The 54,130-nt window shown below is 56.9% G+C and carries 61 protein-coding genes, 1 tRNA gene and 2 pseudogenes (2 of these 64 only partly in view); 43 read left to right on the forward strand and 21 right to left on the reverse strand.

The features are described 5' to 3' along the window. Positions 1-248, reverse strand: partial view of an ElaB/YgaM/YqjD family protein gene (locus ACODS3_RS12695; RefSeq protein ID WP_201019063.1) — the 5' portion only. It extends 67 nt beyond the left edge of the window; the window shows 248 of its 315 coding nt (coding positions 1-248); the start codon lies at positions 246-248; the stop codon falls past the left edge of the window. Positions 249-633: 385 nt separating this feature from the next. Between ACODS3_RS12695 and ACODS3_RS12700 the strand changes: the two genes are divergently transcribed. The 9 genes from ACODS3_RS12700 (at position 634) to pcaC (ending at position 8,349) form a co-directional block, all read left to right on the forward strand. After that, positions 634-1,716, forward strand: coding sequence for an acyltransferase family protein (locus tag ACODS3_RS12700; protein ID WP_489034550.1), 1,083 nt, complete (start codon positions 634-636; stop codon positions 1,714-1,716). 79 nt (positions 1,717-1,795) lie between these two features. Then, positions 1,796-2,419 carry a hypothetical protein gene (locus tag ACODS3_RS12705; RefSeq protein WP_489034552.1) on the forward strand — a complete coding sequence of 208 codons (624 nt, stop codon included), beginning with the start codon at positions 1,796-1,798 and terminating at the stop codon, positions 2,417-2,419. Between the two features lie 59 nt (positions 2,420-2,478). Beyond that, positions 2,479-2,718 carry a glutaredoxin family protein gene (locus ACODS3_RS12710; RefSeq protein ID WP_201019066.1) on the forward strand — a complete coding sequence of 80 codons (240 nt, stop codon included), beginning with the start codon at positions 2,479-2,481 and terminating at the stop codon, positions 2,716-2,718. Positions 2,719-2,755: 37 nt separating this feature from the next. After that, positions 2,756-3,685, forward strand: coding sequence for a pca operon transcription factor PcaQ (gene pcaQ, locus ACODS3_RS12715; RefSeq protein ID WP_489034554.1), 930 nt, complete (start codon positions 2,756-2,758; stop codon positions 3,683-3,685). Positions 3,686-3,813: 128 nt separating this feature from the next. Further along, on the forward strand, positions 3,814-4,533 hold the full coding sequence (gene pcaH, locus ACODS3_RS12720; protein ID WP_025260530.1) for a protocatechuate 3,4-dioxygenase subunit beta: 720 nt from the start codon (positions 3,814-3,816) through the stop codon (positions 4,531-4,533). A gap of 12 nt (positions 4,534-4,545) precedes the next feature. Then, entirely contained in the window at positions 4,546-5,148 is a 603-nt protein-coding gene (gene pcaG, locus ACODS3_RS12725) for a protocatechuate 3,4-dioxygenase subunit alpha (protein ID WP_489034556.1), read from the forward strand. A 73-nt stretch (positions 5,149-5,221) separates the two neighbouring features. Then, complete coding sequence (gene pcaK / locus ACODS3_RS12730; protein WP_201019069.1) at positions 5,222-6,571, forward strand: 4-hydroxybenzoate transporter PcaK; 1,350 nt, start codon at positions 5,222-5,224, stop codon at positions 6,569-6,571. Positions 6,572-6,592: 21 nt separating this feature from the next. Further along, positions 6,593-7,954: a 3-carboxy-cis,cis-muconate cycloisomerase gene (locus ACODS3_RS12735; protein ID WP_489034558.1), complete on the forward strand. Its 1,362-nt coding sequence runs from the start codon at positions 6,593-6,595 to the stop codon at positions 7,952-7,954. After that, positions 7,951-8,349, forward strand: coding sequence for a 4-carboxymuconolactone decarboxylase (pcaC, locus tag ACODS3_RS12740; RefSeq protein WP_201019071.1), 399 nt, complete (start codon positions 7,951-7,953; stop codon positions 8,347-8,349). The genes ACODS3_RS12735 and pcaC overlap by 4 nt, the downstream gene beginning before the upstream one ends. 51 nt (positions 8,350-8,400) lie before the next feature. Here pcaC and ACODS3_RS12745 read toward each other — a convergent pair whose 3' ends face one another. After that, a complete protein-coding gene (locus tag ACODS3_RS12745; RefSeq protein ID WP_201006898.1) occupies positions 8,401-9,657 on the reverse strand; it encodes an OprD family porin in 1,257 nt (418 codons plus the stop codon). 240 nt (positions 9,658-9,897) lie between these two features. Here ACODS3_RS12745 and ACODS3_RS12750 point away from each other — a divergent pair, with 240 nt between their 5' ends. Next, the gene (locus ACODS3_RS12750; RefSeq protein WP_201019072.1) at positions 9,898-10,782 is read left to right on the forward strand and encodes a DMT family transporter; all 885 of its coding nucleotides are present in this window, start codon (positions 9,898-9,900) and stop codon (positions 10,780-10,782) included. 140 nt (positions 10,783-10,922) lie between these two features. Here the strand turns inward: ACODS3_RS12750 and ACODS3_RS12755 are convergent, their stop codons facing one another. Further along, positions 10,923-12,254, reverse strand: coding sequence for an MFS transporter (locus ACODS3_RS12755; protein WP_201019073.1), 1,332 nt, complete (start codon positions 12,252-12,254; stop codon positions 10,923-10,925). A gap of 611 nt (positions 12,255-12,865) precedes the next feature. Here ACODS3_RS12755 and quiC point away from each other — a divergent pair. Then, entirely contained in the window at positions 12,866-14,773 is a 1,908-nt protein-coding gene (gene quiC, locus ACODS3_RS12760; protein WP_201019074.1) for a 3-dehydroshikimate dehydratase QuiC, read from the forward strand. A gap of 100 nt (positions 14,774-14,873) precedes the next feature. Next, on the forward strand, positions 14,874-15,545 hold the full coding sequence (locus ACODS3_RS12765) for a TetR/AcrR family transcriptional regulator (protein WP_201006904.1): 672 nt from the start codon (positions 14,874-14,876) through the stop codon (positions 15,543-15,545). 3 nt (positions 15,546-15,548) lie between these two features. Here the strand turns inward: ACODS3_RS12765 and ACODS3_RS12770 are convergent, their stop codons facing one another. Then, positions 15,549-16,403 (reverse strand): shikimate dehydrogenase, encoded by an 855-nt coding sequence (locus ACODS3_RS12770; protein ID WP_489034562.1) that lies wholly within the window; start codon positions 16,401-16,403, stop codon positions 15,549-15,551. A 204-nt stretch (positions 16,404-16,607) separates the two neighbouring features. Here ACODS3_RS12770 and ACODS3_RS12775 point away from each other — a divergent pair, with 204 nt between their 5' ends. Then, complete coding sequence (locus tag ACODS3_RS12775; protein WP_489034564.1) at positions 16,608-17,498, forward strand: pseudouridine synthase; 891 nt, start codon at positions 16,608-16,610, stop codon at positions 17,496-17,498. Between the two features lie 176 nt (positions 17,499-17,674). Here ACODS3_RS12775 and ACODS3_RS12780 read toward each other — a convergent pair whose 3' ends face one another. Both ACODS3_RS12780 and mobA read right to left on the reverse strand, forming a co-directional pair. Continuing rightward, a complete protein-coding gene (locus tag ACODS3_RS12780) occupies positions 17,675-17,899 on the reverse strand; it encodes a YgdI/YgdR family lipoprotein (protein ID WP_201006906.1) in 225 nt (74 codons plus the stop codon). Positions 17,900-17,991: 92 nt separating this feature from the next. Further along, positions 17,992-18,594, reverse strand: a complete 603-nt coding sequence (mobA, locus tag ACODS3_RS12785; protein WP_489034566.1) for a molybdenum cofactor guanylyltransferase MobA — start codon at positions 18,592-18,594, stop codon at positions 17,992-17,994. A gap of 76 nt (positions 18,595-18,670) precedes the next feature. Here mobA and moaB point away from each other — a divergent pair, with 76 nt between their 5' ends. From moaB to ACODS3_RS12800, 3 genes are all read left to right on the forward strand, one after another. Then, positions 18,671-19,210, forward strand: coding sequence for a molybdenum cofactor biosynthesis protein B (moaB, locus tag ACODS3_RS12790; protein ID WP_201006908.1), 540 nt, complete (start codon positions 18,671-18,673; stop codon positions 19,208-19,210). Between the two features lie 6 nt (positions 19,211-19,216). Then, complete coding sequence (locus ACODS3_RS12795; RefSeq protein ID WP_201019076.1) at positions 19,217-20,425, forward strand: molybdopterin molybdotransferase MoeA; 1,209 nt, start codon at positions 19,217-19,219, stop codon at positions 20,423-20,425. 89 nt (positions 20,426-20,514) lie between these two features. Next, complete coding sequence (locus ACODS3_RS12800) at positions 20,515-21,444, forward strand: glycosyltransferase family 2 protein (RefSeq protein WP_304575131.1); 930 nt, start codon at positions 20,515-20,517, stop codon at positions 21,442-21,444. A 75-nt stretch (positions 21,445-21,519) separates the two neighbouring features. On the opposite strand, the gene ACODS3_RS12805 is transcribed toward ACODS3_RS12800, so the two are convergent. Beyond that, on the reverse strand, positions 21,520-23,334 hold the full coding sequence (locus tag ACODS3_RS12805) for a monovalent cation:proton antiporter-2 (CPA2) family protein (RefSeq protein WP_304575130.1): 1,815 nt from the start codon (positions 23,332-23,334) through the stop codon (positions 21,520-21,522). 217 nt (positions 23,335-23,551) lie between these two features. On the opposite strand from ACODS3_RS12805, the gene ACODS3_RS12810 reads away from it, so the two are divergent. Then, positions 23,552-23,740: a hypothetical protein gene (locus ACODS3_RS12810; RefSeq protein WP_201019077.1), complete on the forward strand. Its 189-nt coding sequence runs from the start codon at positions 23,552-23,554 to the stop codon at positions 23,738-23,740. A gap of 25 nt (positions 23,741-23,765) precedes the next feature. Here the strand turns inward: ACODS3_RS12810 and ACODS3_RS12815 are convergent, their stop codons facing one another. Both ACODS3_RS12815 and ACODS3_RS12820 read right to left on the reverse strand, forming a co-directional pair. Beyond that, positions 23,766-24,158 (reverse strand): Fe2+/Zn2+ uptake regulation protein, encoded by a 393-nt coding sequence (locus tag ACODS3_RS12815; RefSeq protein ID WP_201019078.1) that lies wholly within the window; start codon positions 24,156-24,158, stop codon positions 23,766-23,768. Positions 24,159-24,424: 266 nt separating this feature from the next. Further along, positions 24,425-25,450, reverse strand: coding sequence for a FecR family protein (locus tag ACODS3_RS12820; RefSeq protein ID WP_304575129.1), 1,026 nt, complete (start codon positions 25,448-25,450; stop codon positions 24,425-24,427). Positions 25,451-25,667: 217 nt separating this feature from the next. On the opposite strand from ACODS3_RS12820, the gene ACODS3_RS12825 reads away from it, so the two are divergent. The 4 genes from ACODS3_RS12825 (at position 25,668) to map (ending at position 28,091) form a co-directional block, all read left to right on the forward strand. Then, positions 25,668-26,699, forward strand: coding sequence for an Ldh family oxidoreductase (locus ACODS3_RS12825; RefSeq protein ID WP_489034571.1), 1,032 nt, complete (start codon positions 25,668-25,670; stop codon positions 26,697-26,699). A 101-nt stretch (positions 26,700-26,800) separates the two neighbouring features. Further along, positions 26,801-26,995: a hypothetical protein gene (locus tag ACODS3_RS12830; RefSeq protein ID WP_201006918.1), complete on the forward strand. Its 195-nt coding sequence runs from the start codon at positions 26,801-26,803 to the stop codon at positions 26,993-26,995. 65 nt (positions 26,996-27,060) lie between these two features. After that, the gene (locus ACODS3_RS12835; RefSeq protein WP_201006920.1) at positions 27,061-27,303 is read left to right on the forward strand and encodes a ParD-like family protein; all 243 of its coding nucleotides are present in this window, start codon (positions 27,061-27,063) and stop codon (positions 27,301-27,303) included. Beyond that, positions 27,300-28,091 carry a type I methionyl aminopeptidase gene (map, locus tag ACODS3_RS12840; protein ID WP_201006922.1) on the forward strand — a complete coding sequence of 264 codons (792 nt, stop codon included), beginning with the start codon at positions 27,300-27,302 and terminating at the stop codon, positions 28,089-28,091. The genes ACODS3_RS12835 and map overlap by 4 nt, the downstream gene beginning before the upstream one ends. A 38-nt stretch (positions 28,092-28,129) precedes the next feature. Here map and ACODS3_RS12845 read toward each other — a convergent pair whose 3' ends face one another. The 3 genes from ACODS3_RS12845 to ACODS3_RS12855 all read right to left on the reverse strand — a co-directional run bounded on the left by ACODS3_RS12845 (position 28,130) and on the right by ACODS3_RS12855 (position 29,693). Then, positions 28,130-28,378, reverse strand: coding sequence for a DUF6555 family protein (locus tag ACODS3_RS12845; RefSeq protein WP_201019082.1), 249 nt, complete (start codon positions 28,376-28,378; stop codon positions 28,130-28,132). A 354-nt stretch (positions 28,379-28,732) separates the two neighbouring features. After that, entirely contained in the window at positions 28,733-29,434 is a 702-nt protein-coding gene (locus tag ACODS3_RS12850) for an endonuclease (RefSeq protein ID WP_489034574.1), read from the reverse strand. 4 nt (positions 29,435-29,438) lie between these two features. Then, entirely contained in the window at positions 29,439-29,693 is a 255-nt protein-coding gene (locus ACODS3_RS12855) for a DUF1654 domain-containing protein (RefSeq protein ID WP_201006928.1), read from the reverse strand. 305 nt (positions 29,694-29,998) lie between these two features. Between ACODS3_RS12855 and ACODS3_RS12860 the strand changes: the two genes are divergently transcribed. Genes ACODS3_RS12860 through ACODS3_RS12890 form a run of 7 tightly spaced genes read left to right on the forward strand, consistent with a single transcriptional unit; the run spans position 29,999 to position 36,963 of the window. After that, the gene (locus tag ACODS3_RS12860; RefSeq protein WP_489034576.1) at positions 29,999-30,955 is read left to right on the forward strand and encodes a sugar ABC transporter substrate-binding protein; all 957 of its coding nucleotides are present in this window, start codon (positions 29,999-30,001) and stop codon (positions 30,953-30,955) included. Between the two features lie 53 nt (positions 30,956-31,008). Continuing rightward, the gene (locus ACODS3_RS12865) at positions 31,009-32,562 is read left to right on the forward strand and encodes a sugar ABC transporter ATP-binding protein (RefSeq protein ID WP_201019085.1); all 1,554 of its coding nucleotides are present in this window, start codon (positions 31,009-31,011) and stop codon (positions 32,560-32,562) included. Next, on the forward strand, positions 32,559-33,542 hold the full coding sequence (locus ACODS3_RS12870; RefSeq protein ID WP_201019086.1) for an ABC transporter permease: 984 nt from the start codon (positions 32,559-32,561) through the stop codon (positions 33,540-33,542). The genes ACODS3_RS12865 and ACODS3_RS12870 overlap by 4 nt, the downstream gene beginning before the upstream one ends. A 1-nt stretch (position 33,543) precedes the next feature. After that, a complete protein-coding gene (locus tag ACODS3_RS12875) occupies positions 33,544-34,566 on the forward strand; it encodes a LacI family DNA-binding transcriptional regulator (protein WP_489034579.1) in 1,023 nt (340 codons plus the stop codon). Between the two features lie 24 nt (positions 34,567-34,590). After that, the gene (rbsK, locus tag ACODS3_RS12880) at positions 34,591-35,511 is read left to right on the forward strand and encodes a ribokinase (protein WP_201019088.1); all 921 of its coding nucleotides are present in this window, start codon (positions 34,591-34,593) and stop codon (positions 35,509-35,511) included. Next, positions 35,508-35,912 carry a D-ribose pyranase gene (gene rbsD / locus ACODS3_RS12885; protein ID WP_201006935.1) on the forward strand — a complete coding sequence of 135 codons (405 nt, stop codon included), beginning with the start codon at positions 35,508-35,510 and terminating at the stop codon, positions 35,910-35,912. Before rbsK ends, rbsD begins: the two co-directional genes overlap by 4 nt. A gap of 25 nt (positions 35,913-35,937) precedes the next feature. Then, complete coding sequence (locus ACODS3_RS12890) at positions 35,938-36,963, forward strand: nucleoside hydrolase (protein ID WP_201019089.1); 1,026 nt, start codon at positions 35,938-35,940, stop codon at positions 36,961-36,963. A gap of 11 nt (positions 36,964-36,974) precedes the next feature. Here ACODS3_RS12890 and ACODS3_RS12895 read toward each other — a convergent pair whose 3' ends face one another. After that, complete coding sequence (locus ACODS3_RS12895) at positions 36,975-37,169, reverse strand: hypothetical protein (protein WP_025260463.1); 195 nt, start codon at positions 37,167-37,169, stop codon at positions 36,975-36,977. Positions 37,170-37,452: 283 nt separating this feature from the next. Between ACODS3_RS12895 and ACODS3_RS12900 the strand changes: the two genes are divergently transcribed. Next, complete coding sequence (locus tag ACODS3_RS12900; protein ID WP_201019090.1) at positions 37,453-37,776, forward strand: I78 family peptidase inhibitor; 324 nt, start codon at positions 37,453-37,455, stop codon at positions 37,774-37,776. A gap of 67 nt (positions 37,777-37,843) precedes the next feature. Here ACODS3_RS12900 and ACODS3_RS12905 read toward each other — a convergent pair whose 3' ends face one another. Continuing rightward, positions 37,844-38,056, reverse strand: coding sequence for a cold-shock protein (locus ACODS3_RS12905; protein WP_024685433.1), 213 nt, complete (start codon positions 38,054-38,056; stop codon positions 37,844-37,846). 295 nt (positions 38,057-38,351) lie between these two features. Further along, positions 38,352-38,660, reverse strand: coding sequence for a hypothetical protein (locus tag ACODS3_RS12910; RefSeq protein WP_489034583.1), 309 nt, complete (start codon positions 38,658-38,660; stop codon positions 38,352-38,354). Positions 38,661-39,017: 357 nt separating this feature from the next. On the opposite strand from ACODS3_RS12910, the gene thrS reads away from it, so the two are divergent. The 9 genes from thrS to ACODS3_RS12955 all read left to right on the forward strand — a co-directional run bounded on the left by thrS (position 39,018) and on the right by ACODS3_RS12955 (position 46,473). Next, a complete protein-coding gene (gene thrS / locus ACODS3_RS12915; RefSeq protein ID WP_489034585.1) occupies positions 39,018-40,940 on the forward strand; it encodes a threonine--tRNA ligase in 1,923 nt (640 codons plus the stop codon). Then, entirely contained in the window at positions 40,940-41,491 is a 552-nt protein-coding gene (gene infC, locus ACODS3_RS12920) for a translation initiation factor IF-3 (protein WP_170929410.1), read from the forward strand. The genes thrS and infC overlap by 1 nt, the downstream gene beginning before the upstream one ends. A 60-nt stretch (positions 41,492-41,551) precedes the next feature. Next, the gene (gene rpmI / locus ACODS3_RS12925) at positions 41,552-41,746 is read left to right on the forward strand and encodes a 50S ribosomal protein L35 (RefSeq protein WP_002553160.1); all 195 of its coding nucleotides are present in this window, start codon (positions 41,552-41,554) and stop codon (positions 41,744-41,746) included. A gap of 28 nt (positions 41,747-41,774) precedes the next feature. After that, on the forward strand, positions 41,775-42,131 hold the full coding sequence (gene rplT, locus ACODS3_RS12930) for a 50S ribosomal protein L20 (protein ID WP_016963673.1): 357 nt from the start codon (positions 41,775-41,777) through the stop codon (positions 42,129-42,131). A gap of 103 nt (positions 42,132-42,234) precedes the next feature. Next, complete coding sequence (gene pheS / locus ACODS3_RS12935) at positions 42,235-43,251, forward strand: phenylalanine--tRNA ligase subunit alpha (RefSeq protein WP_024685429.1); 1,017 nt, start codon at positions 42,235-42,237, stop codon at positions 43,249-43,251. Positions 43,252-43,287: 36 nt separating this feature from the next. After that, the gene (pheT, locus tag ACODS3_RS12940) at positions 43,288-45,666 is read left to right on the forward strand and encodes a phenylalanine--tRNA ligase subunit beta (RefSeq protein ID WP_201006943.1); all 2,379 of its coding nucleotides are present in this window, start codon (positions 43,288-43,290) and stop codon (positions 45,664-45,666) included. A 3-nt stretch (positions 45,667-45,669) separates the two neighbouring features. After that, positions 45,670-45,972: an integration host factor subunit alpha gene (ihfA, locus tag ACODS3_RS12945; protein WP_002553164.1), complete on the forward strand. Its 303-nt coding sequence runs from the start codon at positions 45,670-45,672 to the stop codon at positions 45,970-45,972. Continuing rightward, positions 45,953-46,309, forward strand: a complete 357-nt coding sequence (locus ACODS3_RS12950) for a MerR family transcriptional regulator (RefSeq protein ID WP_025260457.1) — start codon at positions 45,953-45,955, stop codon at positions 46,307-46,309. Before ihfA ends, ACODS3_RS12950 begins: the two co-directional genes overlap by 20 nt. Positions 46,310-46,396: 87 nt before the next feature. Then, positions 46,397-46,473: transfer RNA gene (locus tag ACODS3_RS12955), tRNA-Pro, on the forward strand. Positions 46,474-46,542: 69 nt separating this feature from the next. Here the strand turns inward: ACODS3_RS12955 and ACODS3_RS12960 are convergent. Both ACODS3_RS12960 and ACODS3_RS12965 read right to left on the reverse strand, forming a co-directional pair. Then, positions 46,543-47,414: pseudogene (locus tag ACODS3_RS12960) on the reverse strand (tyrosine-type recombinase/integrase); the annotation flags it as partial. Then, positions 47,393-48,304 (reverse strand): DUF4406 domain-containing protein, encoded by a 912-nt coding sequence (locus ACODS3_RS12965; RefSeq protein WP_489034614.1) that lies wholly within the window; start codon positions 48,302-48,304, stop codon positions 47,393-47,395. The gene ACODS3_RS12965 and the pseudogene ACODS3_RS12960, both read right to left, overlap by 22 nt. 52 nt (positions 48,305-48,356) lie before the next feature. Here ACODS3_RS12965 and ACODS3_RS12970 point away from each other — a divergent pair, with 52 nt between their 5' ends. From ACODS3_RS12970 to ACODS3_RS12980, 3 genes are all read left to right on the forward strand, one after another. Then, entirely contained in the window at positions 48,357-49,103 is a 747-nt protein-coding gene (locus tag ACODS3_RS12970) for a hypothetical protein (RefSeq protein WP_489034615.1), read from the forward strand. A 128-nt stretch (positions 49,104-49,231) separates the two neighbouring features. After that, positions 49,232-49,486: a hypothetical protein gene (locus ACODS3_RS12975; protein WP_489034617.1), complete on the forward strand. Its 255-nt coding sequence runs from the start codon at positions 49,232-49,234 to the stop codon at positions 49,484-49,486. A 133-nt stretch (positions 49,487-49,619) separates the two neighbouring features. After that, on the forward strand, positions 49,620-50,372 hold the full coding sequence (locus ACODS3_RS12980; protein ID WP_489034618.1) for a hypothetical protein: 753 nt from the start codon (positions 49,620-49,622) through the stop codon (positions 50,370-50,372). Between the two features lie 118 nt (positions 50,373-50,490). On the opposite strand, the gene ACODS3_RS12985 is transcribed toward ACODS3_RS12980, so the two are convergent. Together ACODS3_RS12985 and ACODS3_RS12990 are read right to left on the reverse strand one after the other, a co-directional pair. Next, the gene (locus ACODS3_RS12985) at positions 50,491-50,727 is read right to left on the reverse strand and encodes a hypothetical protein (RefSeq protein WP_489034620.1); all 237 of its coding nucleotides are present in this window, start codon (positions 50,725-50,727) and stop codon (positions 50,491-50,493) included. A 22-nt stretch (positions 50,728-50,749) separates the two neighbouring features. After that, positions 50,750-51,391 carry a hypothetical protein gene (locus ACODS3_RS12990; RefSeq protein WP_489034622.1) on the reverse strand — a complete coding sequence of 214 codons (642 nt, stop codon included), beginning with the start codon at positions 51,389-51,391 and terminating at the stop codon, positions 50,750-50,752. A gap of 100 nt (positions 51,392-51,491) precedes the next feature. Here ACODS3_RS12990 and ACODS3_RS12995 point away from each other — a divergent pair, with 100 nt between their 5' ends. Beyond that, positions 51,492-51,752 (forward strand): hypothetical protein, encoded by a 261-nt coding sequence (locus ACODS3_RS12995; protein WP_489034624.1) that lies wholly within the window; start codon positions 51,492-51,494, stop codon positions 51,750-51,752. Between the two features lie 247 nt (positions 51,753-51,999). On the opposite strand, the gene ACODS3_RS13000 is transcribed toward ACODS3_RS12995, so the two are convergent. Continuing rightward, positions 52,000-52,884 carry a hypothetical protein gene (locus tag ACODS3_RS13000; protein ID WP_489034626.1) on the reverse strand — a complete coding sequence of 295 codons (885 nt, stop codon included), beginning with the start codon at positions 52,882-52,884 and terminating at the stop codon, positions 52,000-52,002. Positions 52,885-53,011: 127 nt separating this feature from the next. Here ACODS3_RS13000 and ACODS3_RS13005 point away from each other — a divergent pair, with 127 nt between their 5' ends. Continuing rightward, positions 53,012-53,821 carry a TIR domain-containing protein gene (locus ACODS3_RS13005; RefSeq protein WP_489034628.1) on the forward strand — a complete coding sequence of 270 codons (810 nt, stop codon included), beginning with the start codon at positions 53,012-53,014 and terminating at the stop codon, positions 53,819-53,821. 124 nt (positions 53,822-53,945) lie between these two features. On the opposite strand, the pseudogene ACODS3_RS13010 reads toward ACODS3_RS13005, so the two are convergent. Continuing rightward, positions 53,946-54,130, reverse strand: a pseudogene (locus ACODS3_RS13010) (DUF2303 family protein) (its annotated part continues 40 nt past the right edge of the window); the annotation flags it as partial.

The following is a 54,130-nucleotide window of genomic DNA, read 5'->3' on the forward strand; positions in this document are numbered from 1 at the left end:
GGATTGTTCTGGACATAATCTTCCGTGGCGGTAACGGCTGCCTGACCGCGTTCGCGCAGGGATTCTTCGGTCAGCTTCAGGGTTTCGCGGGCACGCAACAGGCTCTCGTGGATCTGATTGCGTAGCTCGTCTGCCTGATCACCGGCGAGTGTGGCGGTGTGCTCAAGCAGTTTTTCGGTGTCGGCGACCAGAGTCTGAAAATCTGCCATCAATATCTCTTGAGCATTCTGTGCTGTTTGGCGAGCCATGTTTTTCTCCGTCAGGTGGCGTATGGATGTTTCGAGTGCAGCGGATTCGTGAAGGTTCATTTCAATTGCCGCGTCCAGCCCGGGCGCAGCAGCTTTTGACTTATGTTGGTGCGCCATCGGGGGCGAGCGCGCTAATTTGGCGTGTGCTGCCCGGGATGCAGGCGGGCGTCGATGCAACTGACCAGAACAAAGGTAATGCATTGTCGAAGATTTTGCGTGATTGTGCCTTGCCCCTGTCGGATTGCTTCCCTACAGGTGCAACTGAACGGCATGAGCCCGGGGTTTCATAATTTCCACGCTTGGCTATGCTCTCTATCGAATTGTGGGGTCGGTAATCGAGTACTGCGTTGCCATGGAGCAACGGTGGTCAGTAATGGAGAAAGGCATGGAGCGGCTGTATTCCCTGCAAGGGCTCAGGGGCGTGGCGGTGTTGGGCGTCGTGCTGTTCCATATGATGTCATTGGAGGAAAAGTTTTCCGGGGGCGATATTCTTCTGCCGCCTTTTCTCGAATTTTTCCAGTTGGGCGTCGATCTGTTCTTTGTGATCAGCGGCTTTGTGATGGTGATTGTCAGTCGCGGGCGTTTCCAGAACAGCGTCGAGGCTCAGCGCTTTCTGTTCAACCGTGTTTCGCGAATCTACCCGACCTACTGGCTGTATTTCTTGATCACCCTCGGGGTGTATCTGGCCATGCCCGGTCTGGTCAACAGCGGCCATGGTTCATCCAATCTGCTGATGTCCTTTCTGTTGCTGCCCAACGATAAAGTCCTGCTGGTGATGGTGGCCTGGTCGCTGGTGTTCGAGCTGTGGTTTTACCTGATGTTTTCCGGCTTCCTGTGGTTCCGGGAGCGAAGCCTGCCAGTGTTGCTGGCGATCTGGGCCTTGGTCATCGTGGTGTTCAATGCCCTGGAGAACTGGGAAGACTACTCACCGGCGCTGAAGATCATCCTGCATCCCTATTCGCTGGAATTCATCATCGGTGTGGCGCTGGCGCTGTTCTTCTATGGGCCACACAGCTCGCGTGTGCCGACTGCGGCGCTCTGGCTGTTGCTGGTCATTGCGTTGGTGGGCATGCCCCTGATCGGTGTCTATCGTCTCTACGACAGCCAGGGTTTGTTACGCATGCTGGCCGTCGGGGCGACATTCGGCGGACTGGTGTTGAGCCTTGCATTGCTGGAACGACGCAAGAAAATCGCAATGCCCCGGTTTCTGATTGCCGTAGGCGATATGTCCTATACGGTTTATCTGTCGCATCTGCTGGTGCTGGGCGTGATAGGTCGGGTCTGGCATTGGGTGGGCGCATGGCCGCAAAGCTATCTGGACAACCTGTTCTTTGCGGTGCTGATGATGGCTGCCGTGGTGTGTTATGGCTGGGTGGGCTATCGCTGCTTCGAGAAGCCGGTCCTCGACCGTGCCAACGAATTCTGTAAACGGCGCTTTAGAAATGACGCCCGGATGGTGGGCTCATAGAAAATCATGTCTGGCGAGGAGCCATGGGTTTCTGCTGTGATGCGCGGTCATTGAGACGCCATGATCAGGAACCTTGCCGATGGGCTTGCAGACACTTACGCCCTACGGCGGCATCACGATCATGCTTCCGGCCGCTCTGGTCATTGGAGGCTGGCTCTGGGCAACCCGATCCAGAACGGCGGCGCTGTTGTGGGGCCTGACCTTGCTGGTGGCGTACTCGACCGTGGTTGCCAGCAAGATCCTGTTCAAGGGCTGGGGCGTGGCGCTGGACAGTCTGGGAGTCTATGTCCTCAGCGGTCATGCCATGAATACCTGTCTGGTGTTGACGGTCGGCTTGAGCCTGTTGGCCCGGCAGATTCGTCACCGGTTGCGCTGGCCAGCAGCGGCCATGGGATTGCTGCTGGGCTGGTTGTTCAGCGTCTATTGCGTGGCGCCCTTCATTCATCCTCTGCCCGAAGCGGTCGCCGGTGCCTTGTTGGGTTCTCTGGCCGCTTGCGCATTCCTGGCCTGTCTGGAAAACCATTCCGGCACACGGATTCCTTCAAGCGCCGTTTTTGCCGGGCTGTTGGTCATTGCTATCAGCAGCACGACCACCAAGTACAACGCCGAAAAACTGCTCGACCGGATCTCAACGAAGATGTCCGGCTCCGAGGAGGCTTTCAGGCAGCCGGAATGGCGAGACCCGCAAGACAACTCGCGTTGAAACATCAACAGTCCTAGAATGGTCGGCCTACGTCATTTCTATCCCAGAGGATGTTTTCCATGCCTCCCGAATGCCAATTGTTCGGTACCTTGGGTTGCCATCTGTGTGAGGTCGCTGAAGCGATTCTGCTTCCATTGGTCGAGCATGGCCTGCTGGTCGAGTTGGTGGATATCGCCGAAAACGAGGCTTTTTTTGAAGATTATGGCCTGCGGATTCCTGTGTTGCGGCGCGTCGATACCGGGGCCGAACTGGACTGGCCCTTCGATAGCGAACAGGTAGCGTTTTTCCTCAGCAGATAAGCAGCTTCACTCCTAACTTCAAAAGGCCCGATGCGCATTGAATATCGATACCCGAATCAAGTTTCGTCATCTGGTGTGCTTTCTTGAAGTGGCACGCCAGGGCAGTCTGGCTCGGGCTTGCGATGCACTGGCAATCAGTCAGCCCGCACTGTCCAAGAGCCTCAAGGAGCTGGAAACCCTGCTGGCAACCACGCTTTTCGTGCGTAGCAAGAGCGGCGCTGCCCTGACTGAGGCGGGCGTGGCGTTCATGCGTTTTGCCGGGCCGAGTGTGCAGGCGTTGCGTGAAGGCGTCAGTAGCCTGCGTTCGGGGGAGCATGAAACGGTCACGGCCCGGCTGGGCGTGCTGTCTACCGCTGAAAGCCTGCTGGTGCCTGAAGTCATCACCAAGCTGCACGAGCGGCATCCGGCTCTGGTCGTCAGCGTGATGACCGGCCCCAGCGCCTATCTGCTGTCGCAGTTGCGGGTCGGGGAACTGGATCTGGTCGTAGGGCGCATGACCGATAGTCCGCAGATTCAGGGCCTGACTTTCGAGCATCTGTACAACGAGTCGATGACGCTGGTGGTGCGCAACGATCATCCGTTGCTGGCTGCACCGCTCAAGCGCGAAAGCCTGGAGAGTTTCCCTCTGGTCCTGCCGCTGGCAGGCACCACCATCCGCAAGTTCGCCGACAGTCTGTTCGTGCAATACGGCATTCAGCCGCCACGCCAGCGTCTGGAAACCCTGTCGCTTACCCTGAGTCGGCGTTATGTACAGTGCAGCAATGCGATATGGATTGCGCCGCTGGATGCCGTGCTTCAGGAATTGCAGAGCGGCACCCTGGTGGAACTGGACATGGGGATTCGCGAGCCGGGTGGCTCCGTGGGCCTGTGCAGTAATCCCGCCTTGCCGTTATCGCGGGCTGCCCAGTGGTGCGTGGACGAATTGCGCGGGGTGGGCGAGGCGTATCGTGACGGGCGATATACATAACCATTTGGTTATGGATGCTGCAAATATTTTCAATTTTCGATTAAGTACTATCACGCGACACTTCGCCGCAGCCTGCAGCGCAAGTGATGGACACTTGCGCTCTCCATAAAAAGAACAAGGAGAACGCCATGTCTGTCGCGGACAATAGCCGCTTCGTCATTCGGGATCGTAACTGGCATCCCAAAGCACTGACACCCGATTACAAGACCTCGATCCTGCGCTCGCCGCGCCAGGCGCTGGTCAGCATTCCGCAGTCCGTTTCCGAAGCCAGTGGCCCGGATTTTTCACACCTGAAGTTCGGTCAGCATGACAACGATCTGTTGCTCAACTTCAACAATGGTGGCTTGCCCATCGGTGAGCGCATCATCGTCGCCGGTCGGGTCTGCGATCAGTACGGCAAGCCGGTTCCGCACACGCTGGTGGAAATCTGGCAGGCCAATGCCGGTGGCCGCTATCGTCACAAGCGCGACAGCTATCTGGCACCCATCGACCCCAATTTCGGCGGTGTCGGCCGGACCCTGACCGACAGTGAAGGCAACTACAGCTTCCGCACCGTCAAACCCGGTCCGTACCCATGGCGCAACGGTCCCAATGACTGGCGTCCTGCGCATATCCATGTTTCGGTCAGCGGCCCTTCGATTGCCACGCGGCTGATCACCCAGCTGTATTTCGAGGGCGATCCGTTGATTCCGATCTGCCCGATCGTGAAGTCGATTACCAACCCCGATGCGGTCCAGAGCCTGATCGCCAGGCTTGACCTCGGCATGGGCAATCCGATGGATTGCCTGGCTTATCGCTTTGATATCGTTCTGCGCGGCCAGCGCAAGACTCACTTTGAAAACTGCTGAGGAGGTTTCGACATGCCCGTTCAACTGTTGCAGGAAACGCCTTCGCAAACCGCTGGCCCTTATGTGCATATCGGTCTGGCGCTGGAAATAGCCGGTAACCCGACCCGCGAGCTGGAAATCTGGAACGAGATGGCCAAGCCCGGTGCAGCGGGTGAGCACATCCTGTTGCTGGGGAATGTCTACGATGGCAACGGCCACTTGATTCGCGATGCGTTTCTGGAGTTCTGGCAGGCCGATCACAATGGCATCTATGACAACGTCTACGCAGCCGACAAGCCCTTCAACGGCTTTGGTCGCACCGCGACGGGCGATGATGGCCTCTGGACGTTGAAGACCATCAAGCCGGGTGTCGTGCGTAACGCCGCCGGAGTGCCGATGGCGGCTCATATCAACGTTTCGCTGTTTGCCCGAGGTATCAATATCCACTTGCAGACGCGGCTGTATTTCGACGATGAGCCTCAGGCCAATGCGGTCGATCCGGTGCTGAACCTGATCGAGCAGCCGCCACGCCGCGAAACCCTCGTTGCCCGGCGTTGCAGCGTCGATGGCCAGCTGGCCTACCGTTTCGATATTTATATTCAGGGCGCGAACGAAACGGTGTTTTTCGACTTTTGAACAAAGCGTCACTGCGTGCGTTGTACGGCGCCAGCATTGGCTGGCGACCTTATAAAAATAAAAGGAAACATCCATGACGCTTTCAGCTCGCGAGCCCGCCAAGGGCACGCTCGACGTGCAGGTCTTCATCAACAGTCAGCCACTGTCCAGGTATCAGTGGCGCATTGTTGCGTTGTGCTTTCTGATTGTTTTTCTCGACGGTCTGGATACGGCGGCCATGGGGTTTATCGCCCCGGCGTTGAGTCAGGATTGGGGCATTGACCGTTCCAGTCTGGGGCCGGTCATGAGCGCTGCCCTGATCGGCATGGTGTTTGGCGCACTGGGGTCGGGGCCGCTGGCTGACCGTTTCGGGCGCAAGGTTGTGCTGGTTGTCGCGGTGTTTGTATTCGGGCTGTTCAGCCTGGCCTCGGCCTACAGCAGCAATATCGATCAGTTGTTGGTGCTGCGTCTGCTGACCGGCCTGGGGCTGGGTGCGGCAATGCCCAACGCCACCACATTGCTGTCCGAATACACCCCGGAACGCCTCAAGTCTCTGCTGGTCACCAGCATGTTCTGTGGTTTCAATCTGGGCATGGCGTGCGGCGGTTTTGTCTCGGCCAAAATGATTCCCAGCCTGGGATGGCATAGCCTGTTGATGCTCGGCGGTATTCTGCCGTTGCTGTTGGCGGTGGTGCTGATGGTCTGGCTGCCGGAATCTGCGCGTTTTCTGGTGGTACGCAATCGTGGTGCCGAGAGGGTTCGCAAGGTTCTGTCGCCTATTGCGCCGCATGAGGTGGCCGAAGCCAGTGAGTTCAGCGTTCCGGAACAAAAGACCGTCAGCAGCCGCAATGTGCTGAAAGTGATTTTTTCCGGCACTTACAGCGCCGGCACCCTGTTGTTGTGGCTGACCTATTTCATGGGGCTGGTGATCGTTTATCTGTTGACCAGCTGGTTGCCGACCTTGATGCGTGACAGCGGCGCGAGCATGGAGCAGTCGGCATTCATTGGTGCCTTGTTCCAGTTTGGCGGTGTGCTCAGTGCTGTGGGTGTCGGTTGGGCCATGGACCGTTTCAATCCGCACAAGGTCATTGGTGTGGCCTATGCGCTGGCCGGTGTCTTCGCCTGGCTGGTCGGGCAGAGCCTGCACAATGTCGCGCTGCTGGCGACGCTCGTTCTGATGGCGGGCATGTGTATCAATGGCGCGCAGTCGGCGATGCCTTCGCTGGCTGCCCGGTTCTATCCGACTCAGGGCCGCGCCACGGGCGTTTCATGGATGCTGGGCATCGGTCGCTTTGGTGCCATTCTTGGTGCCTGGGCCGGTGCGACCTTGCTGGGGTTGGGCTGGAGTTTCGAGCAGGTCCTGACCGCGCTGGTGATCCCGGCCGCGCTGGCGGCGTTGGCGATCCTGATCAAGGGCTGGGTCAGCCATGCGGACGCCACCTGATTTTTTACCTGGAGCGGTGATGTGAACAGACCGAGCAATCAACTTTTCGATGCCTATTTCACTCAGTCTCGAATGCGCGAGGTTTTCTCCGACGCCGGGCGAGTGCAGGGCATGCTGGATTTCGAGGCCGCACTGGCCAGGGCTCAGGCGCAGGTTGGCCTGATTCCCGGTGAAGTCGTGGCCGATATTGGTGAAAGCTGCCGAGCCGAGTTGTTCGATTTCGATGCGCTGGCGATTGCCATCGGTAATGCGGGCAACTCGGCGATTCCGCTGGTCAAGGTCTTGGGCAAGCAGATTGCCCTGCGTAACCCTGAAGCCGAACGTTACGTGCATATGGGCGCCACCAGTCAGGATGTGATGGATACCGGGCTGGTCCTGCAAGTGCGCCGTGCCATTGACCTGTTGGAGCGTGATCTGGAGCAACTGGCCGACGCTCTTGCCGAGCAGGCCAAGCGTCATGCACAGACGCCACTGGCCGGGCGCACCTGGCTGCAACAGGCGACCCCTGTGACGCTGGGCATGAAGATCGCTGGCTGGTTGGGGGCGGTGACCCGGCATCGCCAGCGCCTGGACGAAATCAAACCACGCCTGCTGTGTCTGCAATTCGGTGGCGCTTCCGGCAGTCTGGCGGCCTTGGGTGATCGAGCTTTTGCGGTGGCCGAGGCTTTGGCGGGCGAGTTGCAGTTGAGTGTGCCCGAGCAACCCTGGCATACCCAGCGTGACCGTCTGGTGGAGTTCGCCAGCCTGTTGGGAATGATCGCCGGCAGCCTGGGCAAGGTTGGCCGGGACATCAGCCTGTTGATGCAGACTGAAGTGGGCGAAGTGTTCGAGCCCGCTGCGGCAGGCAAGGGCGGCTCTTCGACCATGCCCCACAAGCGCAATCCGGTGGGTGCCGCGGTGATGATCGGCGCGGCAACCCGCGCGCCGGGGCTGGTTGCCACGATGTTCGCGGCCATGCCTCAGGAACACGAACGCAGCCTTGGCCTGTGGCATGCCGAATGGGAAACCTTGCCGGAACTCTGCTGCCTGGTGTCCGGTTCGTTGCAACAGGCTTTGCAGGTCGTGCCCGGGCTTGAAGTCGATGAGCCGCGCATGCTGGCCAATCTGGATTCCACTCGCGGGCTGGTGCTGGCTGAAGCCGTCAGCATTGCTCTGGCTCAGCGTATTGGTCGTGACGCTGCGCATCATCTGGTCGAGCAGAACTGTCGTCGGGCAGTCCAGCAGGGCGTGCATCTGCGTCAGGTGCTGGGCGAGGATCCGCAAGTCTCTGCCCAATTGTCATCCCAGGAGCTGGATCGCCTGCTCGATCCGGCCCATTACCTTGGTCAGGCCCGACTCTGGGTCGAACGTGCCGTGGCCGAATACACAAGGATCAAGCAATGAACGAAGAAGAACGCTATCAGGCCGGCATGCAGGTTCGTCGTGCGGTGCTCGGCGATACTCATGTCGATAACAGCCTGAAAAAACTGACCCCGTTCAACGAGGAGTTTCAGGAGATGATCACCCGCCATGCCTGGGGTGATATCTGGACTCGCCCTGGTTTGCCGCGTCATACCCGCAGCCTTGTCACCATCGCCATGCTGATCGGCATGAATCGCGAAGGGGAGTTGCGTCTGCATCTCAAGGCCGCCAAAAACAATGGCGTGACCCGTGACGAGATCAAGGAAGTGCTGATGCAGAGTGCGATCTACTGCGGGATTCCGGCAGCCAATGCGACGTTCCACCTTGCTGAAGAAGTGTGGGACGAGATGGGTGTGGAGTCGTTGAACAAGGAGTGATGTCGGGCTCATGAAAAGGCCGCCAGGTTTTTCCCTGGCGGCCTTTTTCTATCAGAGCAGCGACAACGGATAGCTGATGATCAGACGGTTCTCATCGAACTGGTTGGTGCTGTAATCACGGCGCATGCTGGAGTTGCGCCACTTGAAGGACAGGTTCTTGAGCGAGCCGCTCTGGAAGACATAGGCCAGTTCCGATTCCCGAGCCCATTCTTCGCCATTGGTGATGGTGCCGGTGTGCACGTTCTCGCCACTGATATAGCGGTTCATCAGGGTCAGGCCGGGCAGGCCGAGTGCGGCGAAATCGTAGTCATGGCGCAGTTGCCAGGATCTTTCCTTGGCGTTTTCGAAGCTGGAGTTGTAGCTGTCGTTGGCCAGGGTGCCGCCACTGGTGCCATTGACCCGCATCCAGGCGCTGTCACCGCTGACTTTCTGCAAGCCGATGTAGAAGGTGTTGCTGCCATGGCGGGCCGAGAGCATGGCCGACCAGGTCTTGTTGTCCATGTCGCCGGCCAGCGAACGACCGTCATCCTTGCCGTTGAAGTAGCCGAGGTTGGCACCCAGCACCCAACTGCCCAGCGGCTGGCTATGGACCACGTTGAGATATTGTTGCTGGTAGATGTCTTCAAGCTGGGCATACCAGAGCCCGACCAGGGTGCGTTTTTCGTTGAAGGTGTATTCGCCGCCACCAAAGTTGAAGCGGTCGGAGGTGAACGCTCCGCGACCCTGCATCGACATGTCTTCCATGCTCGCGTCGTTGCGTGGGCTATTGGCGCGGAACTGGCCGCCGTAGAGTGTCAGGCCGTCGATTTCCTTCGAGGTGATCTGGCCGCCACGGAAGGTCTGAGGCAGCGAGCGGCCATCGTCGGAGCGCAGGATGGGCAGCACCGGCATCCATTCGCCGACTTTCAGTTCGGTCTTGGAGAAACGCGCCTTGGCCGCGACGCCCAGTCGTCCGAAATCATCGGCGGGGCGTCCGTCATCATGAATCGGCAGCAGTTGTGTACCGCCCGAACCTTTGCCGCCGTCAAGCTTGAGGGAGTAGATCCCCAGTACATCGACACCAAATCCGACGGTGCCTTGAGTGAAGCCGGAGCGGGCGTCGAGAATGAAGTTCTGGGTCCATTCCTGGGCGCCGTTCTGGGCGTTGTCCGGGTCGACGAAGTTGCGGTTGATAAAGAAGTTGCGTAGGTTCAAGCCCACCTTGGCGTCGTCGACGAAGCCTGCGGCCTGGGTGAGGGTGGGAGCGAGACTGGCTGTGATAGCCGCAGAAAAGCCGCAAAGGATTTTGCAGTTGGATTTCAAGCGCATGAGGTAGGAGCCTTCTTATCATTATGTGGGCAGTACAACTGGCTCTGATAGTAAAGACCAAAGAAGTGGCTGCAATTGGAAAAACTCTATTCTGTGCGATTATCGACCAAAAATTAACTGGTTAGAACATTTTAACAAGACGTCCCGGTTTGCGCCTGCGATGCTCACTCAAAAAACGGTTGCGAGCCCTCTGACCGAGGCGCGTGAATATTCAGTTGCATGCCTGAACAAGGAAGCCCGATGAGCACTACCAGCACGCCGCTATCCGGTGTCAATCAACCCCTCAAGGGGATTGGCCTGATCCTGCTGGCGACTTTTCTGTTCGCCAGCCATGACACGCTTTCCAAGTACCTTTCCGGCTTCTATCCGATCATTCTGGTGGTCTGGGCCCGCTATCTGGTCCATACGCTGCTCATGGCGTTCATCTTCGTGCCGTCGGCAGGGCTGCGTGTGTTACGTACCAAGCGACCGGGTTTTCAGGTCTTGCGTGCGTTGGCCCTGCTGGGCACCAGCCTGTTGTTTACCAGCAGCCTGATGTTCATCCCGCAGGCCGAAGCCACGGCGGTCAACTTCCTTGCGCCGTTGCTGGTCACGGCATTGTCGGTGCCGCTGTTGAAGGAGCGTGTCACCCGCGGTCAGTGGGTTGCGGTCGTGGTGGGGTTCTCGGGGGTCATCGTGATCATTCACCCGGGCGGTGAACTGTTTACGCCAGCGATTCTGCTGCCGCTGTCTTCGGCCTTGTGTTTTGCGGTGTACCAGTTGTTGACCCGACTGGTCAGCCCATACGACAGCCCGACCACCAGCAATTTCTTTGCCGGCCTGTTCAACACTTTGCTGATGAGCGCGCTGGTGCCGTTTTTCTGGCAGACGCCTGAACTCAAGCACTGGCCGTTTCTATTGGCGTTGGGGGCGTGCGGGATGTCCGCTCATTTGCTGCTGACCCAGGCGTTCCGCTTCACCGCCCCGGCGATCCTGGCGCCGTTCAGTTACTGCCAGATTGTCTTTGCAGGCTTGCTGGGGTTTATGGTTTTCGACCACATGCCGTCACCCATTGCACAGGTCGGTATCGTGATCATCTGTCTGAGCGGGCTTGCGGCAGCGTGGCAGCAGCGTAGCAAGGGGTGATTCAAGGCAGACAGGCACTTGTGGGAGTGGCCTTGGCCGCGACGACCAGCTTACAGGCAACACATTTTCAGCGCCTGAAACCGGGCTGTCGCGGCCAAGGCCACTCCCACGGATTGTGACCCCAGCCTTAAAACTGATTTTTATTGCTCGCTGATCTTCGGCACCTTGCGTGGTGCCATGAAGAACATCCAGGTCAGGGCAATGAAGTACATCGCCGGGATCATGGTGAACAGCACGTTGTAATTGTTGTTGGTGGCAGTCAGTACCGCGCCGACCAACTGGGTCATGAACATCCCGCCGATAGCCGCACACATCCCGCCGAAGCCGAATACAGTGCTCATCATGTGCTTGGGCGTGTAGTCCATCACCAGGCTCCAGATATTCGCTGTCCACGCCTGATGCGCACCCACTGCCACCGAGATGGCCAGTACGGCGATCCACAATCCGCTGGCATTGGCGGCGAAGATCACGCTACAGATGGTGATGGCGAAGATCAGCATCGATATCAGGCGTGCGGTGGTTGCCCGTACGCCACGTCCGATCAGCCAGGAAGACAGGATGCCACCACCGATGCTGCCGACGTCGGCAGTCAGCCAGATCAGGATCAGCGGAATACCCATTTGCGTGACGCTGATACCCAGGTTGTATTGCTGGTTGAGAAACGGCGGCAGCCAGTACAGGTAGAACCAGAACACAGGCGCAGTCAGCGAGTAGGCCACTGCGAACGCCCAGGTGCCGCGCATTTTCAGGATCTGCGAGAAGGGCACCTTGACCGGCTCAGGTTCGACTTCCTGATTGATGTAGTCCAGTTCGCTCTTGCGCAGGGTCGGGTGTTCTTCCGGGTTGTAATACTTCAGGCGCCAGATGATGACCCAGAACAGACCGAGCGAGCCCATGGCCACGAATGCAGCCTGCCAGCCCCAGACAGTCAGGATCAATGGCAACAGAGCAGGCGTCAGCATGGCGCCGACGTTGGTCCCGGCGTTGAAGATGCCGGTGGCCACTGCGCGTTCACCTGCCGGGAACCACAGGCGTGTGGTCTTGACGCAGGCCGGGTAGTTGGCGGCTTCGGTCAGGCCCAGAATGAAGCGGCAGACCATGAAACCGACAGCCGAAGTTGCCAGGCCGTGGGCACCGGTTGCCAGGCTCCACAGCAGCACGGCCAGGAAAAAGGCGCGCTTGACGCCGACCCGGTCAATGAACCGGCCTTGCAGCACGAAGCCCACCGCATAGCCGACCTGGAACCAGAAGTTGATATTGGCGTAGTCCATCGCCGTCCAGCTCATTTCCTTGGCCAGGATTGGCTGCATGACACCAAGGGCTGCACGGTCGATGTAGTTCAGGGTGGTGGCGAAGAACACCAGGGCAAGCATGCCCCAGCGGGTCTTGCCTACAGCCATGGCACCACGAATCTTTTCGCCGATGCCCGCCCGGGCAGCCCGGGCGACGGGGTTGGTTTGGGTGTTGATCATGATGTTCTAACCATCCGTTCCAAGACTGTGCAGTTCGCTACAGTCGGACTTGAGAAGTCCACTCGACTCAGGCGCTGTACATGTAAAAAAGTGACGTCGTTGAATCGTTATGCCAGTGGCCATTTACGCACGGGCATCTTCTGGACGATTTGACGGGCCAGCATCTTACAGGTTGAACCCTTCGAGTGCGCTGGGTTGATTCAGGCGTCGATGGGTCGGGTCGTGGGAACGACCGACAGGTATCGTCGGTCCAGTGACCGGGTATGGCGTATCGAGATGGGGGCGGACGGCGCAAGGAGGGTCGACATGAGCAATATTCCTGTTTTTTGAAATTGTTATGGGGTTGTTGCCGTGAAGCGGAAAACAGACACGAGGTGATCCTGTAATGTGTGGCAGATGGTGAGGACTGATCGAAACAGCGTCAATCGAGGAAAATGGCTTTTGTTCGATAATCGAACGCAAAACTAACCGGTTCGTACACTTTCTGTTGATCTGGCATTTTGACAGGGAAATACTTTACTCGCACCCCTGAATGAGGCCGAGTCAGGCCTAGAATGCGGTGCTGTCCAGTCACGACCCGAAGAGGTTGTGCTCATCCAGGAGCTCAAAGCATGCAGCGTTCTATTGCCACCGTATCCCTGAGCGGTACTCTGCCGGAAAAGCTCGAAGCCGTTGCTGCAGCGGGTTTCGATGGGGTAGAGATTTTCGAGAACGACCTTTTGTATTACGACGGCAGCCCGCGCAACGTCAGGCAGATCTGCGCCGACCTGGGCATCGCCATCACCTTGTTCCAGCCGTTTCGTGATTTTGAAGGCTGCCGTCGTGACCGCCTTCAGCGTAATGTCGATCGTGCCGAACGCAAGTTCGATCTGATGCAGGAACTGGGCACCGACCTGGTGCTGGTCTGCAGCAATGCCGCCGCCGATTCGGTGGGCGATGAAAATATCCTGCTGGATGACCTGAGCCTGCTGGCCGAGCGTGCCGGTGCGCGTAACCTGCGGGTGGGCTATGAAGCCCTGGCCTGGGGGCGCCATGTAAATACCTGGCAACAGGTCTGGAATCTCGTACGTCAGGTTGATCACCCGGCGCTGGGTGTATTGCTCGACAGCTTCCACACCTTGTCACTCAAGGGCGATCCAAGTGCCATTGCACAGATTCCCGGCGACAAGATCTTTTTCGTGCAAATGGCCGATGCGCCGATCCTGGCCATGGACGTGCTGGAGTGGAGCCGGCATTTTCGCTGCTTCCCCGGGCAAGGCGAGTTCGACCTGCCGGGCTTTCTGGCCCCGATCCTGCGCAGTGGTTACACCGGCCCTCTGTCGCTGGAAGTCTTCAACGACGGTTTTCGGGCTGCACCGACACGTGCCAACGCTGCTGACGGTTTTCGCTCCTTGCTCTACCTGGAAGAAAAAACCCGCCAACTCCTGGCCCGGGAGGCCGAACCGGTTGCTTCCGAAATCCTCTTCAACCCGCCGCCTGCCAGCACCTACAGTGGCGTCGAGTTTCTTGAGTTCGCGGTTGATGAAACGCAGGGCGCGCGCTTGTCCGGCTGGCTGGAGCGCCTCGGTTTTGCGCGCTTGGGGCAGCACCGTTCCAAGGCTGTGAGCCTGCTGGGGCAGGGCGATATCAAGATTGTGCTCAATGCTGAACCCTATTCCTTTGCCCACAGCTTTTTCGAGGCCCATGGCCCTTCGTTGTGCGCCACTGCCTTGCGAGTGGATGATGGCAACAGGGCGCTGGAGCGTGCGCGAGCGTTCAAGGGCCAACCCTACCGTGGGTTGGTCGGGCCGAACGAGCGGGAAATCCCTTCAGTGCGTGCGCCCGATGGCAGCCTGATCTATCTGGTCCAGGGCGCGGAGCCTGGCCAGTCGATCTATGACATCGATTTTGTCGTCGATCCCAAAACCAGAGATCAGGGCGGCCTGCAGCGCATTGACCACATGGCCATGGCGCTACCGGCAGACAGTCTCGATAGCTGGGTGCTGTTCTACAAGAGCCTGCTGGATTTCGAGGCCGATGACGAAGTGGTGCTTCCCGATCCTTACGGGCTGGTCAAAAGCCGTGCATTGCGCAGCCGTTGCAGCACGATTCGCTTGCCGCTGAACATTTCGGAAAATCGCAACACCGCGATTTCCCATGCCTTGTCGAGTTATCGTGGCTCCGGCGTGCATCACATCGCGTTCTCGTGCGAAGACATCTTTGCCGAAGTCCGTCGTGCCAAGGAGGCAGGCGTGCCTTTGCTGGACATCCCGCTCAACTATTACGATGACCTGGCCGCACGCTTCGACTTTGATGACGAGTTCCTCAGCGAGCTGGCCTATTACAACGTGCTGTACGACCGCGATGCACAGGGCGGCGAACTGTTCCATGTCTACACCGATGCCTTCGACGGGCGTTTCTTCTTCGAGATTCTGCAACGCAAGAACGATTATGTCGGTTATGGCGCGGCCAATGTTCCGGTACGGCTGGCGGCCATGGCCAAGGCCCGTAATGTGGCGGCGCGTCAGGCACGTCTCTGACCCTTGATACCGGGCTGCGCAGCACAGGAGTGCTTCGCAGCTTCCCTCCATCCATTACGAGCTTCATAATCCGGGATTCAACCGTGGTCGTGAGCGAATAATGAAAAAAACTGCCGACTCCGCGGCCATCGAGCCAGTCGATGTGCTGCGCAAGAGCCGCAAGAACAATCCGGAGAAAACCCGCGAGGATATCCTGCAGGCGGCCATCGTCGAGTTCGTTGCCTATGGGTTGACCGGGGCACGGGTCGATGCCATCGCCGAGCGCACCAAGACGTCGAAACGGATGATCTATTACTACTTCGGTAGCAAGGAGCAGCTGTACGTTGAAGTGCTGGAAAAACTCTACGGCGATATCCGCACCACCGAAAGCCAGTTGAATCTGGGCGAACTCGAACCGGTAGAGGCCATCCACCGGGTTGTTGAGTTCACCTTCGATCACCATGACCGCAATGTCGATTTCGTGCGGATCGTGTGCATCGAAAACATCCACAACGGCGAGAACGTCAAACAATCCGATTCGATCCAGGCCAAGAGCCAGAACATCATCCGGGCGCTGGACGATATTCTGCGGCGTGGGGAGTCGCTAGGGTTGTTCCGCGAAGGTGTCCATCCGGTGGACCTGCACCTGATGATCAGTTCGTTCTGCTTCTATCGCATTTCCAACCGCCACACGTTCAGCGAGATATTCCAGATCGAACTGTGGAGCGATGAAGTCAGGCAGCGTCACAAAACCATGATCTGTGACGCTGTCCTGAGTTATCTCAAGCGCTGAGCCTTACAGGCTGTGAAAGTGGCTCATCATGCGTTCTGCATTGGCGGGGTGGCCACTGAACAGCTCGAAGGCCTTGACCGCCTGAAAGACGGCCATGGTTGAGCCATCGAGCGTGCGGCAACCCAGTGCGCGGGCATGTTTGAGCAGTTCGGTTTCCAGCGGGAAGTAAATGATTTCCGCGACCCACAACTCAGGGCGCAGCAGTTCTACCGGCAATGGCGTGCCGGGCAACTTGGCCATGCCCACGGGTGTGGTGTTGACCAGCCCGTCGGCTTCGGCCATTGCGCCAGGCAGATCGATGCCCACCTGAGCCCGGCCTGCGCCGAAAAACGTATTGAGGTTATCGACCAGGCCTCGGGCGCGTTCAGGCTCTACCTCGAACACACTCAAACGTTGCACGCCTGCACTGAGCAGCGCATGGGCCACGGCTGCACCCGCACCTCCAGCGCCCATCTGCACCACATGCTGACGCGGTGCTTCAGCCAGACCGCGCTGCAACCCTTCGGCAAAACCCAGGCAATCGGTGTTGTGGCCGATGCGCTTGCCATCCTTGAACACTACGGTGTTGACCGCGCCTATGCCGCGAGCTTCATCGGAGAGTTCGTCCAGTAACGGGATGACCGCCTGCTTGCAGGGGAAGGTGATGTTCAGGCCCGTGAAGCCGCTGTTCTGGGCACCTTCCAGCAAGCGCGGCAGCGCGTTGATGTCCAGCTTGAGAGTGTCGATATCGATCAGTCGATACAGATAGCGAAAGCCCTGCGCATCGCCTTCATGCTCATGCATCGACGGGGTCCGTGAGGCCTGGATACCCGAGCCGATCAAGCCTGCGAGAATGGACGGTTTTTCAATCTGGGTCATGACTTTCTGTCTCTTGTTTTGGCGTCACTGCCCGGTGTCGGGCAAAGATTCCAGCAAAATGTACCAGATGGTTCAAAGTGCCGCAGTTTCTATCTCGGGGCCTGTGGTGATTTCGTTCGGTTATCGCCCGGATAGCGGGGATCAAGCCCTTGAGGGATAATGCCGGGCCAGTCGTTCCAGCTTTCTCAAGAGTCATACCCACGCATGTCCGAGTCCGTCTTCGTTGCCGCACATAACCAAGCCAGTACCCTGTATCTGCCGCCCGGCCCATGGGTGACGGTACTCGACTGCCTGTGCGCGCGATTCACTGCCATCAGTCGTGAGCAATGGCTGGACCGCATCGCCCGCGGCAGGGTGCTGGATGCCAATGGCATGCCTGTGTCGTCCGATCTGGCGTATCGCGAAGGCCTGAAGATTCACTACTTTCGCGAAGTCCCGAACGAAACGCCGATCCCGGTCGTGGAAACGATCCTGTACGCCGACGAGCATCTGGTGGTGGCCGACAAGCCCCCGTTTCTACCGGTTACGCCTGCTGGCGAATATGTCGAGCAAACCCTGCTGCGAAGGTTGATCCATCGGCTGGATAACCCGGATCTGGTTCCGCTGCACCGCATCGACCGGCATACCAGCGGGCTGGTGCTGTTTTCGGCCAACAAGCAAAGCCGCTCGGCCTATCAGGCGTTGTTTCCCACCCGAAAGATCGACAAGCGTTATGAAGCTATCGCACCTGCGCTGCCCGAACTTGAGTTTCCTCGGGTACATGAGAGCCGGCTGGTGGATGGCGAGCCGTTTTTCCGCATGCAGGAAGGGCCTGGCGCAAGCAATACCCAGACCCGCATCGAAGTCCGTGAGCGCAACGGGGAGTTATGGCGCTACGGGCTTTATCCGGTGACCGGCAAGAAGCACCAGTTGCGTGTGCATATGGCGGCGCTGGGTGCGGCGATCTGCAATGACCCGTTCTATCCCGAGGTCATCAAGGATGCAGTCGATGAGCATGATCGGCCATTGAAGCTTCTGGCCCAGGGGTTGCGTTTTATCGATCCGGTAAGCGGAGAGCCTCGCGAGTTCGAGAGCCTGCTGAAACTTGATTGGTAAGCACAGGCAGGACCGGCTTCAGCCGGGAAGAGGCTTGTACATTCAGCCCTTATTGCCAGTTCACTACCGCCTTCCCGACTGAAGTCGGTCCTACAGGGAAGGGGGTGGAATTGTGGGAGCCAATAAAAAACCCGCCATCGATGCGATTGGCGGGTTTTTTCTACATCACGTCCGGATTACAGATCCTTGACGGTACGTACCTGATCCTTGTTGACACGAGTCTGCTTGCCATCGAGTTGCTTGAACTCGTAGAAGCCTGAGTCTTCATCGTAGTGAGGTGTATCGACAGACTGGATTTCACGGCCATCATTCAAGGTGATTACAGTTGGGGATGCACAGCCCGCGAGGGAGGCAATGCCCAGTGCCAGCAAAAAGGCGGCAGGAAGAGTGTGTTGTTTCATGACAGTGTCTCCGGATGGACTCTTGGTAATGGCTTGTTTTGCAAGCTAGTGACTCTCAGACGTATACACCCTTTGCAAGTTCCGTGAAAAGTTCACAGAGCCTGATCATTGATCTGGCCCAGCAGGTCTGGCGTATTGAAATTGGCCAGACGCGGGTCGCCAGCCTCCAGTTGCAGGGCCACAGGCTGCAAGTGTGCCATGGCCCGGCGCGGGCTGCGCTCACCACTTTGCCAGGCGTTTTCAAGGGCTGCGGCATGGGCGGTCGGGATGATGCAGAGCAGGGGTTGCCAGTGCTCACCTTCGCGGATCATGACCGGATGGCCGGGGTGCTCGAACGCGGTCTTGCGCAGTGCCTGCAATAGCGAGCTGTCGATCAGCGGTACGTCACAGGGCAATACCAGCAGGTATTCATGCCGTGCAAGGGGCAGGGCGGCGCGAATGCCGGCCAGTGGCCCCGAAAAGTCGGTGTTATCGTCCTGAACCAGTTGATCGGCGTAAGCGGCATAACGCTCAAGGTTGCGGTTGCAGGATACGATCAAGTCATCGGTCAAGGGGCGTGTCAGGCGATGCAGATGTTGAATCAAGGGCTCGCCTTGCCACTCGACCAGGCCTTTGTCACGCCCGCCCATGCGTTGTCCCTGACCTCCGGCCAGCAACAGGATCGAGCAGGATGGCAGGGCAGTACCAACATTCATCAAAGACTCACCGGGCAGTCAAAAGGAGTGCTGTGATATAACACCGGCCTGTTTCCTTAACAACCGGATCTAGGCCATGAAAGCCAAGGCTGACACACCTTTTGTACCTTTGAATATCGCTGTTCTGACCGTCAGCGATACCCGCACCTTCGAGACCGACACGTCGGGACAGATGTTCGTCGATCGTCTGACCGAAGCCGGTCACGGCTTGATCGAGCGTGTGCTGCTCAAGGATGACCTGTACAGGATTCGTGCGCAGGTCGCGACCTGGATTGCCGATGAGCAGGTCCAGGTGGTGCTGATCACCGGTGGCACCGGGTTTACCGGGCGTGACAGCACGCCGGAAGCTGTGAGCTGCCTGCTGGACAAACAGGTCGATGGCTTCGGTGAGCTGTTCCGGCAGATTTCCGTACCGGACATCGGCACCTCGACCATCCAGTCCCGCGCCTTGGCCGGTCTGGCCAACGGTACGCTGGTCTGCTGCCTGCCGGGCTCCACCAACGCAGTGCGTACTGCCTGGGACGGTATTCTGTCCCAACAACTGGATTCGCGTTTCCGCCCGTGCAATTTCGTGCCACACCTCAAGCAGGCCGAGCCCTGCGCCACTCGTGGTTGATCGAGCATGAACGCACCTCAGGCCTTGATGCCTGTCGAACAAGCCCTTGCGCGCCTGATGGAAATGGCCGAAGCCTCGCCCATCACCGAGCACGAGCGGGTTTCTCTGGCTGAAGCTCAAGGGCGTGTATTGGCGGTGGATCTGATATCCACCCTCGACCTGCCACCCTGGCCCAACAGCGCCATGGATGGTTACGCCTTGCGTCTGGCTGACTGGACCGGCGAGCCGCTGCCGGTCAGCCAGCGTATCTTCGCCGGGCAGGCGCCCGAACCGCTGGCTGCCGGTACCTGCGCGCGCATCTTTACCGGCGCTCCCATGCCGCAAGGTGCCGATTGCGTTGAAATGCAGGAAAACGCCGAAGTCCTGCAAGACCAGCGCGTGCGCTTTACCGAGCCGCTGAAGCCCGGACAGAACATCCGTCCTCAAGGGCAGGAAACCACGATCGGTGACAAGGTGCTGGCGGCCGGTACTCGCCTGGGGCCTATAGAACTCGGGCTCGCGGCGTCCCTGGGGCTGGCTGGACTGGATGTCATACGCCGTGTCCGGGTTGCCGTGCTGTCCACCGGCGATGAGTTGATCGAGCCAGGCCAGCCGTTGGGGCCAGGGCAGATCTACAACAGTAATCGCGTGTTGCTGTGCAGTTGGTTGAAGCGCCTTGAATGCGAGGTTCTGGATGCGGGTATCCTGCCGGACGATCTGGAAAAGACCCGTGCCGCATTGGCCGGGCTTGATGGGGTCGATCTGATCCTGTCCACGGGCGGTGTTTCTGTCGGGGAGGCTGACTTCCTTGGCCATGCATTGCGTGAAGAGGGTGAGCTGTCACTGTGGAAACTGGCCATCAAACCTGGCAAACCACTGACCTTCGGCCATTTTCGTGGCGTGCCGGTAATCGGCCTGCCGGGCAACCCGGCCTCCACGCTGGTCACTTTCGCGCTACTGGCCCGAGCCTATCTGTTGCGTCGCATGGGAGTGGCAGATGTCACGCCCATGCAGTTTCCGGTACCGGCCGGGTTCGTCTGGCGCAAGGCGGGCAATCGTCGCGAATACCTGCGCGGTCGTCTTGAGCAAGGGCGTGCCGTGGCCTACAGCAACCAAAGCTCGGGCGTGCTGCGCAGTGCGGCATGGGCAGACGGGCTGATCGAGGTTCGCGAAGGCACCACGGTCGCTGAAGGGGACTGGATCAACTTCATTCCCTTGAGCGAGGTATTGGGCTGACTGCATTCGAATGGTCGTCCGGCGAGGCATGAGCTACCCTCAAACACGCTGACAGATTGGGCATCAGGATTTTGCTCTGGAGTATTGTTATGCCGTCTTTGAGAGTGGCTTGTGTCATTCCGACCTATAACGGGCGCAAGGATCTGGAGCGCCTGCTGGATTCACTGGCGACCCAGACCGCCACGTTCGACACCCTGATCGTGGATTCCAGCTCTTCGGATGGCACCCTGGAACTGGCGCGTTCACGTTGCGCCAATGTGATCCGTATCGATAGCAAGGATTTCAATCACGGCGGCACCCGGCAGATGATGGTCGAGCTCAACCCCGACTACGACATCTACGTCTACATGACCCAGGATGCCTATGTTGAAGACATCAATGCCATCGCCAATATCGTGCTGCCATTCGCTGATCCCAGGGTAGGCGCAGTGTGCGGGCGGCAGTTGCCCCACAAGGATGCCAACCTGCTGGCGCAGCATGCACGATTATTCAATTACCCTGCGACTTCCCGGATCAAGACCCTCGAAGATGCCGGAACTCTGGGCATCAAGACACCGTTCATGTCGAACTCTTTCGCGGCATATCGTCGTGAGGCGTTGCTGGCGATTGGTGGTTTCCCACGGCATGTGATCCTGTCCGAAGACATGTACGTCACGGCCAAGATGCTGCTCGACGGCTGGAAAATCGCCTACGAAGGTTCGGCGGTGTGCAGGCATTCGCACAATTACACCTTGCGCGAGGAGTTTTGCCGTTACTTCGATATTGGCGTGTTCCAGTCCCGCGAGTCCTGGATCTATGAAACCTTTGGTGGTGTTGCGGGCGAGGGGATGCGCTACGTGAAGTCGGAGCTTGCCTTTCTGGGCAAGCGCCGTTTTCTACTCTGGCCACTGTCTTTCGTACGCAACGCCCTCAAGCTGCTGGCCTACAAATTGAGCAAACAGGAAAAGCGTTTGCCCAGGGGCTTGAAGAAAAAGCTCGGCATGCACAAGCGGTATTGGGACAGCCCGTATGCCGAGTAGGAGGTTTTCGCGACTGAGCGGAGCGCCGCCCGATTCGCTCCCACACAATTGCGTAGGAGCGACTTCAGTCGCGAATCAGGACTTGCCCGACTCTTCTTCCTGACGATCCGCTTCAAACAACTGCGCCAGTTCCTTCCGGGCTTCCCGTGCGGTTTGCAGAAGTTTGGCTTCGTCGTCATACACCAGATGTTGCGCAGCCAGCACCTGTTCGTCGTGGCGCTTGAAGCGGCTGATCCGTGCATCGGCCTGAGCCTGGCTCAAACCAAGGCCGAGCAGGGTCTGACGGCTCATTTCCAGGCTGGAGTAGAAGGTTTCACGTACCGCCTGTGCGCCCACGTCGATCAGGCGATGAACGTGCTGACGGTTACGGGCGCGGGCAATGATCTTCATGTCCGGGTACAGCTTGCGGATCAGCTCGGCGGTCTTGATGTTGGTGTCGGGATCGTCGGTGGCGATGATAAAGAACTCTGCTTCATGCACCTTGGCCGCACGCAGGATTTCCGGTTTCAGCGGGTCACCGTAGAACACCGGCACATTGCCGAAGCTGCGCGAAAACTCAATGGATTCCACGGCAGTATCCAGCGCCACGAAAGGGATATTCTGCGCACGCAGAATACGCGCCACGATCTGGCCCATACGGCCCATGCCGGCAATCACCACGCGAGGGCTGTCGGTATTGATATCGCGATACTCGTCCGGCACATCGACAGGTCTGGCCTTGGGCTTGATCCAGCGAGCCATGGCCATGAACAGCAGCGGCGTCATGGCCATGGAGAGAGTAATGGCCAGGATCAGAATGTCGTACAGCGCGGGTTCGAACAGGCCTTGCTGGTTGCCGATCTTGAAGACGACGAAAGCGAACTCGCCACCTGCGGCCAGCACCAGCCCCAGGCTCAGAGCATTCTGTTTACTCAACCCGCCTGCCAGACGCCCGATGAAAAACAGCAGCGGAAACTTCAGGGCAATCAGCAGAAATGTCAGCCCCAGTACCGTCACTGGTGAACTGAACAACAGGCTGATATTGGCGCCCATTCCGACACTGATGAAAAACAGCCCCAGCAACAGGCCTTTGAAAGGCTCGATCTGAGCTTCAAGTTCGTGCCGGTATTCGGAGTCGGCCAGCAGCAGGCCGGCCAGGAATGCGCCCAGCGCCATGGACACGCCTACCAGCTCCATCAGCCAGGCAGTGCCAATCACCACCAGCAAGGCAGTGGCAGTCGATACTTCCTGGATTTTGGTCTTGGCCACGATGCGAAACACCGGGCGCAGCAGATAACGTCCGCCGACCACCACAATTGCGATGCTGCCCAGGACTTGCAGGCTGTGACGCAGGCTTTCATGGGGGCTCAAGTCGTGCTCATGGCTGGTACCGGCCAGCAGTGGGACCATGGCAATCAACGGGATGGCAGCGATGTCCTGAAACAGCAGAATGGCAAACGCCAGTCGCCCATGGGGACTGTTCAGTTCCTTGCGCTCGGCCAGGCTTTGCAGGCCAAAGGCGGTCGAGGACAACGCAAGCCCCAGACCCAGCACCACAGCCGTATTGATGGGTTGCTCGAAAGCCAGCAGGGCAACGCAGCCAATCACCAGGCCGGTCAGCAGAACTTGTGCCATGCCGACCCCGAAGACTGCCTTGCGCATCACCCATAAACGTTTGGGCGACAGTTCCAGGCCGATGATGAACAGCAGCAACACCACCCCGAGTTCGGAAATGTGGCTGACGCTTTCCGGATTGCCGATCAGTTTGAGCACCGAAGGGCCGATGATGACGCCCGCGAATAAATAGCCCAGTACGGCGCCCAGTTGCAGGCGCTTGGCCAGCGGAACAGTCAATACAGCGGCGAGCAGGAACACGACTGCGGCCTGTAGCAGGCTGCCTTCATGGGGCATGTTGAAACTCCTTGGCAAGTCATGAACAGTCGATAAACGACATTGAAGGGCGGCATTAAACCATGCGTGATTCACACGGCAATGTTCAATTGTGCTCTGTGACTGTCAAAGAGGCGGTGATGAGGCGGGGGGAGCCGTGCCAGAAACGGCACATCGGCGTACCATATGCGGGCATTTGCGTAGAGCCAATGCTATTCAGAGAACTCAGGAAGCCGTTATGACCAACAAGCAGCGTTTGATTTACTCCATTCTGATTGCCCTGTCCGTGCTGGCGATCATGCTGGGCCTGTCGCATCTGCAGAACAGTGGGGTGCTCAGCGAGAAGGCCTTTCAATACATTGCAATAAGCGTGGCTGTCGTGGTGGTCATTCTGAACGGCATCATGCGGCGCAAGGTCAGGAACTGAGACTCGCTGCCCTCGCATCTACACATTACGGGGTGCAATTCTTGTTCGATTCGTTGAGCCATTCCCAGGCGCGAGGATGAAGGCTGTAGGTCTTGTCCGCATTTAGATTGATCACGCCTTCATCGCACAGGCGCTTGAGCACTTCGCGCACACTGAGAAAGGACAACGGCACATCGAGCCGCAGCAGCTGGCTGTGCACACCCCGCACACCCAGCGGCTGACCTTCGTCATTGGCGGCCAGCAGTGCGTCCAGAACCTTCAGCCTGACCAGGCTTGTGCGCAGGCCAAAACTTTTCAGCAGCAGCCTTATATGTTCGTTGCCCGGGCGATCGGTTTCTGCGGCGGGTGACTCTGACTGGGCAGAGAGGGCCGTCTGCCGGAGCATCGTGCGGGTTGTAATTCCTTGACGATTGAACATGCGCAAACTCCTTTTCAGGCTTTTTCAGTGCGGCTCATTGGGTTGTGTAAACGAAACTCATTTACTAAGACGAACGAGCGCCTGAAAAACTCATCTTTGAATGCAAAAAAAACATAAAAACGTCATTTGGACAGGGTAGGGGCCGTCGAAAAAACAGCCTGCACATCCTGATCGGACCGAAATCATACCGGGGTATTATTCAAAAATACGTGAAAATGCTTCGCATTTACATCTGTTGCGTAGGAAATTTTGCGGGGATATGAAGATCAGCTCTTCGGTGTTACCGGCGAGCGCTTGTTGAGGACCGGGTTGCCTTCCTGATTCTGGGTGATGAATACCGGCAGTACCTTGGGCAGTGATGCCAGCAGGCTCGACATGTCATGAGTGTTGTAGCTGCCACCCAGGCGAATTGCGCCAGTGGCGTTATCGGCCAGCAGGATTGGCGTAGGAAGGTAGCGGTTTATCAACGGCAAGGCCTGGCTCAACGGCATGTCATTGAAGATCAGCTTGCCATTGCGCCACGCAAGGCTGGTATCGCCTGCAAGGGTGTCGCTGACTTTTGGCTGGAAATCACCCGGTTTGTAACTGGCCTGCATGCCGGGGTCCAGACGGTAACCGGTGCCCGGTTGCGAACGGTCACTGCTGACCTGTACCGAACCATCCACCAGAGTGACCCGCACCTGCTCCTGATACATCCAGACATTGAAGCGGGTCCCCGTCACCTTGACGCTGCCTTGCCCGGCGCTGACCACGAAGGGGTGAGTGCTGTCATGGCTGACTTCAAAGAACGCCTCGCCCTTTTGCAGGGTGACACTGCGACGGTCCTTGTAGTTGGCGTAAGTCAGTTGCGTACCCAGGTTCAGCTCGACTCGGCTGCCATCGGCCATGGTGACGACCCGTGTAGCATCCTGTGCTTCATAGGTGTCGTAAGCATTGGGGAGCCAGCCTTGATTCCAGCCGGTAATGCCCGCCAGAGGAATTGCCAGGGCCGCGATGGTGGCGGCAGCGGCGTAATGGCGGCGAAAGCGATTGCGATAAGGCGTTGCCCTGGGCGCTTGAGGCTTCAGCTCGACCACCGGGGCCGGATTGGCAGGCGTGACCTGCTCGGAGATATCCCATATCTCCAGCATTGCTTCGTATTCGATCGCATGCTGTGGATGGGCATTGAACCACTGGTTGAAAACCTTTCGCTCGGCATCCGTGCAGTCGTCAGCATGCAGGCGCATGCACCAATGCGCGGCGGCATCGGTTATTGCGTCATATTCTGCTTCGCTGAGGATGGGGGCGTTCATTGGCTCTCCGGTCTGTACCGTTGGCGCATTCTACCTCTTGATCTCCATTGGAGAGAACAATGTATGGCTATTGAGTATCAGGCGGAGGATTATTTCATCGTGAATGTGATCGGCTCTCATTGATGTAAAAATGCTGTTGAAAGTTTTTTCGCGTGGCACCAGGCAGTATTTTTACATGCACTGATACTTGTTCTTTCAACCGACGCCGGAGTTTCAGATGCCCGCAATTCGTGACAATGATCAGGTTCAGGCGGTTTCGTATTCGCAGTTGGCCGACATGCTTTTCCAGATATTTCTGGCCCACGGCACTTCGCCGCAGGTCGCTCGTGTGTTGTCCGAAAACTGTGCCAGTGCGCAGCGTGACGGTTCTCACAGCCATGGCATCTTTCGTATTCCGGGCTACTTGTCGTCGCTGGCCAGTGGCTGGGTCGATGGTCAGGCCGTGCCTGTTGTCGAAGATGTCGCGGCTGCCTTCGTAAGAGTCGATGCCGCCAATGGTTTTGCCCAGCCCGCCCTGGAGGCTGCCCGTTCATTGCTGATTGAAAAGGTCAGGAGTGCGGGGATTGCGATTCTGGCCATCCGCAACTCCCATCATTTTGCGGCGCTATGGCCGGATGTCGAGCCTTTTGCCCAGCAAGGCCTTGTCGCGCTGAGTGTGGTCAACAGCATGACCTGCGTTGTGCCCCATGGCGCGCAAAAGCCACTGTTTGGCACCAATCCGATTGCTTTCGCGGCTCCCCGTGTGGGTGGCGAGCCCATAGTGTTCGATCTCGCCACCAGCGCCATTGCCCACGGCGATGTCCAGATTGCTGCGCGGGAAGGGCGGATGCTGCCACCGGGTATGGGCGTGGATCGCAACGGGCAGCCAACCGAAGACCCCAAGGCCATTCTCGATGGTGGAGCGCTGTTACCGTTTGGCGGCTACAAGGGCTCAGCACTGTCCATGATGGTGGAACTGCTGGCGGCAGGGCTGACAGGCGGGAATTTTTCGTTCGGGTTCGACTGGTCGAAACACCCCGGTGCGCAGACACCCTGGACAGGGCAGTTGCTGATTGTCATCGATCCGGACAGAGGCAGTGGCCAGCAGTTCGCGCAGCGTAGCGAGGAGCTTGTCCGTCAGATGCAGGGAGTAGGGCAGGAGCGTATTCCCGGTGACCGCCGCTATGTCCAGCGAGCACGATCGCTGGTTGACGGCATCGCTATTGACCGCAGTGACTGGGAGCGCCTGCGAGTGCTGGCCGGGCTTTGATTCTGCCGGGGACAGAGAATGACCATTCGTCGCAAGCAGGCTTGTGCAGCATCGGCTACATGAATACTGTATATAACAACAGTATCCAGTAAGAGGTTGTCATGTCCCTGAATGCATTGCAAGGTTCTATCACTCACCCATCCTTTTGCGCTGTTCTGGTCAACGAGATGCAGCGTGAAGACTTCCTTGCCTTGGCAACTGCGTTGCGCCAGTTCAACTTCGATGAGCCACAAGGCTCGATGCCTGTCACCGACGCTCACTATGGCGAGGAGCGTTTCGCAGTCGCTGTAGCCTGAAAGCAGTCTCTTGCCTGTGGATATACGAAACATATATGCTTCGTATATTCCATATGAGGTGAGCCATGGGGCTGGTAAAGATTTCTGAACACATGCATGCCAATCTGCGCTCGGCCAGCGTGGCATTGAGTCGCTCAATCAACGCTCAGGCTGAGCACTGGATGCGGATTGGCATGCTTGCCGAACTCCATCCGACACTCAACTACAGCGAGATCTGTCAGATGCTGATTCGTGCCGAGGATGCAGGCGGCACCGTACTGACTACTCAGGCTTTCGGTACTTCTTCGGTTACCAAGGTGGCCTCATGAGTCGCGGTATTACGCTCAAGACCGAACAGGATCTTGTCCAGTTGCGCATTGCGGGCAGGCTGGCTGCCGATGTACTGGCAATGATCGCCCCCCATGTGAAAGCCGGTGTCAGCACCGAAGCCCTCGATGACATCTGCAACGAATACATCGTCAAGGAGCTGAAAGTCATCCCGGCGAACGTGGGCTATCACGGTTTCACCAAGACCACCTGCATTTCACCCAATGCCGTGGTCTGTCATGGCATTCCTTCGCCAACCGACATCCTCAAGGACGGCGATATCGTCAATATCGACGTAGCGGTGATCAAGGATGGCTGGTACGGCGACACCAGTCGCATGTATCTGGTCGGCGAAGTCAGCCCGCTGGCCAAACGACTGGTGGAAACCACCTATGAAGCCACTCGCGCCGGTATCCATGCCGTGCGTCCGGGTGCCACGCTGGGTGATATTGGCCATGCCATCCAGACGGTTGCTCACCGTGAAGGCTTCAGCGTCGTGCGTGAGTATTGCGGGCATGGCATTGGCCGTACATACCATGAAGAGCCACAGGTTCTGCACTACGGCACTGCTGGCAAGGGCCTCAAACTCAAGCCGGGAATGGTGTTTACCATCGAGCCGATGATCAACGCCGGCAGGCCGGAAACCAAGGCGCTGGCGGACGGCTGGACAGTGCTGACACGGGACCTGTCCTTGTCTGCTCAGTGGGAGCATATGGTTGCCGTGACTCAGACGGGGTTCGAGTTGCTGACACCCTGGCCTGAGGGCACGGGCGAATATGCCCCGATCTGACAGCCTTGATGAAGACCGGCCCTGATGGGCCGGTTTCATTATTCAGGTAGCTGGACGTTTGCAGAGCACTTCTTCCAATGCACCTGCGTCACGCCAAACCCCTGCGCCTGCAAAATTGCCAAGCGTATGGGGCCTGCGGATACATTGTCACTGACGGTTCCTACTCCGGCATGCAGCGTAGCCATATGCAGGGCGTCGCTTTGGCTGAGGAGCAGGGCCTGATGCAGAAAGTGGCGAGCTTCGCCCTTGAATTGATAGTGGATTTCAAATTCCGTTTGAATAGTCATTCATGCCTGCCTGTTGGGCGTAAGGGCTACGCCATCTGAAAATGAGTACATACGAGTACGGGTAGCTGGGCGTGCGTCATGCACGTGGCATTGCTACTTCATTTCGAGATCGATACAGGGCTGCAATTAATTCAGGCGGTTCTGATCGGACTGCGGTCTCTAGCGTCCTGCTCAAGGTGCTGCCCGCTTTTACAGCGTGCTCAGGCAGGTGCAGCCATTATTCAAACAGGACGCGAACAGGGAAATTACATCGTTTGGGATCCAACTGAACAGTTGTCCGACGAGTGGCGAAAGGCTTTATCCAGACGCATGAAGCGGGCGTCGGAAACTGTTCAAATGGGTGAATCCAGTTAGTCAGGAACAGGATTTGAGATTGACCGGCCCGACGAACTCGTTACCTCGGCCCATCACGCAGGCGACCCGCTGATTGCGCTGGCGTTCCCAGTCCTGAACCGGGTAAGTCTTGTTCCAGGCCTGATAAAGTTGTTGGTCCTGACGTGACAGGCGCAAGTTGTACTGCTTGCTCATGTAGAAATAAGTGCGCGCGATCATGCCGCGTATCGAAGGGCGCGGCATGACTTTTTTCGCCTTGAAATCCACTTGAGTCAGGCAGGAGCCGTATTGGCCTTTCTGCTCGGGCAACCAGCCAAAACTGAAGTTGCTGCGGTCGCCGTTTACCTCACCGATGCTTGGCACCAGGTTGTGCAGGTCGGCCTCGGCACGTTTGTAGACGTCGTCATTTTTTGAGCAGTTCTTTCGTCCGCCATCCTGCCAGCACTGGCGTTGATGGCCAATCTGCCAGGCGGGCACGATATGTTCCCATTCGATGCGTTTGGCACGGTTGGCGTTCTTGCGTGGTACGTAGCCGCATGCAGCAAGGTCAACCTGATTGCCGGTGTATTTGCAGCCGCAATAGAACTCGGTCGCTTGCGTCGCATACAGTCGCCAGGCGACTTTTTTCGCTTCGCTGAAGGTGCGGGGAGCATCGGCTTGTACGGTCAGTGGAGCAATGAGGAGCAGGGTGGTGCAGAGCAGGGCAGAAAATCTAACCATCATGCCGTCAGTCTTCCTTCGGCAATGTCCAGAAAATCTGTACGCCGCCGTCATCGCGCCAGGCGAGGGTGACGTTATCGTTCTCGGCTATTTCTTCCAGCAACTGAGCCCAGTCGTCTTCCGTCTCGTCAGGCAGGCGGAATATCAAAGCGGCTTTGGCTTTCTGGGCGGTAGGCGAGTTGATGATTTTTTGCACCCGTATGCCAAGGCGTTCATAAGAGCCGGGAAGGGAGGGGGTTGCTGCTGCGCTTTGTTTTGCCACGAAAAAGGTCCCTTGATTTTGCTGTACGGGCATACAGTATTTCACTGTCGGATCTTTCGCAACTTTTATGTAGGATCAAGCGCCTGTATTCAGGAGCATATCGCTGCTTATTGATTTACCTGTCTGGTTTCCGTCTTTTCGATGGCATTTTCTCTTTGTCGGCGAGGGCAGTAGACGGCTTTCTGTTGATTGACAAAACCCGCAAGCTTTCTCATAGTTCTCGCTCGCAAACGTTTGCGTGTCGAGCCCATGTTCGACCCTGCGTCGTTCGCCCGAAAAATAATCACAACATCGGAGATGAACTCATGAAGCTGCCATTCGCTGGACGTCTTCTCGCTGCCGCTATTTTCTCTGCCGTAACGGCAGTCACTCCCCTCTCGTTCGCCCACGCTCAGGATGCTGAAAAACCCAAGGTCGCTCTGGTCATGAAATCACTGGCCAACGAGTTCTTCCGGACCATGGAAGATGGTGCCAAGGCCTATCAGAAAGAGCATTCCAACGACTTCGACCTGATTTCCAACGGCATCAAGGATGAGTCCGACACAGCCAGTCAGATCCGTATCGTAGAGCAGATGATCGTCTCCAGAGTCGATGCACTGGTCATCGCGCCTGCCGATTCCAAGGCGCTGGTGCCGGTGATCAAGAAGGCGATGGACGCCGGTATCCAGGTCGTCAACATTGATAACCAGCTGGATGCCACCGTGCTGAAAAGCAAAAACATCGAAGTGCCTTTTGTAGGCCCGGATAACCGCAAGGGCGCTCGTCTGGTTGGTGAGTACCTGGCCAAGGGTCTGAAGGCGGGTGATGAAGTCGGCATCATTGAAGGCGTGCCAACCACCACCAATGCCCAGCAACGTACCGCCGGTTTCAAGGACGCCATGGGTACTGCGCAATTGAAGGTTGTTTCCGTGCAGTCCGGTAACTGGGAAATCGACAAGGGCAACGCCGTTGCCTCGGCCATGCTCAATGAGTACCCGAACCTCAAGGCGCTGCTGGCGGGCAACGACAGTATGGCGCTGGGCGCGGTGTCGGCGGTTCGTGCCGCAGGCAAGGCGGGTAAGGTGGCGGTGGTCGGTTACGACAATATCAACGCCATCAAGCCGATGCTCAAGGATGGTCGAGTGCTGGCCACTGCTGACCAGTTCGCTGCCAAACAGGCGGTTTTCGGGATCGAGGCAGCCTTGAAGCTGGTCAAGAAGCAGCCGGTCGATAGCGTCAATGGCGTGATCGAAACCCCTGTCGAACTCGTCACCAAACCTTGATATCTGTCTGGTAATGGTGCCTGCCCGAACCGGGCAGGCACCGGGAGAAACTTATGTCAGCACCTGTCCAGGATGCTGTTCTGTCCATCAGCGGAATCGGCAAGACCTACGCACAACCGGTTCTTGGCGATATCGAGCTGACGCTGATGCGCGGCGAAGTGCTGGCCTTGACCGGCGAAAACGGCGCAGGCAAAAGCACCTTGTCGAAGATCATTGGCGGGCTGGTTGTGCCTGATGCCGGTGTGATGCATTTTCAGGGGCAGCCTTATCAGCCAGCCAACCGTACGCAAGCTGAAAAGCTGGGCGTGCGCATGGTCATGCAGGAGTTGAATCTGCTGCCGACCCTGACGGTGGCCGAAAACCTGTTTCTGGATGACATGCCGCGCCGCATGGGCTGGATCGACCGCAAGCGCCTGCGTGAAAACGCCATCAAGGCCATGGCCCAGGTGGGCCTTGAGGCCATCGACCCTGACACCTTGGTCGGCGATCTTGGGATCGGTCATCAGCAGATGGTTGAAATCGCCCGTAACCTGACCGGCGATTGCCATGTGCTGATTCTCGACGAACCTACCGCGATGCTGACATCGCGAGAGGTCGAAATGCTGTTCGAGCAGGTCAGCCGCTTGCAGGCGCGTGGCGTCTCGATCATTTACATCTCCCATCGCCTGGAAGAACTGGCCAGGGTTTCCCAGCGCATTGCCGTACTGCGTGACGGCAAGCTGGTCTGTGTCGAGCCGATTGCCCGTTATGACAGCGAGCAACTGGTTACGTTGATGGTCGGGCGCGAGCTTGGCGAACATATGGACATGGGTGCTCGACAGATTGGTGAGGTCGCGCTGTCGGTCAAGGGACTGGGACGCTCGGATAAGGTAAAGGACGTTTCGTTTCAGGTGCGCCGTGGCGAGATCTTCGGTATTTCCGGCCTGATCGGTGCGGGGCGAACCGAGCTTTTGCGTTTGATCTACGGCGCAGACAAGGCCGATAGCGGCAGCATCGAAGTGGGTCAGCCATTACGCGAGGCGATCATTCGCTCACCAGCCGATGCCGTAGAGCATGGCATTGCGCTGATCACCGAAGACCGCAAGGGCGAGGGCCTGCTGATGTCGCAGTCGATCAGTGCCAACGTCGCGCTGGGCAATATGCCGGCCATCTCTCGCGGCGGTGTGGTCAGTGCCCGCGATGAGTTGGCCTTGGCGCAGCGGCAGGTCGCGGCCATGCGTATCCGCAGCTCCAGCCCGGCACAACTGGTCTCGGAGCTTTCCGGCGGCAATCAGCAGAAGGTGGTGATCGGTCGCTGGCTGGAGCGTGACTGCCCGGTGATGCTGTTCGATGAGCCCACGCGGGGTATCGATGTGGGGGCCAAGTTCGATATCTACGCGCTATTGGGCGAGCTGACCCGGCAGGGGCGGGCGCTGGTCGTGGTATCCAGTGACCTTCGGGAACTCATGCTGATTTGTGATCGCATCGGTGTGCTGTCGGCGGGTCGTCTGATCGATACCTTCGAGCGCGACAGCTGGACTCAGGATCAACTGCTCGCCGCTGCTTTTGCCGGCTATCAAAAACGTGATGCGTTGCTTAGCGAAGCAGCGCCCAGGAATGACTCATGAAAAACCCTGTTTCCCAGACGCAGCCTTCAGCTGCCCGGAACTATTTTGGCCTTGGCACTTACCTTGGGCTGGCAGGCGCCTTGCTGGCGATGATTGTGCTGTTCTCGTTATTGAGCGATCACTTCCTGTCGTATCAGACCTTCAGCACCCTGGCCAATCAGATCCCGGACCTGATGGTGCTGGCCGTGGGCATGACCCTGGTGCTGATCATCGGCGGCATTGATCTGTCGGTGGGTTCGGTTCTGGCATTGGCTGCTTCGGCGGTAAGTGTGGCGATTCTGGGGTGGGGCTGGAGCGTGTTTCCCGCCGCTTTGCTGGGCATCGGCTGCGCGACTCTGGCAGGCACCATTACCGGCTCGATCACTGTCGCGTGGCGTATCCCGTCCTTTATCGTGTCGTTGGGCGTGCTGGAAATGGCGCGAGGTGTGGCGTATCAGATGACGGATTCGCGCACGGCCTACATCGGTGACTCCTTTGCCTGGCTTTCCAATCCCATTGCCTTTGGAATTTCGCCCTCGTTCCTTATCGCGCTGCTGGTGATCTTCATTGCCCAGGCAGTGCTGACGCGCACGGTCTTCGGTCGTTACCTGATCGGTATCGGCACCAACGAAGAGGCTGTGCGTCTGGCAGGGATCAATCCCAAGCCTTACAAGATTCTGGTGTTTTCGCTGATGGGCCTGCTGGCCGGTGTGGCGGCCTTGTTCCAGATATCGCGCCTGGAAGCGGCTGATCCCAATGCCGGTGCGGGCATGGAGTTGCAGGTCATCGCTGCGGTGGTGATCGGCGGCACCAGCCTGATGGGCGGACGCGGTTCGATCATCAGCACCTTCTTTGGGGTGTTGATCATTTCCGTTCTGGCCGCAGGTCTGGCGCAGATCGGTGCGTCGGAGCCCACCAAACGCATCATCACCGGTGCCGTGATCGTGATTGCGGTGGTACTGGACACCTATCGTAGCCACCGGGCACGGCGGCAGGTCTGATATGGCAACCATCAAAGACGTCGCGGCGCTGGCAGGGATTTCCTACACCACGGTGTCCCATGTGCTGAACAAGACCCGACCCGTGAGCGAGCCGGTCCGGATCAAGGTCGAGGCGGCGATTGCGCAGCTCGATTATGTGCCCAGTGCGGTTGCCCGTTCGCTCAAGGCCAAGACTACATCCACTATCGGATTGTTGATCCCCAACGGCATCAACCCCTATTTCGCCGAACTGGCGCGAGGGATCGAGGACCACTGCGAGCGTAATGGCTTTTGTGTGATCCTTTGCAACTCCGACGACAATCCGGAAAAACAGCGCAATTACCTGCGCGTCCTGCTGGAGAAGCGTGTCGACGGTCTGATCGTCTCCTCGGTCGGTGGCGATGTGAGTATCGCGGGCGGTCTGGCCGAGGTCCGCACGCCCATGGTGATCGTCGACCGTGAGCTTGAGGGGATTGATGCCGATATGGTGCGCATCGATCACGAGCACGGTGCGTATCTGGCGACCCGCCACTTGCTCGACCTTGGGCACCGCGATATTGCCTGTATCGGCGGGCCGGCCGATACCGCGGTGGCCGAGATGCGTTTTGTCGGTTATCGGCGCGCCCTGCAGGAAGCGGGTATCGAGGTCGTGCCAGAGTGGGCAGTCCACAGTGACTTCACCAGTTCTGCCGGTCATGAGGCCGCGGTCAGTCTGTTGGGCCATCATCGGCCGACCGCCATTTTTGCCGGTAACGACGTGATTGCCATTGGTGTGCTGCGAGCGGCGGCCGAGCGCAATATCCGGGTGCCCCGTGACCTTTCGGTGATCGGTTTCGACGATATCCAGATGAGTCGCTATGTCTATCCCGCGTTGACCACTGTCGGGCAGTCGATCATGCAGTTGGGTGAGACGGCGGCTGAAATGCTGCTCTCCAGGATTGTCGAGCCCTCGACCGGGACGACCCGCAAGCGTCTTGTAACCCCCAGCGTTGTGGTTCGTGAATCCACTGCGCCGCCGAACAATGCTTTCAATGAATTGCGCTGAAACACAGTGCCGAGCGAATGAGCCATGCAAGCAAAAATAGTGATAGTAGGCAGCCTGAACATGGACCTGGTGATTCGCGCCCAGCGCTTGCCGCGGCCCGGTGAAACGCTTTCGGGAAACACCTTCATGACGGTGCCCGGCGGCAAGGGGGCCAATCAGGCTGTGGCGGCTGCGCGTCTGGGTGGCAGCGTGGCGATGATCGGTTGTGTGGGCGAAGATGCCTATGGCGAGCAGTTGCGTGAGGCGTTGCTGGCTGAGGGCATCGATTGCCGGGCGGTCACTTCGGTGGCCGGGGTGTCCACCGGCATTGCGTCGATTGTGGTGGATGACAACAGTCAAAACGCGATCATTGTCGTCGCCGGAGGCAATGCTCAACTGACGCCGTCTCTGATCGGGGTGTTCGATACGCTGCTGGTTGCTGCCGACGTTGTCATCTGCCAGCTCGAAGTGCCACTGGAAACGGTCCGTCACACCTTGTCCCGAGCCCGTGAGCTGGGCAAGACCGTCATTCTCAACCCGGCACCGGCTGCCGACCCCTTGCCGCAGGAGTGGTATGGGTTGATTGATTATCTGATCCCCAATGAAAGCGAGGCGCAGGCTCTTACGGGAGTCGTGGTGGACTCGCCCGCTGCGGCGCAACAGGCGGCGACAGCGCTGCTGGCTGCCGGGGCGCGGAATGTCATCATCACGCTGGGAGAGCAGGGCAGCCTGCTGGCCAATGCCCAGGGTTTTGAACATGTGCCTGCGCTGAGAGTGAAGGCGGTTGATACGACAGCGGCAGGTGATACCTTTGTCGGTGGTTTCGCTTCGGCTCTTTCGCAAGGCAAGAGTGAGACCGAAGCGATCCGCTTTGCTCAGGTTGCGGCGGCACTGTCTGTCACCCGTGCCGGTGCGCAACCTTCGATACCGACGTTCGATGAAGTGCAGGAATTCAAAGCCTCATGAAAAAGACACCTCTTCTCAATATTGCCTTGTCCCGCGTGATTGCCTCACTGGGGCACGGCGATATCCTCATGATTGTCGATGCTGGCATGCCCGTGCCTGCGGGTGTCGAACTGATCGATCTGGCGTTGACCCATGGTGTGCCGGATTTCGCCAGTGTGCTGGATGTCGTGCTGACGGAAATGCAGGTCGAAAGCCACGTGCTGGCCAGCGAGATGGTGAACGTACAGCCACCGGGGCTGCGGGTGATCGAAGCCTTGGCGCTTGATGAGCAGTTGGGCCAGCAGCGCTGGGTGAGTCATGAAGAATTGAAAGTCTTGAGCCGTAGCGCCAAGGCTATCGTGCGTAGCGGGGAATGCCAGCCGTATAGCAATGTTGCCTTGGTGGCTGGTGTGGTTTTTTAAGGACGACTTGAACAGGGAGTAAACCATGCAATTATTTAAACTTTCCAGACAACTACTGTGGAGCCTATCGCTTTTGTCCATTCTCGGTATGAGTGCCGCTCAGGCGGCTGAAAAGCGCAACCTGATCATCGATACCGATCCGGGGGCCGACGATGTGGTCGCACTGCTGCTGGCGCTGGCCTCTCCGGAAGAACTGAACGTACTGGCGATTACCACGGTTGCTGGCAATGTGCGTCTGGACAAGACTTCGCGCAATGCCAGGCTTGCCCGTGAGTGGGCGGGGCGTGAAGAGGTGCCAGTCTATGCCGGTGCTCCAAAGCCTCTGGTACGTACGCCGATCTATGCCGAAAACGTGCATGGTCAGGAAGGTCTGCCGGGTGTGCCGATCCATGAGCCGGCAAAAGGCCTGGCCGAAGGTAATGCAGTCAATTACCTGATCGATACCCTGAAAAAAGCCGAGCCGCACAGCATCACCATCGCGATGCTTGGCCCGCAGACCAATCTGGCGCTGGCACTGGTACAGGCTCCCGAAATCACTCAGGGGATCAAGGAAGTCGTGGTCATGGGTGGTGCGCACTTCAATGGCGGCAATATCACGCCGACTGCCGAATTCAACCTGTTCGCCGATCCCCATGCCGCGCAGATCGTACTGGCCAGTGGCGTCAAGCTGACCTACGTGCCACTGGACGTGACCCACAAGATTCTGACCAGCGAGCAGCGTCTCCAGAAGATCGCCGCATTGGGCAATCAGGCGGGCAAGCTGGTTGGCGGAATTCTCGATGAATACGTCAAGCTGGATATGGAACATTACGGACTGCCCGGCGGGCCTGTCCATGATGCCAGCGTGATTGCCTGGTTGCTCCAGCCTGAGCTGTTTTCAGGTCGGCAGATCAACCTTGCCATCGATAGTCGTGACGGCATCGGTTTTGGTCAGACCGTCGCAGACTGGTACGGCACGCTGAAGCAGCCGCAGAATGTGTTCTGGGTCGAGAATGGTGACGCTCAGGGCTTTTTCGACCTGTTGACCAGCCGGCTGGCGCGCTTGAAATGAGTCGTCGCGTGTCAGGCGGGCAGTTCGGCTGGCGAGTATCTGCTTAGCACCTGACTGAGAAAGGTTCGGGCACCCTCGGTGCCCAGTTCCTTGACCAGCAGGTCGACGGCAATGATCGTAAGCTCTTCGGCAGTGCCGGGGCTGTGCGAGCAATGTCCCTGAGGCCATTTGGCCTTGATGTCCGCATCGATGGATATGATTGTCATGTCTGTCTCGTCTTGTGTGAAAGCAACGCATCGTCCTGAGCGTTGCCCAATGCCTGAGCGTCGCCTGTAGTAGATCATTACAGGTCCATGGTGACACTTCTACTTAGGCATCATCCCGGTTTATTAATAGCCTATGCGAATAAACGTTTTGTGACGATTTTTGGTTGCGCATGCACTGCCCCTCTGGGGCAGACTTTTGCAGCGTGTGAGCTTGTGCCTGCAACCAATGCGCCCGGGTGCGGTCGCACAAGGTCTGATCATGTTCATTGGAAGAGGAGGGTGTATGCCCCGGAAATTTGCAGCATCAGGTTTTTTCGTTTTAACGGCGTTGTTGGCAGGGTGCAGTGCCACATCAGGGTCAGCCCCCGAAACCGCTCAGGCTCCAGCGTCTCATGCCGGACATGGTCGCTGCGATGCTGCGCAGGCTCAGTCCGTGCTGGGGCAGCAGGCGTCAGCCGCATTGCTGGCTCAGGTGCGCACTCAGTCCGGGTCGAATGAAGCGCGTGTTCTCAGCCCTAACGATATGGTCACGCTGGAGTATCGATCCGATCGCGTGAATATCAACACAGATGCCAGCGGTAAGGTGACTCGCGTCAACTGCGGTTGATGACTGCATTTTCCCTTTTCGATAAAAAAACCCGTCGATGAGACGGGTTTTTTTCAAGTCAGGTGGATCAGACCACAGTGACTTCTTCTGCTTGCATGCCTTTCTGGCCTTTAGCAGCAACGAAAGAAACGGTCTGGCCTTCTTTCAGGCTTTTGAAACCGTCGCTCTGGATTGCTTTGAAGTGGACGAACAGATCGTCACCGCCACCTTGTGGAGTGATAAAGCCGAAGCCTTTTTCATCGTTGAACCATTTTACGGTGCCGGTTTGGCGATTAGACATGGTGTATCTCCAAGAACATAATTTTTCAGTAGAACGTGCTGCTCAGGCCAACTGGGCACACCGAGCCATAATAGTCGAAATGTAAGAAAAGAGAGTCATTTAGGTAGGAACTTTGAATCAAAGTCGAGAAGATGCAGGGCGTCATATTACCGTTGTGTGAATTCGGTGTGACAGTTTGCGAAGATCGAGGGTCGATTCTGTTACGCCGAAAGCCACGTTTTACGCGGCTTTCGGGCATATTTTCCGGGAGCTTCAACAGCCATTGCTGGTGAGTTGCTTCAGGTGTCGCGGGAAATTATTTTTTTGCCGCGCTGCAGTTTTCGGCGACCAGTTTTTGCAGTTTCGAGGCCAGGGCCGGGTTTTGAGCGGCGTCGGTGCTGAGGCTGGCGATTTCCTTGTCCGAGAAATGGCTGTCGACCTGCTTGGCGCCGCAATCGCAATGGGTCTTGGCTGTCTTGTCGTCCAGCTTGTGCTGTTTCGCGGCGTTGACACATTCTTGAGTGAAGGCTGAGCGAGTCGCGCTGTCCATCGCCGCTTGAGCGGTCAGCGGTCCGGCCAGGGCGGCACAGGCAAGCAGGGCAGGCATAAGGTGTAAGCGCTTCATGGTGTTCTCCTTTACTGGAAGAGTCATACAGGAACTCGACTTATTCAGACGGTCTTGAAGGGCTCCAGTTCAGGCAATATGCAAAAACGCTCTATTTCCATACTCATCGGGCAGGTTGTGCGTGTGAATCGATGCAGCTGTGCTAGGATGCGCGTCCTGTAGATTTCCGGCCCCGTGACTGAATGGTTATCGGTGTGGCACATACAGGTTTTTTCGCACAATCCAGTCATCTGGTTCGGTTCAAGGTTGGCCTGAAGGCTCCTGCCACTGTGAGGCAGGCATACCACCGAATCACGTACTGGCTCATCCCAACCCACGTGACCTTTGGTAGGGGTCACCACTAGGAGAGGAGGCGCCATGCCCACTATTACTCTTCCCGACGGCAGTCAACGTTCCTTCGATCATCCGGTTTCCGTAGCCGATGTCGCGCTTTCCATTGGTGCAGGTCTGGCCAAGGCCACCGTAGCCGGTAAAGTCGACGGCAAGCTGGTCGATGCCAGCGATCTCATCGAAGGCGATGCCAGCCTGCAGATCATCACCCCCAAGGATCAGGAAGGACTGGAAATCATCCGTCACTCCTGCGCTCACCTGGTAGGCCATGCCGTCAAGCAGTTGTATCCGACGGCGAAGATGGTTATCGGTCCGGTGATCGATGATGGCTTCTATTACGATATTGCCTACGAGCGCCCGTTTACGCCAGATGACATGGCGGCCATTGAACAGCGCATGCAGCAACTGATCGAAAAGGACTACGACGTCATCAAGAAGGTGACGCCGCGTGCGCAAGTGATCGAAGTGTTCACTGTCCGCAACGAAGACTACAAGCTGCGCCTGGTCGAGGACATGCCCGATCAGCAGACCATGGGCTTGTACTACCACGAAGAATACGTCGACATGTGCCGCGGTCCGCACGTGCCGAACACCCGTTTCCTCAAGTCTTTCAAGCTGACCAAGCTGTCCGGTGCCTACTGGCGCGGCGATGCCAAGAACGAGCAGTTGCAGCGCGTCTACGGCACGGCCTGGGCGGACAAGAAACAACTGGCTGCTTATATCCAGCGCATCGAAGAAGCCGAAAAGCGTGACCATCGCAAGATCGGCAAGCGCCTCGGGTTGTTCCATACCCAGGAAGAAGCGCCGGGCATGGTGTTCTGGCATCCGCAGGGCTGGACCCTGTATCAGGTGCTTGAGCAGTACATGCGCAAAGTGCAGCGCGAGAACGGCTATCTGGAGATCAAGACTCCACAGGTGGTTGATCGCTCGCTCTGGGAGAAATCCGGGCACTGGGCCAACTACGCCGACAACATGTTCACCACTGAGTCCGAGAGCCGCGACTACGCGATCAAACCGATGAACTGCCCATGCCACGTGCAGGTGTTCAATCAGGGCCTGAAGAGCTACCGCGAGTTGCCATTGCGTCTGGCCGAGTTCGGTGCCTGCCACCGTAACGAGCCGTCGGGTGCGCTGCATGGCATCATGCGCGTGCGTGGCTTCACTCAGGACGATGCACACATTTTCTGCACTGAAGAGCAGATGCAGTCCGAGTCGGCCGCTTTCATCAAGCTGACCCTGGATGTGTATGCCGATTTCGGCTTCAAGGACATCGAGCTCAAGCTGTCGACCCGTCCTGAAAAGCGTGTCGGTTCCGACGAATTGTGGGATCGCGCCGAATCGGCACTGGCTTCTGCGCTGGACAGCGCTGGCCTGCCATACGATCTGCAGCCGGGCGAGGGCGCATTCTATGGTCCGAAAATCGAGTTTTCCCTGAAGGATTGCCTCGGTCGCGTCTGGCAGTGTGGTACCCTGCAGCTCGATTTCAACCTGCCTATCCGTCTGAGCGCCGAGTACGTCTCGGAAGACAACGGTCGCAAGCATCCGGTCATGTTGCACCGTGCCATCCTCGGGTCCTTCGAGCGTTTCATCGGTATTCTGATCGAACATTACGAAGGTGCATTCCCGGCCTGGCTTGCTCCGACGCAGGCAGTGATCATGAATATCACTGATAAACAGGCAGATTTTGCTCTCGAAGTCGAAAAAACTCTGGCTCAAAGCGGATTTCGTGCCAAGTCTGACTTGAGAAATGAAAAGATCGGCTTTAAAATCCGCGAGCATACTTTGCTCAAGGTCCCTTATCTCCTCGTAATCGGAGATCGGGAAGTTGAAACGCAAACTGTCGCTGTGCGTACACGCGAAGGCGCTGACCTCGGTTCAATGCCGGTCGCCCAATTCGCTGAATTCCTCGCACAAGCGGTTTCCCGGCGTGGTCGCCAAGATTCGGAGTAATTATTATTAAGCGTGAAATGAGACAAGATAAACGAGCTGCACCCAAGGCCCCGATCAATGAGAATATCTCGGCCCGCGAGGTTCGGTTAATTGGCGCTGACGGCGAGCAGATTGGCATCGTCTCGATTGATGAAGCGCTTCGTATAGCCGAAGAGGCGAAGCTGGATCTGGTAGAGATTTCTGCCGACGCAGTACCTCCGGTCTGCCGTGTCATGGACTACGGCAAATCGATCTTCGAGAAGAAGAAGCAGATTGCTGCGGCGAAGAAAAACCAGAAGCAGATCCAGGTTAAAGAAATCAAGTTTCGTCCAGGGACGGAGGAAGGGGATTACCAGGTAAAACTACGCAACCTGGTACGTTTCCTGAGTGACGGGGACAGGGCCAAGGTATCGTTGAGATTCCGCGGTCGTGAGATGGCCCACCAGGAGCTGGGTATGGAATTGTTGAAGCGGGTTGAAGCTGACCTGCTCGAATACGGTTCCGTCGAACAGCATCCTAAGATGGAAGGACGCCAGCTGATCATGGTCATCGCCCCGAAAAAGAAGAAATAACCACCAGGGCACGGCAGGCCTTGCGGTTATGTTTATCAACTGAATGCGGAGTATCCGAACATGCCAAAGATGAAGACTAAAAGTGGTGCAGCTAAGCGGTTTTTGAAAACTGCTAACGGCATCAAGCACAAACACGCTTTCAAGAGCCACATCCTGACCAAAATGTCGACCAAGCGTAAGCGTCAACTGCGCGGTAGCAGCTTGCTGCATCCGTCTGACGTGGCAAAAGTCGAGCGCATGCTGCGCCTTCGTTAATTTTGATCAAGAATAGAGGAAGTAACTCATGGCTCGTGTAAAGCGTGGCGTCATTGCCCGTAAGCGTCACAAAAAAATTCTGAAACTTGCTAAAGGCTACTACGGCGCGCGTTCGCGCGTATTCCGTGTTGCCAAGCAAGCGGTAATCAAGGCAGGCCAATACGCCTACCGTGACCGTCGTCAGAAAAAACGTCAGTTCCGCGCTCTGTGGATCGCTCGTATCAACGCTGGTGCTCGTACCAACGGTCTGTCTTACAGCCGTTTGATCGCTGGTCTGAAAAAGGCGTCCATCGAGATCGACCGTAAGGTTCTGGCTGATCTGGCAGTGAACGAAAAAGCGGCGTTTGCTGCGATTGTCGAGAAAGCTAAAGCCACTTTGGCCTAAGTCCCCGACAATCACCGGTTCCGGGTTCCGGAATCGGTTTTGAACGTCATAAATAGGGGAAGAGCCTTTGGCTCTTCCCCTATTTCGTATCTGGAGTCTGTACATGGAAAACCTGGACGCGCTGGTCTCGCAAGCTCTTGAGGCTGTGCAAAGCGCCGAAGATATCAATGCCCTGGAGCAAATCCGGGTTCACTACCTCGGCAAGAAAGGCGAGTTGACTCAGGTGATGAAGACCCTGGGGAACCTGCCTGCTGAAGAGCGTCCGCAAGTCGGCGCGCTGATCAACGTTGCCAAGGAGCGTGTCACAGAGGTTCTCAATGCCCGCAAGGCGTCGTTTGAGCAGGCAGAACTGACTGCCAGGCTCGCGGCCGAGTGCATTGACGTGACCTTGCCGGGACGCGGTCAGACCTCTGGTGGTCTGCACCCGATCACCCGAACTCTGGAACGTATCGAACAATTCTTCACCCACATCGGTTACGGCATTGCCGAAGGCCCTGAGGTCGAAGACGATTACCATAACTTCGAGGCGCTCAACATCCCTGGCCACCACCCGGCGCGGGCGATGCATGACACCTTCTATTTCAATGCGAACATGCTACTTCGTACCCACACCTCGCCGGTGCAGGTGCGGACCATGGAGTCGCAACAGCCGCCAATCCGTATCGTATGTCCGGGTCGTGTATACCGCTGTGACTCGGATATCACCCACTCGCCGATGTTCCACCAGATCGAAGGCCTGCTGGTCGACCGCGACATCAATTTCGCGGACCTCAAGGGCACCATCGAAGAGTTCCTGCGAGTGTTCTTCGAGAAGGAACTGGCCGTGCGTTTCCGGCCTTCGTTCTTCCCGTTCACCGAGCCTTCCGCTGAAGTCGACATGGAATGCGTGATGTGCAGCGGCAAGGGCTGCCGCGTCTGCAAGCAGACCGGCTGGCTGGAAGTCATGGGTTGCGGAATGGTCCACCCGAACGTGCTGCGCATGTCCGGCATCGACCCTGAAGAGTTCCAGGGCTTTGCTTTCGGCATGGGTGTCGAGCGTCTGGCAATGCTGCGTTACGGCGTCAATGATTTGCGCCTGTTCTTCGACAACGACCTGCGGTTCCTGGCGCAATTTCGCTAGAACGCATGCCCGTAACGAATCTATTAGGAGAGCAGGATGAAATTCAGTGAACAATGGTTGCGTGGCTGGGTAAGCCCGCAAGTTTCCCGTGACGAGCTGGTTGCTCGTCTATCGATGGCCGGTCTTGAGGTTGACAGCGTCACGCTGGCCGCCGGCATCTTCACGGGTGTAGTCGTAGGCGAAGTCCTGAGCACCGAGCAACACCCTGATGCTGACAAGCTGCGCGTTTGTCAGGTCAGCAACGGTACCGAGACTCTGCAAGTTGTATGTGGCGCGCCAAACGTACGTCCGGGTCTGAAGATTCCTTTCGCAATGATCGGCGCCGAGCTTCCGGGCGACTTCAAGATCAAGAAAGCCAAGCTGCGTGGCGTCGAGTCCAATGGCATGCTGTGCTCCGCTGCCGAGCTGCAACTGGGCGAGGGCAACGATGGCCTGATGGAGCTGGCTGCCGATGCACCTGTTGGTCAGGACATTCGTGTTTACCTGGAGCTGGACGATGCCAGCATCGAAGTCGACCTTACGCCGAACCGTGGCGATTGCCTGTCGGTTGCCGGTCTGGCTCGTGAAGTCGGCGCGCTTTATGCCGCCGAGGTCACTCGTCCGCAAGTAGCGCCTGTTGCTGCCGTGCATGACGAAGTCCGTCCTGTCGAATTGCTGGCACCTGCTGCCTGCCCACGCTACCTGGGTCGAGTGATCCGTAACGTCGATCTGTCGCGTCCTACACCGCTGTGGATGGTGGAGCGCCTGCGTCGTTCGGACGTGCGCAGCATCGATGCAGCCGTGGATATCACCAACTACGTCATGCTGGAGCTGGGTCAGCCGCTGCATGCATTCGATCTGGCCGAAATCAATGGCGGGATTCGCGTGCGCATGGCCGAGGAGGGCGAGAAGCTTGTCCTGCTCGATGGTCAGGAAGTCAGCCTGCGTGCCGACACCCTGGTCATTGCCGACCACCAGCGCGCTCTGGCTATCGCTGGCATCATGGGCGGCGAGCACAGTGGCGTGACCACCAAGACCCGGGATATTTTCCTGGAAAGCGCTTTCTTCGACACCATCTCGGTGGCTGGCAAGGCCCGTTCCTACGGCCTGCACACCGATGCCTCGCACCGTTACGAGCGTGGCGTGGACTGGCAGCTTGCCCGTGAAGCCATGGAGCGTGCCACTGGCCTGCTGCTGGAAATCACTGGTGGTGAAGCCGGCCCGATCATTGAAGCGGTCAGCGAACAGCACCTGCCTTCGATTGCTTCGGTTACCCTGCGTGCAAGCCGCGTCGAGCAAATGCTCGGTCTGGTCATTGAAAACGCCGAAATCGAACGCCTTCTGACGGCTCTGGGCTTGAAGCTGAGCAACGAGGCTGCTGGCCAGTGGCGCGTTGAAGTACCAAGTCATCGCTTCGACATCAGTCTGGAAGTCGACCTGATCGAAGAGCTGGCGCGTCTGTACGGTTACAACCACCTGCCGGTTCGCTACCCGCAAGCCCGTCTGGCACCTCAGGCCAAGGCCGAAGCGCGTGGTGACCTGCCAGAGCTGCGTCGCCTGCTGGTTGCTCGCGGTTATCAGGAAGCCATCACTTACAGCTTCATCGATCCGAAGGCTTTCGAGCTGTTCAATCCGGGCGTCGAACCGCTGCTGCTGGCCAATCCGATCTCCAACGACATGGCTGCCATGCGTTCTTCCCTGTGGCCGGGCCTGGTCAAGGCTCTGCAACATAACCTCAACCGTCAGCAGGACCGGGTTCGCATGTTCGAAAGCGGGCTGCGTTTCGTCGGTCAGCTTGATGGTCTCAAGCAAGAGCCGATGCTGGCTGGTGTGGTCTGCGGCAGCCGTCTGCCTGAAGGCTGGGCACAAGGCCGTGATGCCGTCGACTTCTTCGACGTGAAAGCGGACGTGGAAGCAGTGCTTGGTTTTGCCGGCGCATTGGGTGAGTTCACCTTCTCTGCGGGTCAGCACCCAGCCTTGCATCCTGGCCAGACCGCTCGCATCGAGCGCGATGGTCGTGAAGTCGGTTTCCTGGGCGCCATTCATCCGGAACTGGCAAAAACGCTGGGTCTTGATCGCCCGGTGTTCGTGTTCGAGCTGGTTCTGGGCGAAGTTTCCACAGGCCGTCTGCCGAAATTCCACGAGCTTTCCCGCTTCCCGGAAGTGCGTCGCGACCTGGCTCTGCTGGCTGATCGGGATGTCAATGCAAGTGCAGTTCTTGACGTTATTCGTGAAAATGCAGGCGAATGGCTCACGGACCTCAGGCTATTTGACGTTTATCAGGGTAAAGGCATTGATCCGCATAGAAAAAGCCTTGCAGTTGGCTTGACCTGGCAGCATCCATCGCGCACTCTTAATGACGATGAGGTAAACGCAACGACACTTGCTATCCTCAATTCACTTGAGGAACGGTTAAACGTCACGTTAAGGAAGTAGCGTATGGGGGCTCTGACGAAAGCTGAGATGGCCGAACGTCTGTACGAAGAGCTGGGCCTGAATAAACGAGAAGCCAAGGAATTGGTTGAGCTGTTCTTTGAGGAAATCAGGCACGCTCTGGAAGACAACGAGCAGGTGAAATTGTCCGGATTCGGCAATTTCGACCTGCGAGACAAACGCCAGCGGCCTGGTAGAAATCCAAAGACCGGCGAGGAGATTCCGATCACTGCTCGCCGTGTGGTCACCTTTCGTCCAGGGCAGAAGTTGAAGGCCCGAGTTGAGGCTTATGCTGGAACCAAGTCATAACGACGAGCTACCGCCTATCCCAGGCAAACGCTACTTCACCATTGGTGAAGTCAGCGAGCTCTGCGCGGTCAAACCGCACGTTCTGCGCTATTGGGAGCAGGAGTTTCCTCAACTCAACCCCGTCAAGCGACGCGGGAACCGTCGGTATTATCAGCGACTGGACGTGCTGATGATCCGTCAGATCCGCGCCTTGCTCTACGACCAGGGCTTCACCATTGGTGGAGCCCGGTTGCGTCTTTCCAGTGGCGAAGCGAAGGACGATACCCAGCCCAACAAGCAGATGATCCGGCAGATGATTGCCGAGCTGGAAGATGTACTGGTCATTCTCCGTGCATGATGAATGAGCAAGATACTTCCATAATTCAAAAGCTTAGGGTATATTCCTCACCGCTTTCGCAAGTTGCGAAACAGTTTCACGCCTAGTCGGGGCGTAGCGCAGTCCGGTAGCGCACTAGCATGGGGTGCTAGGGGTCGAGTGTTCGAATCACTCCGTCCCGACCATATTTTTCAATGAATTAGCCCAATCTGTGAAGGTTGGGCTTTTTCATGTGTGGGGATTTTTTCGGGACTTCATCCTGCCTTCCTCTTCAATATTGTCAGTACCGGGCCACGAGAGTCAGTTGCTGATACCATGTTCGCAGTGTCAATCAGCTTTCCGAGCTCTGCGCCGGAGTAATGACTGGTGACGCTACCGTTCTTGTGTCCAGGCAGTGCTTTGCGGCCTTCCTCAGTAACACCTGCCGCTCGAAGGCGACGACCAAACGTGTGCTTCAAGTCGTGAACTCTGATGGATGCGTACCCAGGGTAAGCGGGGCGAAGGTTTTCCTCCTGCCAGAGTTTCGCCGCTCTCTTCCTTACTTTTCTCCAGGCCGAATCATTCATCCGCTGTATCGGGTTACCCTTGTATGGGAAGACCCACTCATCACTCAGGCCTCGCTGATTGTCGATTATCGACTTCGCAACACTGTTGAGCACCACAAGTCGCTCATCGCCATTCTTTACGCCTGATCGCTCATTGCGCCCCCAAAAATCGGATGTAATCAGGAGTACGCTGACCTCAAGTTCTGGAGCGTAAATCTCCCAATCCCACTTCAGCTTGCAGACCTCCTGTTCCCGGCAGCCTGTTTTCACCTTGAACAAGGCCATCTTGGCAGCTCTCCGAAAAGGATTGATTGCTCCCCCCATGACATGGGGTATGGCTCTCGTACCTTTCTTTTCAAGTCCAGCTTTGTCAGCATCGGCACTGAATCAGCCATGGCCTACGTTCTTCATCCCGCCACTTGCGCGCGCACAGCGATAAGATCCGAATAACATGCTCAATTGATATGTTTACGGTGCGCGGTGCCACTGGCTTCAATTGCTTTTCGCACGGCAAAACCATTCCTTCAAGCCGTTCAGCGATGAATTCCATCGATATGAGTTAACGGCAGGTCGCCCAGGTAGAACCCCAGCAGTTGACGAGACATTCATCATCTACTGGTGCACCTTCGTCCTCTGGTTCGCCGGAAGGCTTGCCCGGCACCATGAAGAATTCACGCTCTACAGCATGCAGCAGGTCGGCAAAATGCTTTGTGTTCTGGATATTGACCAGCAGCACTCCTACAGAGTGTGAGTGGTGCAGGCCGAAGATGCCATAGATACGGGCCAGGTCGGGATGCAGTTTGTTTTCTTCAGGCATGACTTCGTCCTTGCCGCTACAGCAGATATGCGGCGAAAAAAAGATTCGGGTATCGTTCACTCCAGAAAAATACGGAGTTTTTAAGTGATCGTTTTCGGAGTTGAGTACCGGTTTGGTAGAGCATCCAGCGTTGTCGCCGGGCATGACGGTCTTGCGCTCGAGTGCTTGCGGGGGCAAAACGTCGTCTTTGAGGTTTTCAGAAATGACGAAACTTTGCGGTTTGAAGTAACCCTGTTCGAGAGGGATGTACCTCTGGAACTGCTCGAACATGCCATACCGATCGCCCGTCAGGAACTTGGTGACTTTGTTACCTGCGAGCCTGAGTGATACAGGCTTGAGCATGGTTGCACCTGGTATTCGGTGATGGTGTGCGCCGGGCTGTCGCGAATGCCCCAGGCTATCGGCGATGTAGACTTCCAGCTGTGCGCCTTGCGATTTGTCCCAGCCGGGCAGGGTGGCAACGTGGTCGCAGGTGACTAGCTGGGCCAAGTCTTGGCGCATGCATTCCTCCCACGTTCCGCCGTCTGGGTTGATCTCGGCGGGGTTTACGACATCAAATCCCAGACTGCGAAGGCGGGCTGATTCAGCGTTGAATGCTGGAAAGTTCAGATCAGGAAGGCCGGTCATTGGGCCGGAGATGTAAGTTTTTGGCATGTATGCACCTCGCGACCTATAGTGAGGCCACACGATTTGAATGGTTAGGGTTATGGGCGATAAAAATAAACATGGGTTAGGGCGGAGTGTGCCTCAGAGTGTTCGACGCGAAATACGCAGGCGCTGCGGCTTTGGGTGCGTTATATGTGGGCTTGCTTACTATGACTACGAGCATTTCTCTCCAGACTTTAAAGACGCCAAAGAGCATAATCCTGAGGGGATGACGCTACTTTGTATGCAGTGCAACCAAAAGCGAGCAAGGGGCACTCTTTCTGCTCAAACTGTAGCGAGAGCTAATGACAACCCTAAGTGTAAGCAATTAGGGTTTGCGTCTGAGCTTTTTGACTTTGGGCTTGATCCAGTTGAGATAAGATTTTCGGGAGTAACCTTCACTGGCTGTAGGGCGCTGATACAAATAAGCGGGGTGGATGTTCTTTCTTTTCGCCCTCCAGTAGAAGAGGGGTCGCCAATGTTATTGTCGGGGCTTTTGTCCGATACGTCTGGCGCGACCACTTTAAAAATCGTGGACAATGAATGGTTTGTGGGTGATGAAAACTGGGATGTAGAGGTCCAAGGCCCTCGAGTTTCGATCCGTCGTGGGGTAGGCGATATTGCTTTGCAGTTCAAGGTTATTCCACCGCGGGCTCTCGTTATAGAACGCATTGATATGGAGTTTGATGGTTGTTATCTTAAGGGGGATGAAAACTCTCTGAGTTACTCATGTGATGGAAAGTCGTGGAGCAGTATGGCAGCAATCGATATTGACGGGTTTGATGTGGGTATTGGTATTGAAGGGTAGATGTCGCCTCTTATGTGGACTTGCTGTACAGGCAGTCGACAGAATAGTTCGAGCACGGGATTTACTTTTCTCAGGCGGAGGAGCTTTGAGCAGGCTATAGTTCATTTATCAACCGAAAGGAGGTGGTGATGGATAGCTACGTGTGCGTGATCTGCAATGGGAAAGGCACTGAAGATTTTTCCGCTGGAGAGTTCCGGGATGTTGAATGCCCGGATTGCGGAAAATACCTGATCTCAAGAACCGTGCTGAATGACATGAAGGCGAGAAACAACTGCTTTAACATCGCAGCCACAAGATCCTGCATCAATGGATTCATTACTGCTGGAAAGCCTGCAGTTATTTCCCGCGCCGAGGTGGCGGTACATCAACTACTTTCTGCCTAGCGTCAGCTGGCTGAAGCGTTTCTCTGTGGGTATTGAGAGACCTCGCGGCTATAATTCTCACTGTTGAAATGGAGGTGGCATGGGAGTCTGTGCCCTATGCAGGAATGACGCGCCCCTTATTCGTAGTCATCTTATGCCACGATCCGCCTACAAAGCGGCCCGCGGCCGGTCGGCCGGTGCTTCCGGAGAACTCGTACGAATTGATACAGCAGGAAAATCTGCTTTTTTCTCCGACGAGCAAGTCGTCATGAATCTCCTGTGCGCTCATTGCGAAGACCTGTTTTCCAAGAATGGTGAGAAGATCATCGGCAATTATTGGTCGACTGACTCCAGGTTCCGATTAAGGGATTTAATTGTTGAGCAGGGGGCACTGGCTAGCGGCGCAAGGTTTTCTGTTTACGACAGCTTGTCCATAGACTCAACCGTTCGGAACGCCTTGCTCTACTTCGCGCTCAGCATTTACTGGCGTGCAAGCGTGTGGGACTGGGGCCGCGTTGGTAATCGCTATTTTGGAGCTCTCGGCCCAAAGTATGAAGAGATTTTCAGGCAGTACCTGTTGGTAGGTCAGGAGCTACAGAACTCTTATCTGCTAGTGACAGTGAATACCACAGATCATTTGAATGGATTGCTTGCCTTTCCTTCGTGCGGGAAAGTGAAGATGACTAGACTTCACAAGTTTGAAATGTTGGGGCTGAGGTTTGACTTGATTGTTGGTGGCAGTATTCCTGATGAATTAAAGCGTCCGTTTATAGGTCAGGGTAGTAACTTGGTTTTGATTTCTTCGCCGCTGGATCAGGCCCCAGACTTTATTGAGCTTTCAAAATTCATTAGCTGTAAAGTTATTCCCCGGGGCAGGCTTTCAAAAGAGCCTAAACCGTTCGGCTAGATTGTTCTCTGGATATGTCATCAACATGGAGAGCAGATTGGTCGACCCTAGTGGGCCGGGTGGTTTTCTTGGTTTCGGAATTGCCGGGCTGGGGTAATTCAAAAGTGGGGAGGGCAGTTCAGAATTCAGCGAGAACAGGTAGGCTTTTCTGGTGGCACAGCTCGGCTAGCGCGTCCCAAGGGGCGGTATATCCGATCTGTTTGGTGCGCTCGGTCAGACTGTCCCAAGCATTGGCTTTGGACTGAATGTTCTTGGCAGCGTGGCGAGCCTCGATGCGAGCCAGGATCTTCAAGCACCGCTTGCAGGTGACCTGTTCTGCATCGCTGTCGGGGCAGTAGTGAATGGCTCTTGGCATGGCTCGGGGTCCTTGTGGCTGATCAGGCGTCAGACTTTTCTGCAACGAATCTTTCCCAAGCGGCCTTGTCTCCTTGTGCCACATACCACTTCAGCTCATTACCATCTTCTGAGTCGCCAACCGAGTCTCCGAACTGAGCGCCGGGAAAAGTGAACTTCGCTCTATTGCCACACCAGGGGTATCCGCCGGCGAACTCGGTAAACGTAAGTCCAGGCTCAGCCGCAACAACTCGCTCCTTAAAGGACTCGAATTTGGCGTTGCATGCCGCGACTTCGGCCTCGTGACCATTTTTGCATTCCGCTGAGCAGTAAACGACACGCCCATCGAACACAAGATCAAGGCTAATTTCCTGATGAGTTTTCTCATCCCAGTGGGTGGCTTCGCTGTCGTACCGTATGCCGCAGTGATTGCAATCAAACCACCAGCCAGCGTCGATGTAGGCCTTTGCAGGGATGAACCGCTGATCAGCATACTGGTCAGCCCAATGTGCTCGGCGGCAAGACACTATTCCGCCAAAGTCAGTGCCGATCTCATCAGCACCTTGCCGACGGGCTGCCGCGTTCGACGTAGCAAACTGGATGGTCGACTCTTCCGGGTCATTGGTTTCTACCGAATAGGCTAGCACCTTGCGCGGTGTTTTCTCAGCGTTGAGTGTCTTGCTCATGGCAATCTCCATTACAGACGCCGCCCCGGCCGGGATGGCGTGAGTCGTTGAAGTGGGGTATTTGTGTATTCCGGCATGGAGCCGAATAAAGGAGATGCTTTTGAAGACTGTTATCAGAGAAGAACAAATCCCTACAGCCGAGGTTTGGCGGTACGACGATGTCGTCGCAGTCCGTTTTGGTGAGGACGATTCCGGTGTAGAGGTCTGGCGCGCCAGACACCTCGCTGCGTTCTGCTCTCCAGAAACACCAGCAAAGGTAAATGTGCAAAAGCTCCTACTTGTTGAGGTTGATGATCCGGATAATCCAGAGACTATTGACCGTCTTCGTTACGCTTGCTCTGAAGCCTGGAAAAACCGTTAACCATCACCGGACTGCTGTGCCCTGCATCGTTTCTGGGCTGCTGGTGGCTGACTCTCGCTGGCATGACGGATATCTTTGAGATGGGTTAGGCGGCGGTCCGAACTGGAATGGCCCGCAGATGATCTTTCTCGTCTGCGGTGCCCAGATAGGGCTTGAGCTCGGTGCGGGTGTACTTTCCGGCTTGGGCCGTATCGCTGGTGTAGCTGCTGTAGTTCGGACCGAAGTAAGCGCCGCCGTGCCGGTCCGTCTAGATCATGTATAGCGACTCCTGAGGCGGAAACAGGATGCTCTTCAAGGTCTCGGCTCGCTTGAAGTCCATCCGGGCGGCGGCTGCCGACATCAGTGACTCCAGTCGTTTGCGGCGCACCAATTCATTGCGCTTGCGGCGCAGGTCGCCAGGGTATCTGGTCCAGATCTCGCAGTTTGAAACATTGGTGTAGCTGTAGCGGGAAGTGATCACCCACCACATTTGGCCGCTGTTGTAGTAAGCGACACCTGGAAGCATGCGGCCTTTACGATCACCGATCCAGACCTTCTGCCCGTGCTGCAGAAGATCGCCATCTTTCGACTTGTAGCTGTGCTGGGGTGCGACAAAGTCAACAAGCCGCCCTTTGTTCCGATGCGATGTATGGTGGCGTTCAACTTTCTCTAGGGCTGTGCTGACGCCAGGGCCCATGCCATGCGGCTCATCAGGGGTGAACTTGTAGCCGGTGAAAACGGCGCACAAGTAGTCGCGGATTTTGCGGCGGGTACGCTCCATCTCCATGCGCATCACGTACGGCATGTGTCGCTCTTTATCAGACTGGTAGCGCCCATCATGGTCTGGGTGATCTGGAGCGTTCACGCTTTGGAACATCTCGAAGGTAATCGATCGACCGCTGACGTGAAGATCCGCCTTCAGATCGCCCTTGCTGCACCATCGCCTGCAGTGGGCAATGCATTTGTAGTTCTTTCCGGCGTCGAGGTCTGGACCTACAGTCCAGCCTAGGCGGTTGAGGGTCTGGATGATGTGCTTGAAAACCTCACGCTTGAACTGTTTCTCCCAGGCGTCGGTGCCGCGAACGCCGCCTGCTTCGCGAGCAGCAGCGAGGCCGTCTTCCCATATGGCCAGGCGGGCGTCGCCGAACGACATATTACCTTTGCGTTGAATCTACATTTTGAATGCTTCGTGCATACGCCTTCCTCCGTATCCGGTGGTGGCAATTTGGTTGGGGTGGGCTATAAAGGGTGACCGGCATGGGGCCGGTTCAAGGAGCGATATGAAGGTTTTTGTTAGCTGGTCTGGTCGCCGTAGCAAAGCAGTCGCAGAGTTACTTGCAGACTGGATCAAATGCGTCTTGCAGGCTTCGCAGCCTTGGATTTCCACACGAGATATTGACAAAGGTGCTATATGGTTTTCAGAAATCTCTGATCAACTCAAGGATACTGCTGCCGGTATTGTTTGTTTGACTCAGGATAATAAGAATAAACCGTGGATTCTTTTTGAAACGGGCGCCCTTGCTAAGGGGTTGAGTACTAATCGTGTGTGCACATTTCTTGTAGATTTGAAATCTGCTGATATCGAGGACCCACTAGCCCAGTTTAACCACACTACACCTGATCAGTCATCTATGTGGGGGTTGGTTTGCTCACTAAACTCTGGATTGGATACTGCTAAACTAAACGAAAAAATATTGAAGCAAGTGTTCGATACTTATTGGCCTCAATTTGAAAAGGATTTTAATAAGATTATCAAAGAAATACCGCTAGAAGAGGCGGCAGAGCCCCGTTCTGAGGTTAGCATTCTGGATGAAATTCTTTCGAATACGCGCGCGCTGACTAGTCGGGTTAGGGATATCGAAAGGCAGAACTCACCATCTCGACACTCTGATTATGTGGATATTGCGCACCATGGATATATTGAAAGCTTGGCTTCTGATCCCGCCGTTCCAATCAGTGAAATTTTGCGTGAGGGAATTAAGGTTGGACTGACGGAAGATTCTGTAATGAACTATGTAAAGATGCATCGGAGTATACGTGTGCCCGTGAAGAAGAGTTTATTTAGTAAGGAAAATAAAGATAAGGAATAACGTCAGATTGGTTGGTGATTTTGGTATGAAATGCTGATAAGTGTCCAGTTCTGCTTAAGCTATTAATTAATAATCGAAGTTGCACTCGATAGTTAACCCCCCCCTTTTTTTAAGGGGGTGTATATCAGGTTGGGCTGAAAGCGCCCAAAACTAGCTTGACGGAAAGGCTCATCGGCTCTTCCAGCACCGACTTGAACTCTTGCGCGATTTCTTCGCGCTGAACTTCCTCGCACACCCAGCTCAACTTCAGTGCTGGCTGTGAGCCGCTGGAGATGACCGAGATGACCGAGATGCGCAGGATGATCTCAC

Source organism: Pseudomonas sp. FG43, from assembly GCF_057809175.1.

Bases quoted from the DNA above. Each gene is read 5' to 3' on its own strand.
- ACODS3_RS12745 (WP_201006898.1), bottom strand. From the start codon at position 9,657: ATGCGCTTGAAATCCAACTGCAAAATCCTTTGCGGCTTTTCTGCGGCT.
- ACODS3_RS12755 (WP_201019073.1), bottom strand. From the start codon at position 12,254: ATGATCAACACCCAAACCAACCCCGTCGCCCGGGCTGCCCGGGCGGGC.
- ACODS3_RS12860 (WP_489034576.1), top strand. From the start codon at position 29,999: ATGAAGCTGCCATTCGCTGGACGTCTTCTCGCTGCCGCTATTTTCTCT.
- ACODS3_RS12700 (WP_489034550.1), top strand. From the start codon at position 634: ATGGAGCGGCTGTATTCCCTGCAAGGGCTCAGGGGCGTGGCGGTGTTG.
- ACODS3_RS12710 (WP_201019066.1), top strand. From the start codon at position 2,479: ATGCCTCCCGAATGCCAATTGTTCGGTACCTTGGGTTGCCATCTGTGT.
- ACODS3_RS12750 (WP_201019072.1), top strand. From the start codon at position 9,898: ATGAGCACTACCAGCACGCCGCTATCCGGTGTCAATCAACCCCTCAAG.
- ACODS3_RS12820 (WP_304575129.1), bottom strand. From the start codon at position 25,450: ATGAACGCCCCCATCCTCAGCGAAGCAGAATATGACGCAATAACCGAT.
- quiC (WP_201019074.1), top strand. From the start codon at position 12,866: ATGCAGCGTTCTATTGCCACCGTATCCCTGAGCGGTACTCTGCCGGAA.
- moaB (WP_201006908.1), top strand. From the start codon at position 18,671: ATGAAAGCCAAGGCTGACACACCTTTTGTACCTTTGAATATCGCTGTT.
- ACODS3_RS12770 (WP_489034562.1), bottom strand. From the start codon at position 16,403: ATGACCCAGATTGAAAAACCGTCCATTCTCGCAGGCTTGATCGGCTCG.
- ACODS3_RS12800 (WP_304575131.1), top strand. From the start codon at position 20,515: ATGCCGTCTTTGAGAGTGGCTTGTGTCATTCCGACCTATAACGGGCGC.
- ACODS3_RS12830 (WP_201006918.1), top strand. From the start codon at position 26,801: ATGTCCCTGAATGCATTGCAAGGTTCTATCACTCACCCATCCTTTTGC.
- ACODS3_RS12845 (WP_201019082.1), bottom strand. From the start codon at position 28,378: ATGACTATTCAAACGGAATTTGAAATCCACTATCAATTCAAGGGCGAA.
- ACODS3_RS12850 (WP_489034574.1), bottom strand. From the start codon at position 29,434: ATGATGGTTAGATTTTCTGCCCTGCTCTGCACCACCCTGCTCCTCATT.
- rbsD (WP_201006935.1), top strand. From the start codon at position 35,508: ATGAAAAAGACACCTCTTCTCAATATTGCCTTGTCCCGCGTGATTGCC.
- ACODS3_RS12705 (WP_489034552.1), top strand. From the start codon at position 1,796: ATGGGCTTGCAGACACTTACGCCCTACGGCGGCATCACGATCATGCTT.
- ACODS3_RS12825 (WP_489034571.1), top strand. From the start codon at position 25,668: ATGCCCGCAATTCGTGACAATGATCAGGTTCAGGCGGTTTCGTATTCG.
- ACODS3_RS12875 (WP_489034579.1), top strand. From the start codon at position 33,544: ATGGCAACCATCAAAGACGTCGCGGCGCTGGCAGGGATTTCCTACACC.
- pheT (WP_201006943.1), top strand. From the start codon at position 43,288: ATGAAATTCAGTGAACAATGGTTGCGTGGCTGGGTAAGCCCGCAAGTT.
- ACODS3_RS12865 (WP_201019085.1), top strand. From the start codon at position 31,009: ATGTCAGCACCTGTCCAGGATGCTGTTCTGTCCATCAGCGGAATCGGC.
- map (WP_201006922.1), top strand. From the start codon at position 27,300: ATGAGTCGCGGTATTACGCTCAAGACCGAACAGGATCTTGTCCAGTTG.
- ACODS3_RS12965 (WP_489034614.1), bottom strand. From the start codon at position 48,304: ATGCCAAAAACTTACATCTCCGGCCCAATGACCGGCCTTCCTGATCTG.
- ACODS3_RS12905 (WP_024685433.1), bottom strand. From the start codon at position 38,056: ATGTCTAATCGCCAAACCGGCACCGTAAAATGGTTCAACGATGAAAAA.
- ihfA (WP_002553164.1), top strand. From the start codon at position 45,670: ATGGGGGCTCTGACGAAAGCTGAGATGGCCGAACGTCTGTACGAAGAG.
- ACODS3_RS13000 (WP_489034626.1), bottom strand. From the start codon at position 52,884: ATGTCGTTCGGCGACGCCCGCCTGGCCATATGGGAAGACGGCCTCGCT.
- ACODS3_RS12775 (WP_489034564.1), top strand. From the start codon at position 16,608: ATGTCCGAGTCCGTCTTCGTTGCCGCACATAACCAAGCCAGTACCCTG.
- pheS (WP_024685429.1), top strand. From the start codon at position 42,235: ATGGAAAACCTGGACGCGCTGGTCTCGCAAGCTCTTGAGGCTGTGCAA.
- ACODS3_RS12970 (WP_489034615.1), top strand. From the start codon at position 48,357: ATGGGCGATAAAAATAAACATGGGTTAGGGCGGAGTGTGCCTCAGAGT.
- ACODS3_RS12870 (WP_201019086.1), top strand. From the start codon at position 32,559: ATGAAAAACCCTGTTTCCCAGACGCAGCCTTCAGCTGCCCGGAACTAT.
- pcaH (WP_025260530.1), top strand. From the start codon at position 3,814: ATGTCTGTCGCGGACAATAGCCGCTTCGTCATTCGGGATCGTAACTGG.
- ACODS3_RS12950 (WP_025260457.1), top strand. From the start codon at position 45,953: ATGCTGGAACCAAGTCATAACGACGAGCTACCGCCTATCCCAGGCAAA.
- ACODS3_RS12890 (WP_201019089.1), top strand. From the start codon at position 35,938: ATGCAATTATTTAAACTTTCCAGACAACTACTGTGGAGCCTATCGCTT.
- mobA (WP_489034566.1), bottom strand. From the start codon at position 18,594: ATGAATGTTGGTACTGCCCTGCCATCCTGCTCGATCCTGTTGCTGGCC.
- ACODS3_RS12975 (WP_489034617.1), top strand. From the start codon at position 49,232: ATGGATAGCTACGTGTGCGTGATCTGCAATGGGAAAGGCACTGAAGAT.
- thrS (WP_489034585.1), top strand. From the start codon at position 39,018: ATGCCCACTATTACTCTTCCCGACGGCAGTCAACGTTCCTTCGATCAT.
- ACODS3_RS12815 (WP_201019078.1), bottom strand. From the start codon at position 24,158: ATGTTCAATCGTCAAGGAATTACAACCCGCACGATGCTCCGGCAGACG.
- ACODS3_RS12985 (WP_489034620.1), bottom strand. From the start codon at position 50,727: ATGCCAAGAGCCATTCACTACTGCCCCGACAGCGATGCAGAACAGGTC.
- ACODS3_RS12910 (WP_489034583.1), bottom strand. From the start codon at position 38,660: ATGAAGCGCTTACACCTTATGCCTGCCCTGCTTGCCTGTGCCGCCCTG.
- ACODS3_RS12780 (WP_201006906.1), bottom strand. From the start codon at position 17,899: ATGAAACAACACACTCTTCCTGCCGCCTTTTTGCTGGCACTGGGCATT.
- ACODS3_RS12805 (WP_304575130.1), bottom strand. From the start codon at position 23,334: ATGCCCCATGAAGGCAGCCTGCTACAGGCCGCAGTCGTGTTCCTGCTC.
- ACODS3_RS13005 (WP_489034628.1), top strand. From the start codon at position 53,012: ATGAAGGTTTTTGTTAGCTGGTCTGGTCGCCGTAGCAAAGCAGTCGCA.
- ACODS3_RS12900 (WP_201019090.1), top strand. From the start codon at position 37,453: ATGCCCCGGAAATTTGCAGCATCAGGTTTTTTCGTTTTAACGGCGTTG.
- ACODS3_RS12765 (WP_201006904.1), top strand. From the start codon at position 14,874: ATGAAAAAAACTGCCGACTCCGCGGCCATCGAGCCAGTCGATGTGCTG.
- rplT (WP_016963673.1), top strand. From the start codon at position 41,775: ATGGCTCGTGTAAAGCGTGGCGTCATTGCCCGTAAGCGTCACAAAAAA.
- rbsK (WP_201019088.1), top strand. From the start codon at position 34,591: ATGCAAGCAAAAATAGTGATAGTAGGCAGCCTGAACATGGACCTGGTG.
- pcaK (WP_201019069.1), top strand. From the start codon at position 5,222: ATGACGCTTTCAGCTCGCGAGCCCGCCAAGGGCACGCTCGACGTGCAG.
- ACODS3_RS12810 (WP_201019077.1), top strand. From the start codon at position 23,552: ATGACCAACAAGCAGCGTTTGATTTACTCCATTCTGATTGCCCTGTCC.
- ACODS3_RS12980 (WP_489034618.1), top strand. From the start codon at position 49,620: ATGCCACGATCCGCCTACAAAGCGGCCCGCGGCCGGTCGGCCGGTGCT.
- ACODS3_RS12835 (WP_201006920.1), top strand. From the start codon at position 27,061: ATGGGGCTGGTAAAGATTTCTGAACACATGCATGCCAATCTGCGCTCG.
- pcaG (WP_489034556.1), top strand. From the start codon at position 4,546: ATGCCCGTTCAACTGTTGCAGGAAACGCCTTCGCAAACCGCTGGCCCT.
- ACODS3_RS12990 (WP_489034622.1), bottom strand. From the start codon at position 51,391: ATGAGCAAGACACTCAACGCTGAGAAAACACCGCGCAAGGTGCTAGCC.
- rpmI (WP_002553160.1), top strand. From the start codon at position 41,552: ATGCCAAAGATGAAGACTAAAAGTGGTGCAGCTAAGCGGTTTTTGAAA.
- ACODS3_RS12795 (WP_201019076.1), top strand. From the start codon at position 19,217: ATGAACGCACCTCAGGCCTTGATGCCTGTCGAACAAGCCCTTGCGCGC.
- pcaC (WP_201019071.1), top strand. From the start codon at position 7,951: ATGAACGAAGAAGAACGCTATCAGGCCGGCATGCAGGTTCGTCGTGCG.
- ACODS3_RS12895 (WP_025260463.1), bottom strand. From the start codon at position 37,169: ATGACAATCATATCCATCGATGCGGACATCAAGGCCAAATGGCCTCAG.